The 57,671-nt window shown below is 66.3% G+C and carries 49 protein-coding genes and 1 pseudogene (2 of these 50 running past the window's edge); 29 read left to right on the forward strand and 21 right to left on the reverse strand.

What is annotated here, in order from left to right; all coding sequences use genetic code 11:
• The 4 genes from IEV96_RS02520 to IEV96_RS16830 all read left to right on the forward strand — a co-directional run.
• Positions 1–2,040, forward strand: partial view of a class I SAM-dependent DNA methyltransferase gene (locus IEV96_RS02520; RefSeq protein ID WP_188509133.1) — the 3' end only. It extends 2,616 nt beyond the left edge of the window; the window shows 2,040 of its 4,656 coding nt (coding positions 2,617–4,656); the start codon falls outside the window, past its left edge; the stop codon is at positions 2,038–2,040.
• Complete coding sequence (locus IEV96_RS02525) at positions 2,037–8,348, forward strand: DEAD/DEAH box helicase (protein WP_188509134.1); 6,312 nt, start codon at positions 2,037–2,039, stop codon at positions 8,346–8,348. The genes IEV96_RS02520 and IEV96_RS02525 overlap by 4 nt, the downstream gene beginning before the upstream one ends.
• Positions 8,345–10,546: a UvrD-helicase domain-containing protein gene (locus tag IEV96_RS02530; RefSeq protein WP_188509135.1), complete on the forward strand. Its 2,202-nt coding sequence runs from the start codon at positions 8,345–8,347 to the stop codon at positions 10,544–10,546. Before IEV96_RS02525 ends, IEV96_RS02530 begins: the two co-directional genes overlap by 4 nt.
• A gap of 117 nt (positions 10,547–10,663) precedes the next feature.
• On the forward strand, positions 10,664–11,239 hold the full coding sequence (locus tag IEV96_RS16830) for a GIY-YIG nuclease family protein (protein WP_373282406.1): 576 nt from the start codon (positions 10,664–10,666) through the stop codon (positions 11,237–11,239).
• Between the two features lie 189 nt (positions 11,240–11,428).
• On the opposite strand, the gene IEV96_RS02535 is transcribed toward IEV96_RS16830, so the two are convergent.
• From IEV96_RS02535 to IEV96_RS02545, 4 genes and pseudogenes are all read right to left on the reverse strand, one after another.
• Positions 11,429–12,202 (reverse strand): ImmA/IrrE family metallo-endopeptidase, encoded by a 774-nt coding sequence (locus tag IEV96_RS02535; protein WP_229732967.1) that lies wholly within the window; start codon positions 12,200–12,202, stop codon positions 11,429–11,431.
• Positions 12,203–12,313: 111 nt separating this feature from the next.
• Positions 12,314–12,538 (reverse strand): annotated as a pseudogene (locus IEV96_RS16835) (helix-turn-helix domain-containing protein); the annotation flags it as partial.
• Positions 12,525–13,313 (reverse strand): hypothetical protein, encoded by a 789-nt coding sequence (locus IEV96_RS02540; protein ID WP_188509137.1) that lies wholly within the window; start codon positions 13,311–13,313, stop codon positions 12,525–12,527. The pseudogene IEV96_RS16835 and the gene IEV96_RS02540, both read right to left, overlap by 14 nt.
• A gap of 161 nt (positions 13,314–13,474) precedes the next feature.
• Entirely contained in the window at positions 13,475–14,668 is a 1,194-nt protein-coding gene (locus tag IEV96_RS02545) for an MBL fold metallo-hydrolase (protein ID WP_188509138.1), read from the reverse strand.
• Positions 14,669–15,021: 353 nt separating this feature from the next.
• On the opposite strand from IEV96_RS02545, the gene IEV96_RS02550 reads away from it, so the two are divergent.
• The 5 genes from IEV96_RS02550 to IEV96_RS02570 all read left to right on the forward strand — a co-directional run bounded on the left by IEV96_RS02550 (position 15,022) and on the right by IEV96_RS02570 (position 21,344).
• Complete coding sequence (locus IEV96_RS02550; protein WP_188509139.1) at positions 15,022–16,875, forward strand: DUF262 domain-containing protein; 1,854 nt, start codon at positions 15,022–15,024, stop codon at positions 16,873–16,875.
• A gap of 287 nt (positions 16,876–17,162) precedes the next feature.
• Positions 17,163–18,038 carry a hypothetical protein gene (locus tag IEV96_RS02555; protein WP_229732969.1) on the forward strand — a complete coding sequence of 292 codons (876 nt, stop codon included), beginning with the start codon at positions 17,163–17,165 and terminating at the stop codon, positions 18,036–18,038.
• Between the two features lie 304 nt (positions 18,039–18,342).
• Complete coding sequence (locus tag IEV96_RS02560) at positions 18,343–18,891, forward strand: hypothetical protein (protein ID WP_188509141.1); 549 nt, start codon at positions 18,343–18,345, stop codon at positions 18,889–18,891.
• A gap of 88 nt (positions 18,892–18,979) precedes the next feature.
• Positions 18,980–19,753: a TIR domain-containing protein gene (locus IEV96_RS02565; RefSeq protein WP_188509142.1), complete on the forward strand. Its 774-nt coding sequence runs from the start codon at positions 18,980–18,982 to the stop codon at positions 19,751–19,753.
• Between the two features lie 703 nt (positions 19,754–20,456).
• Positions 20,457–21,344 carry an RNA polymerase sigma-70 factor gene (locus IEV96_RS02570; protein ID WP_229732970.1) on the forward strand — a complete coding sequence of 296 codons (888 nt, stop codon included), beginning with the start codon at positions 20,457–20,459 and terminating at the stop codon, positions 21,342–21,344.
• Between the two features lie 9 nt (positions 21,345–21,353).
• Here the strand turns inward: IEV96_RS02570 and qcrB are convergent, their stop codons facing one another.
• Entirely contained in the window at positions 21,354–22,913 is a 1,560-nt protein-coding gene (gene qcrB / locus IEV96_RS02575; protein WP_188509144.1) for a cytochrome bc1 complex cytochrome b subunit, read from the reverse strand.
• Entirely contained in the window at positions 22,910–24,226 is a 1,317-nt protein-coding gene (locus IEV96_RS02580) for an NAD(P)/FAD-dependent oxidoreductase (protein ID WP_188509145.1), read from the reverse strand. The genes qcrB and IEV96_RS02580 overlap by 4 nt, the downstream gene beginning before the upstream one ends.
• Before the next feature lie 326 nt (positions 24,227–24,552).
• On the opposite strand from IEV96_RS02580, the gene IEV96_RS02585 reads away from it, so the two are divergent.
• Both IEV96_RS02585 and IEV96_RS02590 read left to right on the forward strand, forming a co-directional pair.
• Positions 24,553–24,972 (forward strand): hypothetical protein, encoded by a 420-nt coding sequence (locus IEV96_RS02585; protein ID WP_188509146.1) that lies wholly within the window; start codon positions 24,553–24,555, stop codon positions 24,970–24,972.
• A gap of 30 nt (positions 24,973–25,002) precedes the next feature.
• On the forward strand, positions 25,003–25,347 hold the full coding sequence (locus IEV96_RS02590; protein ID WP_188509147.1) for a hypothetical protein: 345 nt from the start codon (positions 25,003–25,005) through the stop codon (positions 25,345–25,347).
• Between the two features lie 3 nt (positions 25,348–25,350).
• Here the strand turns inward: IEV96_RS02590 and IEV96_RS02595 are convergent, their stop codons facing one another.
• Entirely contained in the window at positions 25,351–26,193 is an 843-nt protein-coding gene (locus IEV96_RS02595) for a helix-turn-helix transcriptional regulator (RefSeq protein WP_188509148.1), read from the reverse strand.
• Positions 26,194–26,294: 101 nt separating this feature from the next.
• Here IEV96_RS02595 and IEV96_RS02600 point away from each other — a divergent pair, with 101 nt between their 5' ends.
• Positions 26,295–27,041, forward strand: coding sequence for an SDR family oxidoreductase (locus IEV96_RS02600; protein ID WP_188509149.1), 747 nt, complete (start codon positions 26,295–26,297; stop codon positions 27,039–27,041).
• Here the strand turns inward: IEV96_RS02600 and IEV96_RS02605 are convergent.
• Positions 27,038–27,454 (reverse strand): DUF1801 domain-containing protein, encoded by a 417-nt coding sequence (locus IEV96_RS02605; RefSeq protein ID WP_188509150.1) that lies wholly within the window; start codon positions 27,452–27,454, stop codon positions 27,038–27,040. The two genes, IEV96_RS02600 and IEV96_RS02605, sit on opposite strands and share 4 nt — an antisense overlap.
• A gap of 52 nt (positions 27,455–27,506) precedes the next feature.
• Positions 27,507–28,250, reverse strand: coding sequence for a Gmad2 immunoglobulin-like domain-containing protein (locus IEV96_RS02610; protein WP_229732973.1), 744 nt, complete (start codon positions 28,248–28,250; stop codon positions 27,507–27,509).
• Between the two features lie 156 nt (positions 28,251–28,406).
• On the opposite strand from IEV96_RS02610, the gene IEV96_RS02615 reads away from it, so the two are divergent.
• Both IEV96_RS02615 and IEV96_RS02620 read left to right on the forward strand, forming a co-directional pair.
• Positions 28,407–28,994, forward strand: coding sequence for an HhH-GPD-type base excision DNA repair protein (locus tag IEV96_RS02615; RefSeq protein WP_188509152.1), 588 nt, complete (start codon positions 28,407–28,409; stop codon positions 28,992–28,994).
• A gap of 43 nt (positions 28,995–29,037) precedes the next feature.
• Positions 29,038–30,144, forward strand: a complete 1,107-nt coding sequence (locus tag IEV96_RS02620) for an SDR family oxidoreductase (protein WP_188509153.1) — start codon at positions 29,038–29,040, stop codon at positions 30,142–30,144.
• Positions 30,145–30,404: 260 nt separating this feature from the next.
• Here the strand turns inward: IEV96_RS02620 and IEV96_RS02625 are convergent, their stop codons facing one another.
• Positions 30,405–32,210, reverse strand: coding sequence for a DEAD/DEAH box helicase (locus IEV96_RS02625; protein ID WP_188509154.1), 1,806 nt, complete (start codon positions 32,208–32,210; stop codon positions 30,405–30,407).
• Positions 32,211–32,406: 196 nt separating this feature from the next.
• Between IEV96_RS02625 and IEV96_RS02630 the strand changes: the two genes are divergently transcribed.
• Positions 32,407–33,618 carry an ice-binding family protein gene (locus IEV96_RS02630; protein ID WP_188509155.1) on the forward strand — a complete coding sequence of 404 codons (1,212 nt, stop codon included), beginning with the start codon at positions 32,407–32,409 and terminating at the stop codon, positions 33,616–33,618.
• A gap of 59 nt (positions 33,619–33,677) precedes the next feature.
• On the forward strand, positions 33,678–34,508 hold the full coding sequence (locus IEV96_RS02635; protein ID WP_373282407.1) for a DNA/RNA non-specific endonuclease: 831 nt from the start codon (positions 33,678–33,680) through the stop codon (positions 34,506–34,508).
• Positions 34,509–34,511: 3 nt separating this feature from the next.
• Here IEV96_RS02635 and IEV96_RS02640 read toward each other — a convergent pair whose 3' ends face one another.
• Together IEV96_RS02640 and IEV96_RS02645 are read right to left on the reverse strand one after the other, a co-directional pair.
• Positions 34,512–34,925, reverse strand: a complete 414-nt coding sequence (locus IEV96_RS02640; protein WP_188509157.1) for a hypothetical protein — start codon at positions 34,923–34,925, stop codon at positions 34,512–34,514.
• A 38-nt stretch (positions 34,926–34,963) separates the two neighbouring features.
• Complete coding sequence (locus tag IEV96_RS02645; protein ID WP_188509158.1) at positions 34,964–35,800, reverse strand: class I SAM-dependent methyltransferase; 837 nt, start codon at positions 35,798–35,800, stop codon at positions 34,964–34,966.
• 135 nt (positions 35,801–35,935) lie between these two features.
• On the opposite strand from IEV96_RS02645, the gene ligD reads away from it, so the two are divergent.
• Positions 35,936–36,973 carry a non-homologous end-joining DNA ligase gene (ligD, locus tag IEV96_RS02650; protein ID WP_188509159.1) on the forward strand — a complete coding sequence of 346 codons (1,038 nt, stop codon included), beginning with the start codon at positions 35,936–35,938 and terminating at the stop codon, positions 36,971–36,973.
• Here the strand turns inward: ligD and IEV96_RS02655 are convergent.
• On the reverse strand, positions 36,970–38,022 hold the full coding sequence (locus IEV96_RS02655; RefSeq protein ID WP_188509160.1) for an ATP-dependent DNA ligase: 1,053 nt from the start codon (positions 38,020–38,022) through the stop codon (positions 36,970–36,972). The two genes, ligD and IEV96_RS02655, sit on opposite strands and share 4 nt — an antisense overlap.
• A gap of 101 nt (positions 38,023–38,123) precedes the next feature.
• Between IEV96_RS02655 and IEV96_RS02660 the strand changes: the two genes are divergently transcribed.
• From IEV96_RS02660 to IEV96_RS02675, 4 genes are all read left to right on the forward strand, one after another.
• Positions 38,124–38,990 carry a phosphatase PAP2 family protein gene (locus IEV96_RS02660; RefSeq protein WP_188509161.1) on the forward strand — a complete coding sequence of 289 codons (867 nt, stop codon included), beginning with the start codon at positions 38,124–38,126 and terminating at the stop codon, positions 38,988–38,990.
• Positions 38,991–39,042: 52 nt separating this feature from the next.
• Positions 39,043–40,464, forward strand: coding sequence for an APC family permease (locus IEV96_RS02665; RefSeq protein WP_188509162.1), 1,422 nt, complete (start codon positions 39,043–39,045; stop codon positions 40,462–40,464).
• A 93-nt stretch (positions 40,465–40,557) separates the two neighbouring features.
• Positions 40,558–42,261, forward strand: a complete 1,704-nt coding sequence (locus IEV96_RS02670; protein WP_188509163.1) for an AMP-binding protein — start codon at positions 40,558–40,560, stop codon at positions 42,259–42,261.
• Positions 42,262–42,317: 56 nt separating this feature from the next.
• A complete protein-coding gene (locus tag IEV96_RS02675; RefSeq protein ID WP_188509164.1) occupies positions 42,318–43,052 on the forward strand; it encodes a glutamine amidotransferase in 735 nt (244 codons plus the stop codon).
• 11 nt (positions 43,053–43,063) lie between these two features.
• Here the strand turns inward: IEV96_RS02675 and IEV96_RS02680 are convergent, their stop codons facing one another.
• Positions 43,064–44,563 (reverse strand): NAD(P)/FAD-dependent oxidoreductase, encoded by a 1,500-nt coding sequence (locus IEV96_RS02680; protein WP_188509165.1) that lies wholly within the window; start codon positions 44,561–44,563, stop codon positions 43,064–43,066.
• A gap of 86 nt (positions 44,564–44,649) precedes the next feature.
• Between IEV96_RS02680 and IEV96_RS02685 the strand changes: the two genes are divergently transcribed.
• Positions 44,650–47,232, forward strand: coding sequence for an ATP-binding protein (locus IEV96_RS02685; RefSeq protein WP_188509166.1), 2,583 nt, complete (start codon positions 44,650–44,652; stop codon positions 47,230–47,232).
• Positions 47,229–48,119: a hypothetical protein gene (locus IEV96_RS02690; RefSeq protein WP_188509167.1), complete on the forward strand. Its 891-nt coding sequence runs from the start codon at positions 47,229–47,231 to the stop codon at positions 48,117–48,119. The genes IEV96_RS02685 and IEV96_RS02690 overlap by 4 nt, the downstream gene beginning before the upstream one ends.
• On the opposite strand, the gene IEV96_RS02695 is transcribed toward IEV96_RS02690, so the two are convergent.
• Positions 48,066–48,587: a hypothetical protein gene (locus tag IEV96_RS02695; protein WP_188509168.1), complete on the reverse strand. Its 522-nt coding sequence runs from the start codon at positions 48,585–48,587 to the stop codon at positions 48,066–48,068. The two genes, IEV96_RS02690 and IEV96_RS02695, sit on opposite strands and share 54 nt — an antisense overlap.
• Before the next feature lie 107 nt (positions 48,588–48,694).
• Between IEV96_RS02695 and IEV96_RS02700 the strand changes: the two genes are divergently transcribed.
• On the forward strand, positions 48,695–49,159 hold the full coding sequence (locus tag IEV96_RS02700) for a VOC family protein (protein ID WP_188509169.1): 465 nt from the start codon (positions 48,695–48,697) through the stop codon (positions 49,157–49,159).
• A gap of 12 nt (positions 49,160–49,171) precedes the next feature.
• Here the strand turns inward: IEV96_RS02700 and IEV96_RS02705 are convergent, their stop codons facing one another.
• Positions 49,172–49,591, reverse strand: a complete 420-nt coding sequence (locus tag IEV96_RS02705) for a hypothetical protein (protein ID WP_188509170.1) — start codon at positions 49,589–49,591, stop codon at positions 49,172–49,174.
• Between the two features lie 34 nt (positions 49,592–49,625).
• On the opposite strand from IEV96_RS02705, the gene IEV96_RS02710 reads away from it, so the two are divergent.
• A complete protein-coding gene (locus IEV96_RS02710) occupies positions 49,626–50,237 on the forward strand; it encodes a TMEM175 family protein (RefSeq protein ID WP_188509171.1) in 612 nt (203 codons plus the stop codon).
• A 60-nt stretch (positions 50,238–50,297) separates the two neighbouring features.
• On the forward strand, positions 50,298–51,836 hold the full coding sequence (locus tag IEV96_RS02715) for an SPFH domain-containing protein (protein WP_188509172.1): 1,539 nt from the start codon (positions 50,298–50,300) through the stop codon (positions 51,834–51,836).
• 58 nt (positions 51,837–51,894) lie between these two features.
• Here the strand turns inward: IEV96_RS02715 and IEV96_RS02720 are convergent, their stop codons facing one another.
• Positions 51,895–52,887: an iron-siderophore ABC transporter substrate-binding protein gene (locus IEV96_RS02720; protein ID WP_188509173.1), complete on the reverse strand. Its 993-nt coding sequence runs from the start codon at positions 52,885–52,887 to the stop codon at positions 51,895–51,897.
• 114 nt (positions 52,888–53,001) lie between these two features.
• Between IEV96_RS02720 and IEV96_RS02725 the strand changes: the two genes are divergently transcribed.
• From IEV96_RS02725 to IEV96_RS02735, 3 genes are read left to right on the forward strand one after another with little or no spacing between them, the layout of a single operon-like run.
• Positions 53,002–54,042, forward strand: coding sequence for a FecCD family ABC transporter permease (locus IEV96_RS02725; RefSeq protein ID WP_188509174.1), 1,041 nt, complete (start codon positions 53,002–53,004; stop codon positions 54,040–54,042).
• 5 nt (positions 54,043–54,047) lie between these two features.
• Positions 54,048–55,148, forward strand: coding sequence for a FecCD family ABC transporter permease (locus IEV96_RS02730; protein WP_188511089.1), 1,101 nt, complete (start codon positions 54,048–54,050; stop codon positions 55,146–55,148).
• A complete protein-coding gene (locus IEV96_RS02735) occupies positions 55,145–55,939 on the forward strand; it encodes an ABC transporter ATP-binding protein (protein WP_188509175.1) in 795 nt (264 codons plus the stop codon). Before IEV96_RS02730 ends, IEV96_RS02735 begins: the two co-directional genes overlap by 4 nt.
• On the opposite strand, the gene IEV96_RS02740 is transcribed toward IEV96_RS02735, so the two are convergent.
• From IEV96_RS02740 to IEV96_RS02755, 4 genes are all read right to left on the reverse strand, one after another.
• On the reverse strand, positions 55,936–56,808 hold the full coding sequence (locus tag IEV96_RS02740) for an oxygenase MpaB family protein (protein WP_229733342.1): 873 nt from the start codon (positions 56,806–56,808) through the stop codon (positions 55,936–55,938). The genes IEV96_RS02735 and IEV96_RS02740 overlap by 4 nt on opposite strands.
• Positions 56,809–56,885: 77 nt before the next feature.
• A complete protein-coding gene (locus IEV96_RS02745) occupies positions 56,886–57,113 on the reverse strand; it encodes a hypothetical protein (RefSeq protein WP_188509177.1) in 228 nt (75 codons plus the stop codon).
• Positions 57,114–57,145: 32 nt separating this feature from the next.
• Positions 57,146–57,538: an RNA-binding S4 domain-containing protein gene (locus tag IEV96_RS02750; protein WP_188509178.1), complete on the reverse strand. Its 393-nt coding sequence runs from the start codon at positions 57,536–57,538 to the stop codon at positions 57,146–57,148.
• Between the two features lie 2 nt (positions 57,539–57,540).
• Positions 57,541–57,671, reverse strand: the final stretch of a protein-coding gene (locus tag IEV96_RS02755) for a lysophospholipid acyltransferase family protein (RefSeq protein ID WP_188509179.1). It continues 649 nt past the right edge of the window; 131 of the gene's 780 nt are visible here — the last part of the coding sequence; the start codon falls outside the window, past its right edge; the stop codon is at positions 57,541–57,543.

The following is a 57,671-nucleotide window of genomic DNA, read 5'->3' on the forward strand; positions in this document are numbered from 1 at the left end:
TGGACCGAGCTTGATACCGAAGAGCAGATCGAGCTCGGCTACGCGGGTGCCGTACCGATTGATGACGTGCTGGCCAAACACCCGTGGCTCGGCGTCTGCGAGGGCGTCGCAAACCAGCAGGGCTTCTTTCACTGGGAACTCGACTTCGCGCCGGTCTTCGAGCGCGGCGGTTTCGACCTGCAAGTGGGTAACCCGCCGTGGGTGCGCCCAGACTTCGATGAAGCGGCGTCGCTGGCGGAATCCGATGTGTGGTGGGCCTTGGTAAACAAGCCGCCGGAAGAAGTCGCTCGAGCACGACGTGCTACTGTGCTTGCCTTTGACGCGACCCGGGAGTCCTATCTATCCGATGTCACTTCCGTTGTAGCGTTGCGAGAGCGAGTCTCCGCGAAAACGGAATATCCGCATCTTGCCGGTTTGCGCCCCGACCTCTATCGCTGCTTCATGGAACAGACGTGGCGGCATGTTTCGCCGAGAGGGATAGTTGCGCTCATTCACCCCGAAACCCATTTCACGGACGAGAAGGCTGGGCGGCTTCGATCGGCGACGTATCGACGACTCCGGCGCCATTGGCAGTTCATCAACGAATTCTCATTATTTGAGATTCATCATCTCGTGTCGTATGGCATCCACGTGTACGGCGCCGAATCCACAACCGTCGATTTTGCGATGGCTACTTCTATTTATCATCCGTCGGTAGTTGAGAGGTCACTGCTTCATGACGGAAGCGGTCAGGAGCCCGGCCTTAAAGACCCAGATGGCAACTGGGACGTTCGCCCGCATCGCAACCGGATTATTCGGGTCACTGATGAAACACTCGTGACCTGGCACGCCATTCTCGAAGGTGTTGAAGTTCCCGTGGCGCAGACTCGGATGGTGTACGCAGTAAACACCGATGTGGCCTCGGTCTTGGCAAAGCTCGTCGACGCGCCTCGAATCGCCAACCTAGGTTTGGAATTTAGCGCAGGGCTCATCGAAACCCAAGCGCGAGCCAAAAGAATAATTGAGCACAAATGGACTAGGCCGACGGAATGGGCTGACGTCGTGCTGCAAGGTCCTCACATCCACGTCGCAAATCCTGCCTACAAAAGACCCAACCCGGCGTTGCTTCACAACCAGGACTGGTCTGCAACCGATCTTGAAGCGCTCGGTCCTGAAGAGATTCCGTCCACTTCGTATAAACGCGTTGCAAGCCTGGCTGTGTATAGAAACGCTTACGGCCATTCAACGTCTGCGACCGGCTCATCCCTCGACCTAACGAGACTCGCATGGCGAGGAATGGCAGCCAACACTGGTGAGCGAACTCTCATACCTGTCATCCTTCCGCCCGAGGTGGGACACGTGAACGTAGTGTTCTCGGCGGGCAAAGCGGGGCTTGGTGTCTCCTCCCTAATCGGAGCGCTAGCCGGAATGTCGTCCCTGCTCGGTGATTTCACTATTCGCATCTCACCAAAAAGCAATATTTACATGTCCTCCGCCGAGCGGGTTCCAATGGTTGATCGACAGGCGCTCTTGCCGGCTCTGTCCTTGCGCCTGATGCGTCTGAATGCTGTTAGTGCCCAATACGCGCAACTTTGGACTGATTCATGGACTTCTGAGAACCTCGCGGACAAGTGGACTGGCGGACTGCAATTCGACGGGAGACGAGAACTTGGACTAGTGAATAGTGTGTGGGGCAGGGACACCCCGCTGCGTCGGGCATCGGACAGGCGCCAAGCGCTTCTCGAGATCGATGCTCTCGCCGCGATCGCTTTCGGCGTAACAGCTGACGAACTCTGCACTATCTACCGCACACAGTTTCCGGTGCTGTATGGGTACGACCACGAAAGTCACTACTACGACGTGAACGGGAGATTGGTACCCAACCCGATATTGAGCATCTGGAAGAAGAAGGGCGATCTGATCTCGGACGAGGAGCGCACCGCGACCAATCAGGCGGGTAACTCTTATGAGTACAAGTTGCCGTTCGTGACCCTCGACCGAGAGGCTGACATGCGGCAGGCGTACACCCACTTCGAGACAATTCTGAAGGAGCGCACGTGAGCGAACTGCTGCCCACCCGCCTGACCCAGCGAATAAGAGCATCGCTCGTCGACTACCTCACGACAACGTTCGCCCTCTCAGATGATGACGCGCAGCGTGAGCTCGAGAGGTTTCTTGTGCACGAGACTGAGGGTATTTTTCGCGGTCCGTTCGTGCGCACCCGGTTGCCGTACGGCCCTGCGGCCGCGGGATGGGAACGGGCGCTTGAGTGGTACCCGCGAGAGTTCACCCCCTACGGGCACCAGGCCAAAGCGTTCAGGCGGCTCTCTTCCGCGGCATCCGTCAATGCGCGCCCTCAGCCGACGCTGGTGACCACGGGAACCGGCTCGGGCAAGACCGAGGCGTTTCTTGTGCCGATCATCGATCACGTCCTCCGCGCTCGCCGCGAGAACATCACGGGGGTTAAAGCGCTCATTCTCTACCCGATGAACGCGCTCGCCAACGACCAGGCGAAGCGGCTCACCGAGTTGCTGACCAGCGACCCGCGGCTCTCGGGTGTGACGGCTGCGCTGTACACAGGTGAGCAGTCGGAGAAGCGCACTCGCGTTTCGGAGAAGGGGCTCATCACCGATCGCACAGTCATTCGGCAGAGTGCTCCGGACATTCTTCTCACCAACTACAAGATGCTCGATCAGCTGCTGCTTAGGCATGAAGATGCCAAGCTCTGGTCGGCCTCGGCGACGAGTCTGCAATACGTTGTGCTCGACGAGTTCCATATCTACGACGGAGCCCAGGGGACCGACGTTGCGATGCTTCTGCGTCGTCTCGGCGCAACGCTCAAGAGCTACTGGTCCGACGACTCGCCCGTGACTAGAAGTGACTGGTCGCGCCCGCTTGGCCGGGCCACCCCGGTCGCCACCTCGGCGACACTCGGCGACGGCGGCGACCCGGGCGCCATGCTCGCCTTCGCCCGAACCGTGTTCGGCGACGAGTTTGATGCGACAAGTGTCGTGACCGAGGCACGCGTCACTGTCGACGAGTGGGCCCGGTCGGAGGTCGAGACGACTCCCGACGTGACTGTCGACCTGCTCGTTGGCATAAACGACGCGGTCGATCGGCTTGGCGACGGTGCTGACGCGTCGCACATCGCGTCGGAGGTGCTGAAGCAGCTCTGGGGCGCCGAGGTTATCGTTGGCGACTCTTCGCTATCGCTCATGCGGTATTCAACGCGGCATCCGCTCATTCGCACGATTGTTCGGGCAACCAAGGATGCCGTGGGGATCGACGACCTTGCACGCACGGTATTCGAGGGCACCGGGGCATCCGCTGCCCCCGCGGACGTGCGGGTCGACGCCGTCGTCAATCTCGTCGCCATGCTCAGCCACGTGCGCAAAGTCTGCGGCCGGGCCGCGGTCGGTATCGACGTTCACCTGTGGGTGCGCGAACTAAGTCGCATCGATCGCGCCGCCGCGGCGCAGCCGGCATTCCGCTGGACCGACGACGGAGTGACCTTGGGGCACGACGCGATCGATGTCACCGACAGTGGGGCGTTCGACGCCTATCCGGCGATCTATTGTCGCCACTGTGGCCGGTCGGGCTGGGGGGTTGTTCTGGCAGCCACGGGTGCCGATCTCGATGCGGACGACTCCGACATCCGTCGCAGGCACCTGGTCGGCGACGACCGCTTTCGGCCGCTGATATTCGCGCCAAAGGAAGCGGATTACGTCTACTTCGAACAGCGCGATCGGCAGATTGAGGGTCTGCGCTGGCTGCATACCCGCAACCGTCAGCTCGTCGCCGCCCTGCCCGCCGATGGCGACGCGGATTTCGATGCCGGCTATGTGCTGCCCGTACTCACGCACGTTGGGCTCGATGCCGGCGAGAGGTCGAAAGACGACTGGTGCCCGTCCTGCCTGAAGGCCGACGGCATTCGCTTCCTCGGCAGCGCCATCGCAACGCTGCTCTCTGTGACCCTGTCGAGCATGTTCGGCGAATCATCCATCGACGTGGGGGAGAAGAAGGCGCTCGTCTTCACCGACAGTGTGCAGGATGCCGCACACCGGGCCGGCTTCGTTCAGGCGCGCTCGCACGTACTGACGCTGCGCGCCGCTCTGCGCAGCGCACTCGGAAATGCGAGCGTGAGCCTCGACCAACTCGTCGACGGCGCGATGCGCGACGCAGGAGTCGACAGGTTCGCACGGTACCGGCTGGTGCCGCCAGACCTCACCGGTAACGACCTGTTTCGCGAGTACTGGTCACCAGCCGGCGACCACGCGGCTCGACGTTCGGTGACTGCCGTGCGCAACCGGCTGCTCTTCGACGCGGTGCTCGAATTCGGTTTGCAGAGCCGCGTCGGTCGAACCCTCGAACTCACCGGCAGCGTCACGGCCGAGGTCGACGGCGGACCGGCCGCCGCCCTCGCCGCCATCGCGCGGAACGTCTGGCTCGAGTACGACCAGGGCGACCTACTGGGCGGCGCCGAGATTGCGGCCCCCACCAGTGCCGCAGGAGCGCTGTGGGTGCGCGGGGTACTCGAACGCATGCGAGAGCAGGGAGCGATTCAGCATCCGTGGCTCGACAGCTATGTGAAAGAAGACGGCAATCGCTACCGGATCTGGGGCGGCCGCAACCGCGCGGTTGGAGTACCCGCGTTTCCGAGTGGACGCCCAGCGCCCGCCTTTCCCCGAGTCGGAGTGAAGACTGCTGTCAGGCGCGACAACCTCGACAACGTCTCATCGTCGCAGGGCTGGTACGCGCTTTGGGCTGCCAAGTGCCTTTCTGGGCTCACCGCGAGTGAGGGGGCAAAGCTCGCGCGAATGCTCTTCGTCGAACTCGACAAGCGCGACGTCATCGGGTCGGTCAAGACTGACTCGGCCGCCGATGTATATTTTCTACGCAGCGATCAGATTGTGCTTGCACAAGCGCACAGCGACGAACTCGATAGTGGTCGCCTGCAGCTTCGGTGCGACGTATGCGACAACCTCGTACCCGGAAGTGCTTCGGTCATCGACCAGCTCGCGGATGGACCGTGCACGGTCTCGCGCTGTCCAGGACGCCTGAAGCGTCGCGCTGGAAAGGGCGGTTTTTACCGCGGCCTGTATGCGTCGAGCGATATGCGTCGCGTCGTGGCGCGGGAGCACACGAGCCTGCTGGAGTCGGCCACCCGGTTGCAGTACGAGACGGCCTTCAAGTCGAGAACCGCAGAACCGGATGCTCCCAACGTGCTCGTCGCGACGCCAACCCTCGAGATGGGTATCGACATCGGCGACCTCTCGGCGGTGTTTCTCGCTTCGCTGCCGCGCACTGTCGCTTCGTACGTGCAGCGAGTTGGCCGTGCCGGCCGTCTCACGGGAAACTCGCTGAGCATCACCTACGTCACCGGCCGAGGCGAAAATTTGCCACGAGTCGGAGATCCGCTGTCGGTAATCAACGGGAGCGTGCAACCGCCCGCGACGTATCTGTCGGCCGAAGAGATCTTGCGGAGACAATTCCTGGCGTTCCTCGGTGACCGCATCGCTCGGGATCCTCTAGCGGATCATCCCAAGACCGCGCAGGGCGCACTCGGCGGAATAGGCGAGGGCACCTATCTCGGAAGAGTCGCGACATCCGCCACCCATGACGCCCTCAGAACGTTCCTGAATTCCTTCGACGGGGTATCCGACGAAGTCGTGGGCCGAATCGAAGGGTGGATTTCTCGCGGCGAGTCTGACGTGAGCGAATTGGACCGTTTTCTCGCTCGGGCTGCAGCGCGGTGGCACGCGACCGTCGATGAACTCGGCTTTCGCAAGGCGAAACTCGTCGAAATAATCCCTGAGCTGGAGTTGAAGGCGTTATCGCCAGCTGCGACCGACGATGACAAGCGTGCGGAGCGATCGGCGCGGGCAGCACTGAGAATGACTGAGGGACAGCTCGGACGGCTGAAGGGCGAGTACTGGATCAGTGTGCTTGAGGAGTACGGAATCTACCCGAACTACACTCTCCTCGACGATTCAGTGAACCTCGATGTCGCGATGAGTTGGTTCGACCCGGAGACTCAAAAATGGGAATCCGACACGATGAATTACCAGCGCGGCTCCGCTAGCGCATTGACTGAATTCGCGCCCGGAGCCACGTTCTATTCGCGTGGTTTCGTTGTCAAAGTCGACGCCGTCGATCTCGGCCAGGAGCCCACTGTAACGACGCCCTGGACCTACTGCGCCGCCTGCGGATTCGCGAGAGCAGAGCTGCCTGGGATGGTCGCACTGACAGCGTGCCCGCGCTGCGGAAGCGGCTCGATCGCCGACGTCAAGCAGCGACTCGACACCGTGCAGATGTCCGGGGTCTCCGCACAGATCCGCCGTGACGACGCCCTCATCAACGACTCGCGCGACGAACGTGAGCGCACCCGGTTCACCGTGCTGACTGCGGCGGACATCAACGATTCGAACGTAAAAGCCCAGTGGTTCGTCGACGGGTATGACTTCGGCATGCGCCACCTGTCCGACGTCGACATCCGCTGGATCAACCTCGGCCCAGCCGGCAAACAGGCGATTTCGCGAGCGCTAGCCGGACACGAAGTGATGAGCCCCTTATTCCGAGTCTGCGACACCTGCGGCAAGCTCGACGAATCGAGCAAGTCGAATGGCAGAGACGAGCATCGCCCTTGGTGCCCCCGCCGCGACGACCACGACGAGCACACTCGTTCCGTCGCACTGATGCGCCACCTTCACACCCAAGGTGTGGTCGTTCGGCTCCCGACAGTACTGAAGTACGACAAATTCGCCGTGCCGAGCCTATCGGCCGCTTTGCTTCTCGGTTTGCGAGAGCTGATGGGTGGCGCACCGGACCACATCCAGATCGCCCAGATTACTGAGCCTCTCGGCGGGGCGGGCGAAGTCGCCGACGCGCTGCTCCTTCACGACGTCGTACCCGGAGGCACCGGATACCTCGCAGAGCTCGCCCGACCGGCGCGAGTCTGGGCGCTTCTCCACGCCGCATGGGAACGAGTGCGTGACTGCCCATGTCGCGAAGAAGAACGACTTGCCTGTCACCGGTGCTTGCTGCCGTTTGCTGCGCCGTGGCAGACCGGCGAGGTCGCACGGGAGACCGCAGAAGTGCTGTTGCGCCGCATCCTCGCGTCCGGCGGCGACGAGGTGCCGGATGTCGCGCCCTCCGCTCACGGATGGAAGCTGCTCGACGCGCCGCCCGCTCCTGTAATCGACGAATCTCACTTGGAAGCCCGATTCCGAGAGGCCTTATCCGCACGACTGTCCGCTGTCGGCGCAACGGTGAAGGAGACTCCAACGGCTCTTGGCAACCAACTAACAGTCACGCTGCCGGGCGACTCTCGGCTGTGGTGGCTGGAGCCGCAGGTGCATCTTGGCGCAACGGTGCCGGACTTCGTGCTCCGCTGCTCTGACACGACCATTCCGAGGGTCGCGATTTACACAGATGGCTTCACGTTCCACGCGACCGTTGCGCACAACCGAATTGCCGACGACGCGCACAAACGATCCGTGCTCCGCGCCCAGGGTTACGCAGTACTGGCCGTCAGCTGGAACGACTTGACCATGGACTCGGTGGCCGATCCTTGGTGGTACAGCCAGGCAGCCGTGCAGAACGCGCTGACGCAAAACGTCAACCTCTCCGCGGGCGTGGTCGATGCGTCCCGCGGAGGCCCTCTGACCATGCTCATCCGCTGGATGCAAACGCCCGAACCTGACCGTTGGCGACAATTCGGCGATGCCGTACCGCTACTCCTCGCCGCTGCCCCGCTTGGAGAGACTCCCGTCGGCATTTCAGCGTCAGAGCTCGCTGCATTCCAGGTGCTAGGCACTGTGCAGAGCGGAACGGGTGCGTTTGGGTTGACTGTGGATGCTGGGCCACACGTCTCCTTCGTTGCGCTGCTCAGCCATTCGAGCGGCGCTCTCGTCACAGACGTGGGGCTCGTCCTCGATAATCGTACGGGCACCATGGTCGAGCCCACCTTCTCCGAGAGCTGGCGGCGATGGCTGACGTTGTCCAATCTGATGTTCGCCAGACAGGCGCCATTCGCGATAGCCGGAGTGTCGTCGATCGAGAAGAATCTGGTTGCTGGCGATCCCGCGGCGGTTTCGTTCTCGCCGGTGTGGGCGGGACTCCTCGAAATGGCGGCCAGCGATGAAGAACGCGAACTGCTCCGTGAACTGGTGGACGCCAACATCGAGACCCCGGAACTCGGCGTCGAGGTCGGAGACGGCATCCCCGTTTCCATCGCGTGGCCGGCACACAAGATCGCCGTAGAACTGGGCCTCGAGAGTCGAGACATCGAAGATCTACGCACAACCGGCTGGATGGTCGTTCCGGCAATCGTTCACGACATCGTTGCCGCATTGGAAGGAAGCCGATGACCACCATCGTCATGACCAGCTCGGTCAACAAGACCGACGGCGCTATCAAAAAGAAGCTCTGGGCGTTCATCGAGAAACTCTCCCAGAACGACGAGATGCTCGGCCTGCACATCGAGCCGATGAAAAACCCCAGAGACTCGAGAGTCAGGACCGGCCGCGTAGACGACAACTTCCGGGCCGTCCTCTTTCGCCTTGAAGGTGGGGGTGCGGAGCGGACCTACGTCTACATGGGAACTTGGCCCCACGATGAAGCCATCGAGATCGCGTGTTCGACCGTTCTGCGAATAAACCCGATCAATGGCGTAGCCGAGCTGATTGCAGAGGGTGCCCCGGAAACGTTGACGCCCGTTGACGTGCCTGCTTCTCCTTCTGTGGAAAAGCCGGCCCTCGTGTCGACGGCGACACCCCTGCTCGAGTCCGCCGGGATCACTCTTCTCGACCTCACTGACGTGCTCGGGATGGACCCGGCCCTCGCGTCCCGCGCTATGGCGGCGGCCGACGAGAACGAGCTATTTGGCGTCGCTGAGATCGCGCCGACATGGCAGGGGATCGCGCTGATCGATCTGGCGGCAGGGACCTCTGTCAATGGCGTACTCGCCGCGTTGGATGCGGAGCCGGTAGTCGCGCCTGAGCGCCACGACGATGCGGCACTCATCGAGGCGATGAAGCACCCGGCAGCTCAGATGACGTTCTCATTCGTCCACGACAATGAAGAACTTCGCCGAGCGATTGAAGACGATAATTTCGCCGCATGGAAGGTATTCCTCCACCCCGAACAACGTCGATACGTCGACCGAAACTACAATGGCCCATTCCGGCTTTCAGGTGGTGCAGGGACAGGCAAGACAGTGGTCCTACTCCATCGTGCACGTCGTCTTTGGCTCGAAAACCCGGACGCTCGGATCGTGTTGACAACGTTCACCGTCAACCTGGCTGATAATTTACGCCGAGACCTGCGGCAGCTGGATCCCGGGGTGAAGATCGCAGCAGCTCTCGGCGAGCCTGGAGTTTATGTTTCCGGCGTCGATTCGCTCTCATTCGGTGCGCTTCGTGAAAATCCCACTGAGGTGCCGGCCGCAACGCAGGCGGTGCTCGGTGAGAGCCGAACCATCAGAGGGCCGGCCACCTCCTCGGACCGCTGGTCGAGCGCACGTGCGGCCAGCGGCGTAGCCGACAGCCCCAACGGATACCTCTCGCCCACGTTCTTGGAGGCAGAGTACGAAGCGATCATTGTGCCCAACACCATCACAACCCGCGAGGAGTATTTTACCGTTCGGCGTCCTGGCCGAGGAGTGGCGCTTGACCGGGCGAAGCGGGATCAGGTGTGGAAGATCGTGGCGGCCTATCGCACCCTGTTGAAGATGCAGCAGTCTGCGGACTTCAGTGAGGTTGCAGCCGTCGCTGCTCAGCTCTACGACGGTGGCACTGTTGCGCGTCCTGCCGATCATGTGCTCGTGGATGAAGGCCAAGACCTCGTCCCCGCCAAATGGCGACTAATTCGCGCGCTGACCGAACCGAGCCCAAACGACCTATTCATCGCAGAGGATTCGCATCAGCGCATCTATGGGCAGCCCACTATCCTCTCGAGGTGGGCGATCAAGATTGTCGGGCGCTCGCAGCGGCTGACTCTGAACTATCGGACCACAGCGCAGAACCTTGGCTACGCGGTCGCAGTGCTTGAGGCAGGTCACTACGAAGACCTAGAGTCCGAAGACGAGTCCACTGCTGGGTATCGCTCGTCGAGGCGCGGTCCAGTTCCATTGCGTCTCGGATTCGCGACGCTCTCAGAAGAACTCGATGCGGTCGCGTCCACGCTACAGAGATGGTCCGCCGACGATCCCGGTGGATCAATCGCCGTCCTGGTGCGCACGAATGGATTTGCAGACACAGTCACGCGAGGTCTGGCAGAGCGGGACGTAAAGGCCATGCGGGTGGACAAAGGAGAGCCACCCGTCGGAGCAGTCGCGGTCATGAACATGTACCGGGCCAAGGGCACAGAATTCTCGCGAGTGTGCATAGTCGGGGCGAGTGCTGAGAGCATCCCTAACCCGACCACGATGAAGAGTGCTGCTGCACATGGTGACGAGGCGGATGCACTACTGCGCGAGCGCTCGCTACTCTACGTAGCCGCGACGCGCGCGCGCGACGCTCTGATGATCACGTGGACGGGCAACCCGAGTACGTTGCTGTCGGAGTGAGGAAAGTGTCGCTTCGCCAGGCGAGGGCCAGGTTGAACTCGGGGCGAATGAATCAGTGCGACGACTTGGCAGCCAAACGCGCAGCGCGGGGAGGCGGCACTTCCATAAACTCTGAGCATGAACTGGACGGTTGCCCGAGATGAGCTAGTCACCGCGGCGCCCGTTTCCCCACTAGAAACGGGTGTGGTTGCGAGCTCGGGTATCTACGCCTGGTGGGATACTCGCAGTGCGCTCGCCTCGCGCTGGCCCCACGCTTTTCCGCTAGTCGATTCGTCACGACCGTTGTATGTGGGCGTCGCAGCGAAGCAAAGTCTTTCAAGCCGCGTTGTCGAGACGCACTTATTGACGACGCGACGCTCAGCACTCCGATGTTCACTCTCCGCTCTCCTGAGCGAGCCACTGGAACTGCTACCGGGCGCAGTCCGACACCCCCGTGGCGGCAAGTTTGGGCTAGAGAAATCGCAGGAATCCCGGTTGACGGAATGGATGGTTACCAACTTGAGAGTGACGTGGGTCGAGCACAGCGAGCCGGGCAGTGTCGAGAAGCCGATAATTCGGGACACCCTACCGACTCTCAATTTCACTTACGCGACCGGCAGTCCATATCGCGCACGGATGAAGGCTCTCCGGATGGAGTTTCGAGCGAGCGCACCGCTGGTCTGGGAGTCGAAAGATAGTCGCGCTATTTATTAGAAACCTTTGCCGCGCTTACAGCGGTCGAACTATGCAATTTTTTCGACCTGCGATGCCCGAGATGACGTTGCGTTTCGGGTGAGGGACAGCGGTCCCAAACTACGCCCCACAACTTCGACTACAAAAAACAGCCAGTGAACGCAGGCATTAGGGGCGCCCTCAGGGCCGATAATGCTCTATATCGCAAACCTAGCGCGCTAACGCCAACGGCGTGCGAGCGGCCGCAATCTGGTACATCTGCACCGATAGGCCGGACCCGGACAAGAACTGCTGGTCGTCGACTCCTACATCGAGAAGGACCTCTCTCGCTCGAGCGAGCATCGACGGCATCTCAAGGGACGAAACGCGACCAGGCTCCGCTCGCCGCCAGCCATTCTGAGACATCCGAATCACCGCATTTCGATACGAGACGTCGTTCATCACACCGAGCGAGCGTGCCCGATAGAGAAGCGCGGCCAGGCTGACGCCCCAATGCTCTTTCAACTCCGCGAGCTCCTGCCAGCCTCTGCCCGCGGTCGAAGACGGCAGGTGAGGGCGGATTTGCGCAGCTGGCATGAGGAACTCAGAAGCGAACCGGTTTGCCTGGTCCTCGGCTGGCTTGCTCCCTGGCTCGGCATCGTGATGCATGATGAGGTGGCCGAGCTCGTGGGCGGCGTCGAAGCGTTGACGGTAGTAGTCGTCCTTTGTCGGATTGAGGACTATCACCGGACGAGTGCTGCTGTGCAGCGAGTAGGCGTCGATAGACGCCACACCAGGCTCACTGAATACGACGGCAACTCCCGCCTTCTCCGCGAGCCTTACAACGTGTTGCACTGGTCCCAACGGTAGTTCGAAAAAGTCGCGCGCGATTCTCGCCGCAATCTCCACCTCTTCAATCGGGTCGTTTGGATCGACGGGGAGGTCCGGAAGCAGGAGTTGCGGAAACTCGACTGACGTTTCAAGCAGCCCGATGACTTCTGCCACGAACCGCCCGTACGCCTCGGCTTCGTCTTGAGCCAGTTGAGTCGTAGAGCGGAGAGATCTGAAATGCGGCCGGCTGATTCGAGGCGGGGGCCCTCCTGCGAAGAATCGAGGGTCGACGCTTAGAGCTAGTGACAACTTCGCCACGGTCGCGCGGTTGGGCAACTTAGCCCCGCTCTCCCAGCCTGTGACTGATGCTGGGGACATGCCAATCGACTCTGCAAGATGCGCTTTCTTGAGTCCCGCCAGTTGGCGCGCCATAGTCAAGCGCTGACCGTTGAACAGCGACGTCGCATCCGCCAAAGCGCCCGAGGGCCGATTGTCGCTATTCAGAACCATCGGCGGTCTTGCCCCTACGTTCTGCGCGGACCGTGACGGAAATCTCTTCCACAACACCGGTCGGTGCGTTGCCTGGCATATCTGGCGACGCGGGAGCGCGGAGATCGAGCGGATGCTGCCCGCCACGCAGTAGCGGCTGGCGCCAGTGCCAACAGCCATCTCCGCGATATGCGGGGTTCTTGCTCTGTCCGACATACAGTTCGAACTGTCCCGTGATCGGATTCGATGCGTGAGCCGCGATGAGCGTCGAGCCGTCAAACTCGTCGTCGTCGGGGATACCCGGTAGTGACTGCAGACCCATGTCCTCGTCCTCGAACAGGGGCACGGAGGTAAGGAACTGCTGACCCGCGACCCGCTTCTTGGCGGGACGCATCCAACGAATCTTGTCGATCTGCCCTAATTTGTAAGACTGGATCAAGAGCCTGATGTCTCCCGACGCCCAGCCCGGGGACTGCTGATAGTCACTGCGGACGATGCTGCCGTTCTCAAGCGCGGGCATGGTAGCGAATGCTTGCGCGGAAATACCGCGACTGACAAAATCTTCGCCAAGTCCGGTGACGTCGGCACCGCGGATATATCGCCCGTTGCCCGTCGACCGATCCAACAAATCGCGAATGTAAACGTAGTTGTGACCGCCAACTATCGACTGATCATGGCCAGCGTCTTCGTCGAAGTCCTGGGCGGTTCGCGCGAACGCCACTGGCGCTGCCCATTTGATGACGGCAGCAAGGCCGGAGTCAGCGAGATGGTCTAGAGCTTCGTTTTCGGTGATCACGCGGTAAGTCTAACGCACGGTCAGTAATTTCGTGCCCGATTTTTACTCTGGGCGTGTTGGTTTGTAGTGGTATTCAATGAGCGAGCAGAGGTGCGGATTTCTCTGGCGAGATCGATCAGCACTCATTGAATCAGATCCTTCACACAACCCGAGACGACTCACTAATGTGCACCAATGCACGTGTTATGTAAATTCATGCCCCCCGGGGCCGCGGAAGACGCTTTGACTTCTTGATAGATCGTCGACGCAGGACGACACCATGTGCAGCAGCGCCTGCTCTTCAGCGCATCGTATTCGGGACGGTAAGACTGACCCTTTTGTCCTCCAGCGCTGATCATGATGAGCTTGCCCGATGCGCGGCTTAGCTCCGTCCAGACCCTGTTGTGGGCGGCGTTTGCTGAGGCGTGATGCGGAGCAGAGCTGGCACTGAGCGTGCTGATCACTTGGTCGAGTCCGAGAGGACTCGAGTGGTCGAGCCAATTCCCATCTGTGTCGCTCCAAATGACGGTTCCCCCGTTCGGAGAGCTGGGGTTGCTCCACAAGAGCGTGCACAAGGCGCGGCGGTTCTGGACTGTCAGGCGGGTAAGCGCGTAGGTGTAGGGGAGTCCCGGCGGGATGCGTACCGCGAGGGCATGCGGCGCTTCCGAGGCATTTACGAGCGTCGCAGTGCCAGGCCGGCCCTCGGTCTCCCACGTCTTACTCGTGCTGGAGAGCGCGAGGTCGATGGAGAAGAACCGTATTCGAACCGAGTTGGCGAGGGCAGCCGTGAGGATTCCGATCAGAGCCTTCGCGCGGTATCTCACTCGTTTGACGATCTCGCTCAGGTCCTTCGCGCCGTACCAGCGTCCCACTTTGCGTGGCGGCTCTTCGATCGAGAAGCCCCGGTCGGGCCGAAAAGTAGAGGGGGCCCATGAGGAGAGGTTAGTTCCTGCCAGAGCGAGCAGCTCAGGTGTCAGTTGGTTTCCGCCGGCGCCCTCGGCAATAGTCGTTATTTGGCCGGCGATGCTCGCCGCGAGGCCGCCGACGCTAACTGTGATGGCGTTATCGGGGAGCAGAGCGTTCTGATTGGTCTCGGCGATCTGCTTGATCAGGATTGCCCATTCGGCCGGGATCCACAGTTCTCGGAGAGATGATCTCGCGGTGTTGATGAGCTCGACTGCCCCTCGAATATGATCGCTGTCGTCGTGGCTGAGGATCAAGATCTCGGGATCATGTGCGCCCGCGTGCTTCCCCATCGACGCGGCGCCGCCGGCGTCCACCGCGACTACCGCGGTGTCTGAACCCCGCGTCCAGATGAAGCACTCCCCGTGCCCTGGACCTGGTGTCGGGCCTACGATCGCTGTCAGATCATTCATTGCTTCGGTCGTTTCTTTTGCTGGGATCGAAATTCTCGGATGGATCGCCAATAGCTGACGGAAGCTTAGGTGCCACAGTATCGTTTCCTCGGATACAGAGCTCGCCGGCCAGGTCTTTTCACTCGCGGCGAGAGGTTTGTAGGTGAATTCTTCGGACGATTGCCTCTCCGTGCCCAAGCCAGCGCGGCTAGGCTGCACGAGCGCTAGTCAGCGCTCTACACGCCTCGGGCGGGCATCACACGCGATGCTCGAACTGACCACAAAGTCCCAGCGGTCACGACCATCGATGCACCTCGCGGCGCCCCAATGCTCAATATCATGAAGGTGACGGGCTCTCCCGATATGGTCAGACAGTGCAAGCAAATACCTACCCGCTGAGCCAAATCCTTCTGCCGGACCGCCGGTACCTAATCCCCACATTTCAGCGCGACTATGAGTGGACTCGCGACGGACAATGGGAGCTGCTTTTTGAAGACCTTGCGGCAACAGCTGATCGTCTAATCGACGTGCGCACGAGCGGAGCGACCGACTCTGCCTTGCTAACGAAGGAAGCGAGCGTGTCGCCACACTTCCTCGGAGCGATCGTCGTCGCCTCGGTACTCTCTCCCACGGGCGGAATCACGTTGCGATCTGTCATCGACGGGCAACAGCGCCTCACCACAACTCAGTTGCTAGTCCGAGGCGTACTCGACGTACTCACAGCAGAAGGCTCTCTAAAGCAGCATCAACTTCGCGAGATGCTATTCAACAAGGAGTACCTTGTCGTGACCAACGAAGAGAAGTTCAAGCTCTGGCCGCGTCGAAACGATCGGCTCGTCTGGCCATCCGCGATCAGTGACGCAATACCAACCTACGAGGACTCGGATCACCTCTATTTGCAGGCGCGATCATTCTTCGCAACGAAGACCCTCGAGTACGTCGTCGACAACGAAGCCGTCGACCCTTTGCGCGTGGATGCCCTCGCCGACGCGCTATCCACACTCTTCAAGCTGGTCGTCATCGACCTAGAAGACAATGACGATGCCCAGGTCATCTTCGAGGTGCTGAACGGACGGCAGACGCCACTATCGGCAATAGACCTGGTGAAAAACCTCCTCTTTCTTCGAGGCGAGCTCGCCGCGGCGGACGTAGAGACGCTGTACGACAGATATTGGGCGCATTTCGACGAAACCTGGTGGAAGGAAGAAGTCGGCCGCGGCCACGCTCAACGTGGACGCCGAGACGTCCTCCTTTCCGTCTGGCTTACAGCCGAGCTGGGCAAAGAAGCAAGTGTGGGCCACCTTTACGCTGAGGCTCGTGCATACCTGAACGACGGACCGACCACAGAAGAAGTGCTCCAGAGTCTCGCGAAATACTCAACCGCGTACGAAGCGATCTACGGCCACATATCGGTGGCTGAAGGTGAAATCCAGAATGCCTACGAGCGGATACGAAACCTCGACATCGCAACGGCCGTCCCCCTCCTAGCGTGGCTACGAACGGTACCCCTTGATCAGCTTGCGTCGGCGGATCACGTGCGTGCAGTGCGTGCAATCGAGTCGTGGGCCCTCCGACGGGCATTTCTCGGTCTCCAAACACGTGGGTATGGAGCTCATTTGACGCGAGTGTTGAACGATGCAAAACGGGCCATCGATGCTGACACCGATGTTGCGGACGCGATTATCGACTCTCTTCAACGAGGCGCGCTCGCGTGGCCCACGGATCGCGATGTAGTGGCTGCTTTTAGAGACAACCGGTTCTACGGAACTATCGGACAGCCTCGAATAGCGTTGCTTTTATCGGCAATCGACGCGCGTCTTCGCGAGACGGACCCACACCAGCCGTCCGCGAACATTGACTACTCCAAACTCCAGGTGGAGCACGTGATGCCCCAGTCATGGGAAACGAATTGGCCAGTCCTAGAGAATGGACGGCCAGGGATGGAGGACGACACCGATCCGACCTGGCTCAACGCCAGCGACGAGCGCAACCGAGCAGTGAATCGCCTCGGCAACTTGACTCTCGTGACTGGATCCTTCAACGGACATCTTTCAAACGACGCGTGGTCGGTGAAGCGAACCGAGTTCGCGAAGCAGAACACGCTTGTCATCAACTTCGCTGTCGCTAATAGCGATTCGTGGGATGAAGGCCGGATCAGTGCCAGAGCGTTCGAGCTCGCAACCGTCGCGACGGATATATGGCTCTCGGCTGACGCTTTGCGCGCTTAGCAGTCGCCGTAATCGGTGAAAACTCTCTCGCTGGGGCCACCGCAGGTGCACGGGCTTGTCCGTCAGGCATCACGCGTGCAATCGGACTCCGCAAATCAAACAGCGGTCGAAGAGCACCGCGCCAGAACGCTCGTTCACTGAAACAATTCATACTGATTACGGTTGAGCGGAGGAGCGGTTTGGACGTGCGGGCAATTTATGAGTTTCCAGTCCCAATCTGGACAACGTGCGAGAGCTTGGGGCGGTCCTATGAGACGGGCCTCGGGGCTCTGCAATTCGACGTTCTGATGCCCGCGGACGAACCACCTTTGGGCGGTCCGCCAGTCGTGCCGGCGACGGGACACGCCATCACAACACCTGACGCGCAAACGGTGTGGACGCAGGAGTATGGCGCATTCATCCCTAAGTCGCTTCGTCCGGCCACGGCGGTCCACCGCGTGGGCGTGGCGGCTGTCGTCGGACAAATCTATGCTGATCGGCCATGGCTCACGCCTGATCACCAGCTCGCTGAGTCGGTGGATAGATGGTTCGATAGTGCCCGCACTTGGATCGAGATCTTGACCGGTCAGGATCTCGATCCGCGTCACCGAGTGTACGACGCCGAAGCTGTCGGAACCGGGTTGACGTTCGTTGAACCATCCCATCAAGGCGCCTTAGGTCTCACTATCACCACGCCCCATATCAGGCCGCTCCGTCAGGTGGAATGGACGGCGATACTCAAATTCGTCCGCGAGGGTACCGAGCCTCCCCTTGAGGAGATACTCAGTCGTGATGCGCGTGCCGCGCAAAGACGCGGCGCCAATCGGCGCGCGGTCCTCGACGCCGCAACCGCCGTCGAGATCGCTCTAGGCCAACACATTCGCAAACGCAGTACAGAGCTTCCCCAATCTCAACAGAAGCGAATCAACGACAGGACGGCTCTCGGCGACTACATCTCGATCGCCGAGGACTCCCATACTGATCTCGCCGTTGCTATCGATCAGCTGCGCGCCGTTAACAAACTCCGCAACAACGCCGCGCACCGGGGTGAGGCTCCGGACAACTGGGAAGCCGCCACTGCTGTGCAGGTGATGATTGATTTTCTAGGCGCTCACGGTCGCTACCGCAGGACGGGTACATCTGAGCCCGACGGAGGGGAGTTCGTTGTGGCGGACCGCAAGTAAGGCGCGGTGAATACGCCGCTTCGAGCAATGCGGGCCGACGCTTTCAGGCATCCGAGGCTCACATCTACTGGACATTGCGGCGACGAGGCCGACAGCCGTAATGCCTCCGAAAGGCGCCTCGAGCAGGGGTGTTAACGGCGCTCGGTCATCGGTTGCACCATACCTGCTCGATTGCTGCAACTGAGTTGCGCTCGGTCTGAACGCGCGAATAGCGAATATCTTCGTAGTCGACGGTAGACGTCGATTACGAACGGACGCGGGTGTTGAGGCGCCGATCGCGCTATGACCTGCGAGTATTTGTCGCGTGGTAAAACCTTCGGAAACAATCGCGCGCGACCGGGAGCGAATCGTGCGCTTTCGCGACGTGCTTCAACGATTACTGGCATCCGAAAATGGTGATGGCGATGACGATCTCGTCAGTGAAGTGTCTGTAGCGGCGGGGGAGGCTCGCCGAGCATACGCACGAAACGATGGTCGCTCGTTCGCGGTGCAGGACGGCATCTGCTTGGTACCCAACGCAGATCCGATGAGCCACTGGGCTTCACTTGTCAGCGCTAACAGTGATCTGAACGCAACGAAGGTCATCACCTCGCTCGACCTGGCGATTGGTCGTGCGCAAGTGCGATTTGAGGACGCGCAACGCAACGAGCGCGGAGTAGTGGGCGTCGTGAGCGCTATTTTCCGATGGCCGACCACGTTGCGGAACGCAGTCGGTCCCAGCCTTCAACAACAGCGCGCAGCACAGACGCTAGGTATTTTGGGGCAAATTGTTGTTGCTGCCGTCGGTCCTACCCTCAGCGCTGCGATCGTGCAGGCCGCCGTAATTCTATGGCAGACCATCTTCGCAGGATAGGACAGTCCTCATGGGCGAGGGCGGAAGGCAAGCATCGGCTGACGCTCAGATATAGTTCACTCATCTTTCTAGTGATATTGGAGTCACATTGGCCGACGCTCTTGACCCTTCGCTATTCATCGGTTCTTCGACTGAAGGGCTGAGGTACGCCAAAGCTTTGCAGGCTGAACTCGATCGTTCGTGCGAGCCGAGCATCTGGACTCAAGGGGCCTTCAACTCGACCGCAAGCACCCTTCAATCGTTATTGGAAAAAGCCGCCAACGTGGATTTCGCGGCTCTAATACTCACGCCGGACGACCTTGTCGAAACGCGCAACACGGTGAGACAAGCGCCTAGGGACAACGTTATTTTCGAGCTGGGTATTTTCCTGGGGTCTATTGGACCCGAACGCGTATTCCTGATCGTCCCTCGCGATACGCCCATGGGCCTTCCATCTGACTTGGCTGGTATCAATCAATTGGATTTCCGCTCCAATCGGCAGGATGGCAATTTGCACGCAGCAATGGGGGTCGTCGCGACTAAAATGGAGCCCATCATCAGTCGCCTTGGCCTGCTGCATCCTCAAGAGATCCCATCTATGGCCGAGGCGATTGAAAGCCATTCTCGGCGAAACACGCCCGCCGAAGAATCGGCGGCGCTCGAAAAAGAGCTTGATGCAATAGTGAAAGCGGCTGAGGCGCAAAAATGGGTAATACGCACCCGTTCAGACACCGCCTTTCGCTTGGTAGCTCCAGATGGCGCCCGTTACAGCTTCCCGATAGGCCAACCTGCTTTGACGCGAAATGAGTTACGGCCCTTCGCCCTCCAGCTAAAGAAGGCCGGGCTGCGTATTTCCAGCTTGGTTACGAATGCTCCAGCTTGAGTGCCAGGTATCATTTCGCCTGATTTGAGTTCCCGGCGAGCGCAGTTGCCGACGCTATCTTTCGATTCTTCGCAGTGTTCGCGCGCGTAAGTGGAAGGTTGATCACCTTGCTGAGCGGGCGGTGCCAACGACCGAGCGCTCAGAAGAGTGCTGTCGTCTCGGCCAGATGGAGACGCCGATCGATACATTCCCCGATGGAAGAAAAGCACCAATAGGCCGATCATCGGCTGGAAACCGCCTCGGCGTTGCGTATATGACCCGGGCCGTCGAAGTCGCGGAGTGGCTTCTTGGTGTTGTGTTGTGGGCGACCTGCAAACTTGGATGCAACTGGTCGGACGAGATACGGGGCGCCGCGGGAGCTGCCTTCGGAAGCGCCATGCGTCAGCCTTCGCGCGGCCCGCATTCCGGGCGTGCCAGCGCGATGACCGGCAGTGGAGAGAGCTGACGAGTCGCCATGTTCCAGTTCGATCCTGGAGAAAGAGGATATTTGAGATCAGTGCGGAGGATAGGGAAGCGCTTTTCCCTCTTGACCTCCCCATGCGTTTGCTGGGAACAGGGAGTACTTAGGACGGCCCACCACGACAAACACGAAACGCTCTCCTCCGGGAGGGCGTTTCGTCGTTAACGCGGGCTCGTCAGCCCTCGCGCCGACACCCCCGCAACTCGGTAAAATCGTCGGACACCCCCGACCGAGTGGATGCCCGTGTCACACGCAGCCGACAGCGACCTCGACGATGCGGTCGAGGCGTTCCAGAGAGTGCGCCGCCGGCTGTTCGGCATCGCCTACCGCATGCTCGGAAGCGTCTCCGAGGCGGAGGACATCGTGCAGGAGGCGTGGCTACGCTGGCAGTCGACCGACCGGACGCTGGTCCGCAGCCCCGAGGCGTTCCTGATGACGACGACCACGCGGCTCGCGATCACGGCGGCGACGACCGCACGTGTCAGGCACGAGGTGTACGTCGGGCCGTGGCTGCCCGAGCCGGTGTCGACCACTGACGATCCGGCACTCGGCGCCGAGAGTGCGGAGACGCTCGCGGTGGCGGTGCTGCTGATGCTCGAGCGTCTAACGCCGACCGAGCGCGCCGTCTACGTGCTGCGTGAAGCCTTCGAGTACCCGTTCGCGCAGATCGCCGAGGTGCTCGAGACGAGCGAGTCGAACGCGCGCCAGATCGGTCGACGCGCTCGGCTGCACCTAGCCGAGGAGCGACACGAGCCGGTGTCCGACTCCGAACACGACCGGCTGCTCGAGGCGCTTCTCGCCGCGATGCGCCTCGGCGACCTGGAATCGCTTGAGGCGGTGCTGGCTGAGGACGTCGTGTCGATCTCCGACGGGGGAGGCGTGGTCTCGGCGAGCCGCAGGCCCGTCGTCGGCCGCGACCACGTCGGCCGCTTCCTTGCCGGAGTCGTGCGGAAGGCACGGGCCGGATTCCGGATCGACGTGGTGAAGGTGAACAGCCGGTCGAGCGCGCTGATCTCCTACGACGACGAGCCGGCGGTCGTCATCTCGATCGACGGCTCGGCGGCCGGAATCGAGGGAATCTACGTCGTGGCCAACCCGACCAAGCTGCAGGGGTTGGGCGTCGCGCGATAGCCGTCGGTCCTAGTGGGGCCCGTCCAGTTCTCCGCGGGTCACCGGCGCCACCCGGTCCTCGAAGAACAGCCGGGACAACCGCACGCGAAGCCGCTGCGATCTCGAGACCCGGCCGCGAGCATCCGGTCGCATCTTCAGGGGAGCCTGCTCCTCGAAATCGACGAGGCGCCACCGCTCGTATTCGCCGACGGGCTTGTGCATCTCGATGTATTCGCCTCCCTGGAGGCGCACGATGCGTCCCGTCTCGACGCCGTGAAGTACGAGCTCGCGGTCCTTGCGCTGCAGCGCGAGGGCCACCTGACGCGTGACGATGAAGCCGACGAGGGGACCCACGACGAGCAACGCTTGATAGAAGTGGATGATGCCCTCGATCGACAACCTGAAGTGCGAGGCGGCGACGTCGGCACTCGCCGCACCCCACAGGGCGACGTAGAAGACCACGCCGGCGACACCGATGGCGGTGCGCACGGGCGCGTTGCGGGGGCGATCGAGGATGTGATGCTCGCGCTTGTCTCCCGTGATCCACTCCTCCGCGAAGGGGTAGACGAGCACGAGCAGCATAAAGACACCGATGGCGGTCAATGGTGCGAGCACGGCGAGCGTGAGGGTGTGGCCGAACACCACCACCTCCCATCCCGGCGGCACGAGGCGCAAAGCACCGTCGAGGAAGCCCATGTACCAGTCGGGCTGGCTGCCCGCGGTGGCGTCGCCCGGCGAAGACGGCCCGTAGTTCCAGACCGGGTTGATCGTGACGGTTGCAGAAATGAGCATCACGAGCGCGAAGACGAGGAAGAACAGTCCGCCGGTCTTCAGGGCGTACTTGGGCAGCACGGGAACCCCGACGACGTTGTCGTCCGTGCGGCCGGGGCCCGCGAACTGCGGAGGTCGCTGCGAGACGATCCGCGCGATGTAGAGCACAACGAGGGCCAGGATCAGCAGCGGCACGACGATCGCGTGCGCGGGGTAGAAGGTCGCAATGATCGTGCTCGGGAATTCGCCGCCGAACACGAGGAACGACAACCAAGTGCCGACGACGGGAATGCCCAGGATGACGCCGTGCACGATACGCAGCCCGCTGCCGGAGAGCATGTCGTCGGGGAGGGCGTAGCCCGTCCAACCCGCGACCAGGCTCAGCACGAAAACGAAGAACGCGACCACCCAGTTCAGCCGGCGCGGCCTGCGGAACGCCCCGGTGAAGAACATGCTCAGGAGGTGTGCGCCGAGGGCGGCGAGCAGCAGCAGCGACGCCCAGTGGTGAGCCTGCCGGATGAGCAGTCCGCCGCGCACGTCGAAGGTGACGTGCAACGTCGAGTCGAGCGCGCGGGACATCTCGATGCCCTGCAGCGGCACGTAGGCGCCGTCGTACTCGACCATCGTGGTCGACGGGTCGTAGAAGAACGTCAGGAAGATGCCCGTGACGAAGACGATGACGAGGCTGTATAGCGCGACCTCGGCGAACATCGACGACCAGTGTGTCGGTACCGCGCGATGGCGCAGACCTTCGGCGACGCGCGCCGCTCGCGACCCGTTCAGCGCCGCAGCGGCGCGCTCGGTCAGGGCGGTTTTCATCGCCGTGCGCCGACCCGCTCGAACGCGTCACGCGGGTGCTGCGTCTGCTCGAGCGAGACGATGTCGCGCCCGAGCACGAGGGAGAGGATCCAGGCAGCGAGCACGCGCACCTTGCGCTCCCAGGTCGGGATGGCGAGCACGTGGTATCCGCGGTGCATGACCCAGGCGGGGAAGCCCTTCACGACGAACGGGCCGGACTGGAACACCCCCGTGTACAGTCCGAGCGTCGCCACGACGCCGAGGTTGGCGTGCACGTAGTCGTGGGGCAGCTCGCCACGCAGGCTCGCCACGAGGTTCTTCGCCAGCCGCTTGCCCTGCCGCACGGCGTGCTGGGCGTTCGGCACGGTCGTCGACTGGGCGGCGGTGCGGCTCACGTCGGGCACCGCGGCGTTGTCGCCGGCACCCCATGCGTCCACGACGATCTTGCCCGCGTCACGCACGCGCAGGTCGGCCTTGACGACGAGGCTCCCGCGGTCGTCGACGGGCAGGTCGGTGTGTCTGGCGACGACCGGATTGGCCGCTGTTCCCGCCGTCCAGACGATGAGGTCGGAGTCGAACTCCTCGCCCGTCGAGAGCGCCACGTGGCCGTCGACCGCGGAAACCAACTGGGTGTTCAGGTGCACGCGACCGCCACGGTCCTCGAGCGATTCGACGACCCACCGTCCGGTTTTCTCCGAGACCTCGGGCAGGATGCGACCCGTCGCTTCGACGAGCCTGAAGTCGAGCTCGTCGAAACTCAGCTCGGGGTACGAGCCGAGTAGAGCGGTGGCGAGGGACAGCAATTCGCCGAACCCCTCGACACCGGCGAACCCGCCGCCGACGAACGTCGCGGTGAGCAGGCGCTGGCGATCCGGTCCTGGCTGCAGAGCCGCGGCGCGGTCGAAGTTGGCGAGCAGCCGGTCGCGCACCGCGACGGCCTCCTCGATCGTCTTGAGCCCGATCGCCTCGCTCTTCACGCCGGGAATCGGGAACGTGCGTGTGACGGCTCCGGCCGTGACTACCACGATGTCGTAGTCCAGGTCGTACTCGTCGCCCACGGCCGGCTGCACCGTGACGGTCTTGCGGGCGTGATCGACGCGGGTGACCGTCGCACTGAGCAACTCGGTGCGGTGCAGGTGGCGCCGCGGCGACACGAGCGCGTGTCGCGGTTCGACCGACCCGGCCATCACCTCCGGCAGAAACGGCTGGTAGGTCATGTACGGAAGCGGGTCGATGACCACGACCTCCGCCTCGCCGTGCCGCAGGCGCTTCTCGAGATTCCAGGCCGTGTAGAAGCCGGCGTAGCCACCGCCGACAATCACAATTCTTCGCATCGTCATCCTCCCGACCCGGGTGCCCGGGCGCCGCCGGGTCGACGATCGCCGCTTGCGGAGCACTTTTGTGGGTCATTACTTAAGACCGGATGATCCGGGGATTCGTGACAGCGTGCGGGGTGCTGAGATCGGCCCGACCGTTGGCATTATTCACGAGGATTAGTCGGTGTCTGAGTAGACTCTTCATCATGAAAACGCGGGCGGGGAAATGGGCGGTCACACTTGTCGCGATCGGGCTGCTGACTGTGATGCCAGGATGTGCCTCAACCTCTGACGGAGCTGATTCGCTCGCTCCAGTCGCCACCCCCACTGCCTCCGACGCCCCGGTGGAATGGCCCGCCGGAGCCGACGACGATACGCCCGAGTGCCAAGACGCGTCGGCCGCGACGCTCGCCATCGTCAACGAATCGCTCCACACGGTGGCCGTCGAGGACGGACTCGTGGAATCCGTCCTGCACTGGCTGAGCGCCCGTCCAGACCGAGAGCTGGGGGTGTGGACGCTGACCGGCCTGATCGAGAACGAGCAGACCGCCCGCGGCACCGAGGGAGGCTACTTCGCCGTGTGGGCCACCCGCGGCGATCCGACCTCGGCGACGTTCGACGACCCGATCTTCTGGGTGAGCGGTGTAGCGAGCAGCCTCACCCGCTTCGGCCCGCTTCTTCCCGCGTATGTCGGCGCCTCCGACATGGAGGACGTGCCGCCGGCCGCGATCGGCTGCGGCACCACCCGGGCACGCACGCCGTAGCGGCGCCGGAGGACGAGCTCGGATGATTCAATGGACACCGTTATGGGCATCGAGGTACTCCTGAAAACGTCAGACCCGCTGGCGCGGACCGTCGGTGTGGTGAAAGCGCGCGCCGCCCATGCCGGCCTCGAGGGTGTCAGCGAGCTCAGCCATCACGACGGCAGCGTGCGGCTCGTGTTCGAACGGCCGGCGGGCAAGCAGTTCATCATCACGCTGCAACCGGACGGCGAGATCCACGCCGAATCGTTCGGGGTCCCGCGCGATACGGGCGACGCAGACCTCGTCGTCATCGAGTCGCTGCTGCCCGGTGCGACGATCGTGGGGATGAACCCCTCGTGGGACAGCGACCTCGACGACAGCGACCTCGGGCAGTAGCTATCAGGCCTCGGCGAACCGCTGCTGCCCGACGACGGCCAGCAGCGCCAACTTCTCCGCGGCCTCGCTGCGCGGCGCGGCCGTGAGTACGAGCAGCGTCTGACCTTGATCCTCGGTGAACAGTGCCTGGCAGTCGAGTTCGATGAGCCCCAACTCGGGGTGGATCAGCGTCTTGTGGTCGCTGAACCGCGTCGCGACATCCTGCAAGTCCCAGACCTCCGCGAACTCGGGGCTCACCTTGCGCAGCTCCCGAACCAGCGTGCCGGCCCGCGATCGCGGCCCCGCCGTTCCGAACGCGGCACGGAGGCCGGCCACCTGCAGGCGGCCCTGCTTGGCGCGGTCGTCGACGGGATAGATCTGCCGCTCTGACGGGTCGGTGAACCACCGGTAGACGCCGCTGCGCGCGAGACCCGTGAAGCGGGAGTGGTCGCCGAGCAACGCGGCTCCCAGACGGTTCTGCGCGAGGGTCTCGCCGAGGCTGGAGAGCACGAAGGCAGGCGTCTCCTCGAGGCGGTCGAACACGCGCAGTAGTGCGGGGGAGACGTGGGTGTCGAGCGGTGTGCGCGGGGGAGCGTTGTGCCCGGCGAGGCGGTACAGGTAGTCCCGCTCGTCGTTGCTCAGCCGCATCGCCCGGGCGAGCGCCGACAGCATCTGCTCCGACGGCTGCGGACCGCGGGACTGTTCGAGGCGCACGTAGTAGTCGGTGGACATGCCCGCGAGTGCGGCGACCTCTTCGCGGCGCAGGCCGGGCACGAGCCGACGGGCGCCCTCGGCGAGCCCCACGTCTTCGGGACGGAGGCCGGCACGGCGTGAGCGGAGAAAGTCGGCGAGGGGTGCGCGGTCCATGGGTCCATCATCCGGCACGCGGGTGTCCGTCGACAGGGACCGGCAGTCCTACGACAACGGCTCCTCTCCCGCCCGATCGCGCCGCCGCGCACACTCGAGCCATGAACCTCACCGCAAACACCATCTTCATTCCCGGCGCGACCTCGGGCATCGGCCTGGCTCTCGCCCTCCGCCTGCAGGCCGCGGGCAACACCGTCGTGATCGGCGGCCGCCGCACCGCGGTGCTGGAGCAGCTCGCGACCGAGCACGGTCTCGGCACCGTCACCATCGACACCACCGACGCCGCATCCGTTCTCGCCGCCCGCGACCGCTTGCTGTCGGAGCATCCCGACCTGAACGTACTCGTGGCCATGGCGGGCGTGATGGACGCCGAGGACGTGCGCGGCGCCGGCTTCCTGCCGACGGCCGAGCGCATCGTCGAGACGAACATCAACGGACCCCTGCGCCTCATCGCGGCGTTCATCGAGCACCTGCAGACCCGGCCGGACGCGACGCTTATGACCGTCTCCTCGGGCCTCGCCCACACCCCGCTCGCCTTCACGCCCACGTACAACGGATCGAAGGCGTTCATCCACCAGTACAGCGAGACCATCCGCCTGCAGCTGGCCGGCACGAGTGTGCGCGTCGTCGAGCTCGTGCCGCCCGCCGTGCAGACCGAGCTCATGCCGGGCAACTCGGTGAACGAGCACTTCATGCCGCTCGACGCCTTCGTCGACGAGGTCATGGCACTGCTGGAATCCCAGCCGGACGCCACCGAGATCCTGGTCGAGACCGTGAAATTCCTGCGGTTCGCCGAGGTCGAGGGGCGCTACGCGGCGACGGTCGCCGCGATCAACGCCGCGGGCTAGACCGCGACCTGCCCGAACCCGCTCGCCGAGGCGGCCGCGTACGACTTCGCGATGATCGACTCGAGCACTGCCAGGTCGACGCGCTGGAGATCCTTGATGTAGAGACACACGGCGCCCGTCGTGTGTTCGCCCAACCCCTGGAGCTCTTGCTCGTGCGCGGCCGTGCCATCGGCCAGGTAGACGGTCGTCGCGGCCTTGCGCGGCGAGAACCCGGCCGCGCTCGCGTCGCCCTCGCGCCCGCTGGCGTACCTGTAGTGGTACGCGCCGAATCCGACGATCGTCGGGCCCCACATGCGCGGTGGTTCGCCGGTAATGCGACCCATGAGGTGCAGCAGTGTCTCGGCGTCGCGCTTGCGCACCGGGCCCTCGATCTGGTCGATGAACGCTCGTACGTCTCCGTCATTGGGGATCATGCCCCCACGATAGCGGGCGAGCCCGCTGCACGCCGTCCGGGTTGTGTCGCAGTTACTCGATCAGCAGCTGCACCGGAAACTCATTCTCGAACGCGCCGTCTTTCGCCGAGATGTTGAACGCGACCAGATCGTAGAACCCCGGCGCCACACCCGCGGGAAGCGTCAGGAGCTCGGAGAACGGGGAGTCGACGCCACCCTCTCCGGTCATCAGGTTGCGCGAGAAGACCACCGTGCCCGCCGCATCGCGCAACTCGACGGTGAGCGCCGCCTCGAATACCGTCGCCCGGCCCTCGATCAAAAGAGGCCCGCCAGCCGATACCGTGTCGCCGCAAACCGGGCTGGTGACCACGATGTCCGGCCGGTCGGCCGACAGGGTCACTGGTAGCTCGACCAGGTTGACGATCGAACCGTCGGCGGCGCTTCGCTCGAAGGCCCTCAGCACGATCGACTCCTCCGTGTCGCCCTGCGGAACGACGCCCAACACGGCCTGCCACGCGCCCTCGGTGCCGCTGCCCGAGCTCGCGGTCACCTCCCGAACGCAGAGGGTATCGCCCGTCTTGTTCTGGGCGTCCACCACCAGCTGCGCCTCGAACGTGTTCGCCGTTCCCGTCAGGGCGACGGGCGTCAGCACCGTCGTGTCTCTGGTCGGGGTGAGGATGCGGATGCGGGGGTCGCCGGTGGGGCTCGCGGTGGGGCCGGGCGAGGAACCGGACGGACTCGGCGTCGGGCCGGGCGTCGGGGGCGTGCCACCACCCGGTGCGCAGGCGACGACCGCCACGACAGTGGCGGCGCACATCGCAATCAAATAGCTCGATCTGCGCAGGGACATGGCCCCGCTCCCTTCCGATCGCAATTTTACGCTCGTGGTCAGCGGATGCAACGGGCCACCGACACACCTTTGCGGGGCCGCCCCGGCTACCGGCCCGATGCGCTCCCGTGGCACGATCGACAGATGACCCCGACGCTGCACATCACCGACGACGCCGATGCCGATGCCCTGCTGTCCGACAACCCGCTGGCCCTCCTCATCGGCATGCTGCTCGACCAGCAGGTCCCGATGGAGACGGCGTTCGCGGGCCCCGCGAAGCTGCTCGACCGCATCGGAACGCTCGACCCGAAAAAAATCGCGGACTACGACGCCGACGAGCTCGAGGCCGTCTTCCGCATCACACCGTCGATCCACCGCTACCCGGGCTCGATGGCGGGACGGGTGCGGGCGCTGTGCGCCGCCATCGTCGAGGACTGGGGAGCCGAGGCATCCGCGGTCTGGACGCGGCCCGCGGCCGACGGCGCCGCACCCGACGGAGCCGAAATCCTCAAGCGCCTCAAGGGGCTGCCGGGCTTCGGAGAGCAGAAGGCCAAGATCTTTCTCGCCCTGCTGGGCAAGCAGTACGGATTGAAGGCCGACGGATGGCGCGAGTCCGCGGGCGATTACGGAACCGAGGGCTCGTACCGGTCGGTCGCGGACATCGTCGACCCGGGGTCGCTGACGAAGGTGCGCGAGTTCAAGAAGGCAGCGAAGGCGGCGGCGAAGAAGTAGCGGCGCCGGAATGCCAGCCGTAGCTCGCGGGTTGTGCCTCGGGATGACCTCTACACAGAACGACACCGACCGCACACCCACAACCAGCCCGACCGCCCTCGTGGTGGGAGCGACGGGAATCGGCGGCTCCGCGCTGACCGACCAGCTCGTTGCCGAGGGATGGCAGGTGTTGGCGCTCGCGCGTCGCCCCGGCCGTGAACGCGACGGGGTGCGCTGGATCTCGTCGGACCTGCGCTCGGAGGCCGCCCTCCGCGCGGCACTGGCCCCGGAACATCCGACCCACGTCTTCTTCACCGCGTGGGCGCGCCAGGCGACCGAGCAGGAGAACATCGAGGTGAACGGCGGCATGGTCCGCGACCTGCTCGCAGCGCTCGACCACGCTCCGATCCAGCACGTCGCGCTCGTGACCGGGCTCAAGCACTACCTCGGGCCGTTCGAGTCGTACGGGCAGGGGCCGATCCCCGAGACGCCCTTCCGCGAAGACGAGCCGCGCCTCGACGCCCCCAACTTCTACTACGCGCAGGAGGACGAGCTCTTCGCCGCCGCCGCGCGCAACGGCTTCACCTGGTCGGTGCACCGCTCGCACACCGTGATCGGGCACGCCGTCGGCAACGCGATGAACATGGGACTCACGCTCGCCGTGTACGCGTCGATCTGCCGTGAGCTCGGTCTGCCTTTCGTGTTCCCGGGCAGCGACACCCAGTGGAACGGCCTCACCGACATGACCGATGCGACGATCCTCGCCGACCAGATGGTGTGGGCGGCCACCGACCCGCAGGGCGCGAACGAGGCGTTCAACGTGGTCAACGGCGACGTGTTCCGCTGGCGCTCGATGTGGCCCGCGATCGCCGCGTACTTCGGCGTCGACCCGGTCGGACCGGGTGCCGTGCCGGCTCCGCTCGAGCAGCAGATGATGGGCATGGATGACACGTGGACCCGCATGGCGCAGGAGCACCGTCTGGCCGAATCCGACCTCACCCGTCTGGCCTCGTGGTGGCACACCGACGCCGATCTCGGCCGCCAGATCGAGGTCGTCGCGGATATCAGCAAGTCACGCATCGCCGGATTCACCACTCACCACCGCACGATCGACTCGTTTACCGACCTCTTCGACCGCTACCGCGCGGAGCGACTGATTCCGAACGTGTAGCGCGTCGCTGGCGCGGGCAGGAGCACCGAGCCGGTCGCGCCGTCGGCCCCGCTGTCGGTCGAACCGCTGCCGCCGGGCCCATTACGGCAAAGAAGCCTCGCACCTCCAGAGAGGTACGAGGCTTCTTTCCCGCAGTCACTAGCGATTTTTGCCGAAATTGCCGCGCAAGCCCAACCACTTCGCCGTCATCGTAAGCGTCACAAGCACGACGCCGACGACGGCCATAACAACGAAGTCCATGTCGGTTTGCCAGGCAGCTTCTAGCGCGCCGGACGGTCGTTGTACGAGTCGCGCTTCGGACGGTCGTTGTAGGACTCGCGCTTGGCGGGACCGCCGCGGTCGGGCTTGATCTCGATCAGCTTGCCGCTGATGCGCGTTCCGGTGAGCTTGTCGAGCACCTCGCCCGACAGGTCCGCCGGAAGCTCGACGAGCGAGAAGTCGGGACGGATGTCGATGTGCCCGAAGTCCTCGCGGCTGAGCCCGCCCTCGTTGGCGAGAGCGCCGACGATCTGGCGCGGCTCGACGCGATGACGCTTGCCGACCTCGATGCGGTAGGTCGACAGCGGCTTGCCGCTGCGCGGTCGACGCTCGGCACGCTCCGGCCGGTCGGGGCGGTCGTCGCGGAACGAACGGTCCGAACGGTTCTGGCGGTCGTTCGTGTCGCGGTCCATGCGCTCGCGCTCACGACGGGCGAAGCGCGGGTCGTCGGGCGAAAGCAGCAGGGGAGTGTCGCCCTGGGCGACGACGGCGAGAGCGGCCGCGACATCGGACTCGACCACGTCATGGTGCTCGACGTAGTGCGCGATGATGTCGCGGAACGCGTTGAGCGTCGGCTCGTCGCCGAGCGCCGCGGTGATCGCGTCGTCAAACCGGGTGAGGCGCGTGACGTTGACGTCCTCGACGCTCGGCATGCGCATCTCGACCATCGGCTGGCGTGTGGCCTTCTCGATGGCTCCGAGCAGGCGACGCTCGCGCGGGGTGACGAAGCTGATCGCGGCACCACTGCGTCCGGCGCGGCCGGTACGGCCGACGCGGTGCACGTACGACTCGGTGTCGATCGGGATGTCGTAGTTGACGACGTGGGAGATGCGCTCGACGTCGAGGCCTCGAGCCGCGACATCCGTCGCCACCAGGATGTCGAGCTTGCCGTTTTTCAACTGCTCGACGGTGCGCTCACGCTGGGCCTGCGCGACGTCTCCGCTGATTGCGGCGGCCGAATATCCGCGGGCGCGCAGCTTCTCGGCGAGCGTCTCCGTCTCGTTCTTGGTGCGCACGAAGACGATCATTCCCTCGAAGTTCTCGACCTCGAGGATGCGGGTGAGCGCGTCGATCTTCTGCGGGTACGACACCATCAGGTAGCGCTGCGTGGTATTCGCCGAGGTCGTGGTCTTGTTCTTGACCGTGATCTCTTCGGGGTCGTGCAGGTACTTCTGCGAGATGCGGCGGATCTGCGCGGGCATCGTCGCCGAGAACAAGGCGATCTGCTTGTCGTCGGGGGTGTCGGCGAGGATCGTCTCGACGTCCTCCGCGAAGCCCATCTTCAGCATCTCGTCGGCCTCGTCGAGCACGAGGTACTTGAGCTGCGAGAGGTCGAGCGTGCCCTTGTCGAGGTGGTCCATGATGCGGCCGGGGGTACCGACGACCACGTGCACGCCACGGCGCAGGGCGGAGAGCTGCACGCCGTAACCCTGTCCGCCGTAGACGGGCAGCACGTGCACGCCCTTGAGGTGGGACGCGTAACGCTCGAAGGCCTCGCACACCTGCAGCGCGAGTTCGCGGGTGGGGGCGAGCACGAGCGCCTGCGGGCTCTTCTGGCTCAGGTCTAGGCGGGAGAGGATGGGAAGCGCGAACGCGGCGGTCTTGCCGGTGCCGGTCTGGGCGACGCCGAGAACGTCGCGGCCGGAGAGCAGCGGCGGGATCGTGGCGGCCTGAATGGCCGAGGGGGTCTCGTAACCAACGTCCTTGAGCGCCTTGAGTACTGCGTCGCCGAGCCCCAGCTCGGTAAAAGTGAGAGTGGCGGGGGCAGCTTCTGCCTCGCCTGGTGTGGATGTTTCGGGGGAAGTCATGGGTCAACGGTAGCCGCTCGCCCGCCCTATAAGGGGCCGGACCCGCCAGTCGGGTGCCCCGGAGCACGCCAATCCGTGTGCGTCAAGGCCCAAAAGGGGCCTAGGTGGGAAAGGCGACGAGGTGTTTCATTGCCAAATAAGTGTAAATGCTTCTCTTTTGCACGATCCCTGTTAGACGGCTACGAGGAGACTTCGCATGACCGGTTCGCACAATCGTCGCGGTATTGCGGCTGTCGCCATCGCCGTCGGGATCGGCATCGCGGTTCTGCCCGCCGCGTCCGCTTCGGCCGACGTCACGATCGACGGTCCCATCAACCTCGGCACGGCCACGGCGTTCGGCGTACTCGGGGCGAGCACGGTCACCAACACCGGCCCGTCGAATATCAGCGGCGATCTCGGTCTGAGCCCCGGTACCTCCATCACCGGCTTCCCGCCCGGCATCGTGCTCGGCACCGTGGAACCGACCACTGCGGTGGCCGCTCAGGCCCAGGCCGACCTCACGACCGCCTACAACGTCGCCGCGAGCCTCACCCCCACGACGAGCGGCCTCTCCGACCTCGTCGGCCTGTCGCTCACCCCCGGCGTGTACTCGGGACCCACCCTCTCGCTCTCCGGCGACCTCACGCTCGCCGGCACGGCCGAATCGGTGTGGGTGTTCCAGGCGGACAGTACCCTCATCACGGGTTCGGCGAGCCGCATCCTGCTCACCGGCGGAGCCAGCTCGTGCAACGTGTTCTGGAAGGTCGGTAGCTCGGCCACTCTCGGTACGGCCTCCCAGTTCGTCGGCACGCTCATGGCGAGCCAGTCGATCACCGCGACCACCTCGGCGACCGTTCAGGGCCGCCTGCTCGCCGACAATGCCGCCGTGACCCTCGACAGCAACGTGATCACCCGCCCCACCGGCTGCGAAGACGCGAGCACGACCGTGGTGCTCGCCAGCCCGACCATCACCTCGGGCGCCCCGACGGCGACCGCCGTGGTCGGCACCCCGTACACCTTTACGATCACCGCCTCGGGCACCCCGGCGGCCGGCTTCCGCATCTCGGCCGGCGGCCTGCCCACGGGTCTCACGTTCGACTCCACGACGGGCGTGATCTCGGGCACCCCGACGACGGCGGGCAGCTACACGTTCACCGTGACGGCCAGCAACGGTGTCGCCCCCGACACCGCCGCGTCCTACACGGTCGCCGTCACCACGGCGGCGGCAGCGGTAGCCCCCGGAGCCACACCGGCGGCAGCGGCAGCCCCCGGAGCCACACCGGCGGTCGCGGTCAACTCTGTGGCGAGGGGTGCGGGCGTCGGCGAGCTCGCGGCGACGGGAGCCGACCTGACCCCCATCCTGGTCCTGAGCGTTCTGCTGCTCGCGCTGGGAGGCGGACTCCTGGTGCGGTCGTCGCGCTCGCGCTGAGCGCCGCCCGGTCACGCACCGGCCATCGGAATGTCATGAGACTCTGGTCGAATGGTCGCGTGTCAGACGAGACAGCGGATGCGACCACCGGGTACGACCCGACCTTCCTCTCGGTGCAGGCCGGGCCGACCGAGATCCCGTTGCCGGGCACCGCGCAGCCCACGATCAGGCTCGACTACACGCACTTCACCGTGCTGCTCGATCCCGAGCGTCGGCTCGCCGCGGCGACGGCGGTCAACATCGACGGCGCGCGCCTCATCGACGTCGAACGCGGCGACGACTGGCATCTCGACCCGAGGGTCGACGAAGACGAGCAGGCGGGCGCCGAGCTGTACGCCCGCAACGACCTCGACCGCGGGCACCTCGTGCGGCGCCGCGACCCGGTGTGGGGCGCCGACGCCGAGCGGGCGAACCGCGACACTTTCGTCTACACGAACGCCGCACCGCAGGCGGCCCAGTTCAACCAGTCGAAAGAGCTCTGGTCGGGCCTCGAAGACTACGTGCTCGCCAACGCCGAGACTTTCGACCGCCGGCTGAGCGTGTTCACCGGGCCGATCTTCGCACCCGACGACCCGCCGTACCGCGGGGTGCTCATCCCTCGGCTGTTCTACAAGGTCGCAGCCTGGGCGGGCGCGACGGGGGTCGAGGCCGCCGGCTACATCCTCGACCAGAGGCCGCAGCTCGACGACATCGACCTCGCGACCGCGACGGCGCTGGCGGTCGGCGACCCGCCGCCGCTCGGCCCGTTCCGCACCTTCCAGGTGCCGGTCGCCGACATAGCCCAGCTCGCCGGGCTGTCCATCGACGTGCTGATCGACGCCGACGTGCACGCGGCGCAGACCTCGTGGCTGCTGATGACGCAGCGCAGCGAGATCCTGCTCGAGCGCTGAGTCCTACTCCTTCACGCGCACGTTGGCGCTGATCGCGACCCAGCCGCGACCGCCCGGGACCGGCTCGGGACCGAACTGCACGACGGTGCCGTCCTGCAGCGTCGTCTCGACGAAGCCGTCGCTGCTGCACACGGTGACCGGAGTGCCCGGCGAACCGGTGATGGCGAGGCAGGGTGCCTGTCCGCCCTCGGGCATGATCACGTAGTAGTCGTTGCCCTCGTAGGTCGCCGTGAAGCGCGACGTCGTCGTGTCGAAGGTCGACAGGTCCATGGCGTCGAAGTCGCCCGGGAGTTCGTCCTTCGCGGTCTGCTCCCGCTGCAAATCAGGGAAGCCGTGCTGCGCGCATCCCGTCAGCAGGCTCATCACCACGGCGAGGGACGACACCAGAACGACCGATAAACCCCGAGATTTCGTCATGCTCGAACTCTATTGCGCCGCCCGTCCCGCGGGAACAGCTATCTGCGTGCGGTCAGCAGCAGGTACTCCCACTCGAGCACGAGGCCGCCGTCGGAACCCTGGTCGTACCTCTCGGCCAGGGCCACAAGGTCGGCATCGAGCGCGGCCGTGCGTTCGGGGTCGTCGCCGACGTTGCGGTAGGCGGCGATCGTGGGCCCGTAGTGCGAGGCGAAGTACTGCCGGAATTCGTCCGGCGTCGCGAACCGGTCGATCGTCACGGTGCCCGTCGTCAGCTCGACCCCGTTGACGCGGTCGCCGAGGAGAGCCCGCACGTGCCGCTCATCGCCCCAGAGCGGGGGCGGCTCGGCCCCGGGCGGGGGAGCCGCGGCGTAGGGCTTCATGGTCGCGAGCATCTGCCCGACGAATCCGCCCGGTGTCCAGCTGAGCAGACCGATCCGCCCGCCCTGGCGGCAGACGCGCAGGAGTTCGTCGGCCGCGACGCGGTGGTGCGGCGCGAACATCACACCGATGCACGAGATCACCACGTCGAACTCGCCGTCGGCGAAGGGCAGCGCCTCGGCATCGGCCTCGCGCCATTCCAGCTCGACGCCGCGCTCGGCGGCCTGCCTCCGGCCCTCGTCGAACAGCTCGGGGGTGAGGTCGCTCGCGATCACCGTGCCGCCGGCGAGGGCCGCCGGGATAGAGGCGTTTCCCGAGCCCGCCGCGATATCGAGCACCCTGTCGCCCTGCCGCACACCGACCGCCTCGACGAGAACCGGCCCGAGCGACGAGATGAGATCGCTCGCCAGTTCGGGGTAGTTGCCGGATGCCCACATAGCGCGGTGCTTGGCCTTGAGCGCACGGTCTGCGTCGACCGAATGTGTCAGGTCAGTCATGATTGCTCCTGTCTCGTTTCAGCCGCGACTCTGCGGCCGATACGAGTGTGCTCCGCCTCCCGCTCCCACCACATCCCCCCTCCGGCACGGTGGCAAGCGCTTTGTCCGAGCGGCGCAACTCGTTACGGTTGCCCCATGGCAAGCGAAGCGGTAATGCTCACGGTCGGCGAGCGCGAGGTGCGCGTTTCCAGTCCCAGCAGGGTGCTCTGGCCCGAGCTCGGCATCACCAAGCTCGATCTCGCGAAGTATCTCAGCGAAGAACGCGTGGGCCCGGCGTTCATCGCCGCGAACGGCGACCGCCCGGTGTCGCTGCAGCGTTTCCCGGGCGGCATCGACGGCGAGCAGTTCTTCTCGAAGAACCCGCCGAAGGGGGCTCCCGACTACGTGCGCTCGGTGAGCGTCGTCTATCCGAGCGCACGCACGCACCCGCAGCTCGTGCTCGACGAGCCGGCCGCCGTCGTCTGGGCGGCGCAGATGAACACCGTCGTGTTCCACCCGTGGCCGAGCCGCGCCGCGAACACCGACAATCCCGACCAGCTGCGCATCGACCTCGATCCGCAACCGGGCACGGACTTCCACGACGCCATCCCCGCGGCCCTCGAACTGCGGAAGGTGCTCGAGGAGGCCGGCCTCGAGGCGTTCGTCAAGACATCCGGAAACCGCGGACTGCACGTCTTCGCACCCATCGAACCGACCCGCGAATTCCTCGACGTGCGTCACGCGGTGATCGGTGCGGCGAGGGAACTGGAGAGACGGATGCCCCGGGAGGTGACGACCAACTGGTGGAAGGAGGAGCGCGGCGAGCGCATCTTCGTCGACTTCAACCAGGCCAACCGCGACCGCACGATGGCCGGGGCGTACAGTCCGCGCGCGCTACCGACCGCGACGGTGTCGTGCCCGCTCGAGTGGAGCGAGCTGGAGAACGCCGACCCGACGGCGTTCACCGTCCTGACCATTCCCGACCGGCTCGCGACCACCGGAGACCCGTGGGCGCGCTTCGGCGACAAGCCGGGCACGATCGACGTGCTGCACGGTTGGTGGGAACGCGACCTCGCGAACGGGCTGGGCGAGCTGCCCTTCCCGCCCGACTACCCGAAGATGCCGGGAGAGCCGCCGCGGGTGCAGCCGAGCAGGGCCAAGGCCCCTTCGACAGGATCAGGGACCGCGGACTAGACCAGCACCTTGCTGAGGTCGTAGGCCACCGGGATCTCGAGCTGGTCGAACGTGCACGACCTGGCGTCACGGTCGGGGCGCCAACGGTCGAACTGCGCGGTGTGCCGGAAACGGTCGCCCTCCATCTGGTCGTACCGCACCTCGACCACGCGGGTCGGCTCCAGCCGCACGAACGAGACGTCCTTGCCCGCCGAGAACCGGCTGCGCTCGGTCTCGCCCTTCACCAACTCTCCCGAGTCGTCGCGCTGCACGAGCGGTTCGAGCTCCTCGACGAGCTCCAACCGCCGCGCGTCGCTGAACGCCGACGCGCCGCCGACGTTGCGCAGCTCGCCCTCGTCGTCGTAGAGGCCGAGCAGCAGCGACCCGACGCCGACGCCGCTCTTGTGCACCCGGTAGCCGAGCACGACGACGTCGGCGGTGCGGTGGTGCTTCACCTTGAGCATGATGCGTTTGCCAGGGGCGTAGGCAGCGGCCAGCGGCTTCGCGACGACGCCGTCGAGGCCCGCCCCCTCGAACTCGGTGAGCCACCCGCGGGCGACGTCGGTGTCGGTCGTGATGCGCGTGAGGTGCACCGGGTCGCCGAGGGGTGCGACCAGCTCTTCCAGCGCGGCCCGGCGCTCGCCGAAGGGCCTGTCGACGAGACTCGACGCGTCGAGGCCGGGTTCGCCGAGGCCGAGCAGGTCGAAGGCGACGAACATCGCCGGGGTCTCCGCGGCGAGTCTGCGCACCCGCGACTCCGCCGGGTGGATGCGCGCCGACAACGCCTCCCAGTCGAGCCGTTCGTTCCCCGCCGGGCCGCTGCGCACCACGATCTCGCCGTCGATGACGCACGGTGAGGGCAGCAGGCGCGCGAAGGCCTCCACCAGCTCGGGGAAATAGCGGGTGAGCGGCTTCGAGCCGCGGCTCTCGATTTCTACGGATGATCCGTCGAAGTGCACGATGGCGCGGAAGCCGTCCCATTTCGGCTCGAAGGCCAGACCGCCCTCCACGCTGTCGTGGGCGGGAACGGTGTCGACGGCCTTGGCCAGCATGGGTGCGATCGTGGGCATACGCCGATCTTGCCCCCTTGTACCGACGAACCGGAAGCAAACTCTCGGGGCTTGCGCCGCGTCGGCAGCCAGATCCCAGCCGGAGTTTGTAGCCTTACCCGATGCGTATTGTGGTGCCGCGAACCAGGCCGAACCGGGCGGCTTCGGCCGTCGTACTCGTGCTGAGCGCGGTCGGCTTCACCGCCGTGTACGTCGTGGGCGTGCTCACCCGCCCCGGCCAGGTGCTCGAGAACCGCGCGCTCGACGCCTCGACCTTCCGCGCCAGCCCCGGTGGCCTGCTGTCTCTCGTCAGTACGCCCAACATCGCCATCGCGCTCGCGCTGCTGGTTCTGCTGGGGGTGCTGCTGCGCCGCTTCCGCCCGACCGGGCGCGCCGTCGGGGTGGTGCTGGTGAGCACGGTCCTCTCCCAACTGCTCAAGAACGGACTGCTCGCCCGCCCCGACTTCGTGGGCGACGTGTCGGAGAACACGCTTCCGAGCGGGCACACCGTCGCCTACGCGTCCGTGCTGTTCGCGCTGCTCATCGTCTTGCCGCCCAGGGTCCGGACGGTCGCGGCGCTCGCCGTGTCCGTCGCGCTCGGCGTGGTCGTCGTGCAGCTGCTCGCGTTCGGCTGGCACCGCACGAGCGACGTGGTCGCGGGCCTCCTGCTCGTTACCGGGGTGATGGCGCTCGCCCACCTCGTGCTCCCCGACCGCGGAACACCGCCCGTGCGCAGCAACTCCGGCACGCGGGCCCTCACCGTGTTGGGCGCCCTCGTCGGCGGCGTGCTGATCGTCGCGTCGCTTGCTTTCGCGGCGACGCTCGCCCTCGACACGTCGCTCGCCACGACCCACGCGCTGCTGCTCGCGAGCCAGATCATGTGCCTCGCCGCCGTGTCGCTCGCCGTGATGACGGTGCTCTGGGTGCAGCGTTCCGTGCCCGCGGGGATAGAGGCGCGCCGCGCGCCTCTTGCCCATTCCGGCGCCTAGGAGCATCATCGAGGGCAGTCAGCCCTATCCCCTCGATGTCGCGGGAGTCACCATGAGTGCCACACAGGCAAAACCGGAGGCGGAGCAGCCCACCGAACTCAAGCGGGCGATCGGCCCCAAGCTGCTGCTGCTGTTCATCGTCGGCGACATCCTCGGTACGGGCATCTACGCCCTCACCGGCCAGGTCGCCGCCGAGGTCGGGGGAGCCGCGTGGCTGCCGTTCCTCGTCGCGTTCGCCGTCGCTACCGTCACGGCCTTCTCGTACCTCGAACTCGTCACGAAGTACCCGCAGGCCGCGGGCGCCGCGCTCTACGTGCACAAGGCGTTCGGCATCCAGTTCTTCAGCTTCATCGTCTGCTTCGTGGTGATGTCGTCGGGCATCACCTCGGCGTCGGCGGCGTCGCGCGCCTTCGCCGTCAACCTCGTGGCGGGCTTCGGGCTCGACGTCGGCGTCGGCACGGTGCTGCTCATCGCGGTGTCGTTCATCCTCCTCGTGATGCTCGTCAACTTCCGCGGGGTCACCGAGAGCGTGATGCTCAACGTGGTGCTCACCCTCGTCGAGTTATCCGGCCTACTCTTCGTCATCCTGATCGGCTTCTGGGCGATCGGGGGCGGCAACGCCGACTTCTCCCGCGTGGTCGCCTTCGACACCCCCGAAGACAAGGGCGTGCTGCTCGCCGTCAGCACGGCCACCTCGCTCGCGTTCTTCGCCATGGTGGGGTTCGAGGACTCGGTGAACATGGCGGAGGAGACCAAAGACCCGAGCCGCATCTTCCCGCGCATCATGCTCACCGGCCTCGGCATCACCGCGGTGATCTACGTACTCGTCTCGATCTGCGCGGTGGCGATCGTGCCCATCGGCGAACTCGCCGGCAACGAGACCCCGCTCGTCACGGTGGTGCAGACGGCCGCGCCGGGCTTCCCGATCTCCGACCTCATCCCCTTCATCTCGATGTTCGCGGTGGCCAACAGTGCGCTGATCAACATGATGATGGCGAGCCGGCTGCTCTACGGCATGAGCAAGCACGGTGTGGTTCCCTCCGTGCTCGGTCGTGTGCACCCCGGCCGCCAGACGCCGTGGGTGTCGATCCTGGTGACGACGATCATCGCCCTGGGGCTCATCACCTACGTGTCGCTCGACACCGAGGGCTCGGTCGTGGCGCTCCTCGGCGGAACCACGTCGCTGCTGCTGCTCACGGTCTTCACCATCGTCAACGGCACGGTGCTGGTGTTGCGCCGTGACAGCGTCGACCACAAACACTTCAACGCCGGACGGGTGCTGCCGGTCATCGGTGCCCTGTCCTGCGCCTATCTCGTGCTGCCGTGGTCGTCGGGCCGGCCCGTCGAGCAGTATCAGATCGCCGGGGTGCTGCTCGCGATCGGTGTGGTGCTGTGGGTGCTCACCTGGGGTATCCGACGGATGATCGGAACGAACCGCCCGATTTCGGATGACGCGGACGACCTGACCACGTAGGCGGAGCAGCCGGCTGCAGAGCCGCCGCGCACGTCGGGTGGCACGGCCCGTGCGAAGCTGCGGCGGCCTCCCGAAGAGGGTGATGATGGATCAATGACCGATTCCCCCGCGACCACCGCCTTCCGAGCCGCCCGCGACCAGCTGCTCGACCTCCGCACCGACGGCGCCAGGGCCGTGGCGCAGTTCGAGTGGCCCGACGTGGGCGACCACTTCAACTGGGCGGTCGACTGGTTCGACGTGATCGCGGAGGGCAACGATGCCGTCGCGCTGTGGATCGTCGAGGAGGACGGCAGCGAGCAAAAGGTGACCTTCGCCGAGATGGCCGCCCGCAGCGACCAGGTCGCGAACTGGTTCGCCTCGCTGGGCGTCGCGCGCGGCGACCACGTGATGCTGATGCTCGGCAACCAGGTGGAACTCTGGGAGTCGATGCTCGCGATCATGAAACTCGGCGCGGTGATCCTGCCCACCTCGACCGTGCTCGGAACCGCCGACCTCGCCGACCGGGTCGACCGCGCCGGCGTGCGCCACGTGATCGTGAACGCCGAAGACACGGCGAAGTTCGAGGGCGTCGCGGGCGACTACACGCGCATCGCCGTGGGGGAGTCGCAGGGATGGACGCCGTTCTCGGCCTCGGTCGACGCCAGCGCCACCAAGCCGGGCGTCGTGGTCGACACCTCCGATGCATCCATCGTCTACTTCACCTCGGGAACGACCAGCAAACCCAAGATGGTGGTCCACACCCAGTCGTCGTACCCCGTCGGCCACCTCACGACGACCTACTGGCTCGGCGTTCAGAAGCACGACGTGCACCTCGCGATCAGCTCCCCAGGCTGGGGCAAGCACGCCTGGAGCTGCTTCTTCGCGCCGTGGATCGCCGAGGCCACCGTGTTCGTCTTCAACTACGGCAGATTCGATCCGGCCGCCCTGCGCGCGCAGCTCGACCGCGCCGAGGTCACCACCTTCTGCGCCCCGCCGACGGTGTGGCGCATGCTCATCCAGTCGGCGCTGGGCGACCGGCCGACGAGCCTTCGCGAGACCCTGTCGGCGGGCGAGCCGCTCAACCCCGAGGTCATCAGCCAGGTGCAGCGGGCGTGGGGGCTCGTCATCCGCGACGGCTACGGTCAGACCGAGACCACGGCGATCGTCGCCAACTCGCCCGGCTCCACGCTCAAGGCCGGGTCGATGGGGCTGCCGCTGCCCGGCGTCGAGGTGGTGCTCCTCGACCCGCTCACCGGCCGGCCGGCCGACGAGGGCGAGATCTGTCTCGACCTGTCGACCCCCGCCGTGAACCTCATGGCCGGCTACTACGGCGACCCCGAGCGCAGCGCCGACGTGATCCGCGACGGCTACTTCCACACCGGCGACGTCGCCAGCCGCGACGAGAACGGCTACATCACCTTCATCGGCCGCACCGACGACATCTTCAAGTCGAGCGACTACAAGGTCAGCCCGTTCGAGGTGGAGAGCGCCCTCATAGAGCACCCGGCGGTCGCCGAGGCCGCGGTCGTGCCCGCTCCGGATGACACGCGACTCAACATCACGAAGGCCTACGTCGTGCTCGCCGCCGGCTGGGACCCGACCGAAGAGACGGCGCTCGAGGTGCTGCGTCACGCCCGGGTGTCGCTGCCGCCGTTTATGCGCGTGCGCCGCCTCGAGTTCTTCGAACTGCCCAAGACGAGCTCGGGGAAGATCCGACGGGTGGAGCTGCGCGAGCGCGAGAACGCCGCGGCCGCCTCAGGGGAACGGCTGCGCGACGAGTGGCGCGACGACCAGTTCCCCCAGCTGCGCGGCCGTTGACGGTCACACGCAGACACACTCCGGCGGCGTCCGGCCGGCCCGAATAGCATGAAGAAGTGAAACCGTTCCTGCTGCTCGCCACCCGCGACGACGACGAAGCCGCGGACGACGAGTACCGGGGCTTCCTCGAAGCCGGCGGGCTCGACCCGGACGAGCTCGACCGGGTGCGGCTCGAGGCGGCGCCGATGCCGGCCATCGACCTCGACGACTATTCCGGTGTCATCGTGGGCGGCAGCCCCTTCAACGCCAGCGATGCCCCCGCAGCGAAGACGGCGGTGCAGTCCAGGGTCGAGCGGGAACTCGGCACGCTGATCGACGAGATCATCGAGCGCGACTTCCCGTTCTTCGGCGCCTGCTACGGCATCGGGCTGCTGACGAGCCACCTCGGCGGCGTCGTCGACGACAGCTACCCAGAGACAGCCGGTCCCACCCGCGTCGCCCTCACCGCCGACGGCGAGACCGACCAGCTCTTCGGCCGCCTCGACCGGGACTTCGACGCCTTCGTCGGGCACAAGGAGGCGTGCGCGGTGCTGCCCGACGGCGCGGTGCTGCTCGCGAGGGGCGACCGCTGCCCCGTGCAGGCGTTCCGCATCGGCCACAACGTCTACGCCACCCAGTTCCACCCCGAACTCTCGCTCGCGAGCATGCTCACCCGCATCCGGATCTACCGCGACAACGGCTACTTCGCGCCGGACGCCTACGGCGATGTCGTCGAGCTGATCCGGGGTTCCGACGTCACCGAGCCCGCCGCCCTCGTGCGCGCGTTCGTGCGGCGGTTCGGCGGCGAGTAGCGGCGGCACGGCTACAAGGGCGACCGCGTCGCCGCCAGGTGCTGGTGAACGGCGCTCACCACGACCGAGCCTTCGCCGACGGCCGACGCGACCCGCTTGATCGAGGCGCGCCGCACGTCGCCCACCGCGAAGAGGCCGGCCAGCGAGGTCTCCAGGGCACCGGGGGCGCGTTCGTGCGGCCACGCGCGCCGTCCGCCCTCGGCCACGATCTCCGCCCCGGTCAGCACGTACCCCCAGCGGTCGCGCAGCACCTCGGGCGGCAGCCAGTCGGTGTGCGGGGCGGCACCGATCGTGATGAACAGGGCGTCGCAGCGCACGCTCGACTCGCGGCCGGTGACGCGGTCGCGCAGCGTGATGGTCTCCAGTCTTCCGGAACCGCCGCCGCCCACCACCTTCGCCTCGGTGACGATGCCGACACCCGCGGCGGCCAGTTCGTCGATCAGGTACTGCGACATGCTGGCGGCGAGGTTCGGCCCGCGCACCACGAGCGAGACCGAGGCGGCGTATCGGGCGAGATGCAGCGCCGCCTGCCCGGCCGAGTTGCCACCACCGACGACGTAGACGACCCGAGCCGTCTGCGCGCGGGCCTCGAGGGCCGAGACGCCGTAGAACACCGAGGTGCCGAGAAATCCGGCGAGCCCCGGCAGGGCGAGCCGGCGGTACGAGACGCCGGCCGCGAGCACGACGGCGCCCGCCGTCACGAGCTCGCCCGGCGCCACCTCGAGCACGAACCCGCCGTCGGCCGAGGCCACCCCGACGACCTCGCGCGTCACCGCGAACCGCGCGCCGAAGATCCACGCCTGCTGATAGGCCCGCTCGGCGAGCTCCGAGCCGGAGACCCCGCGCGAGAAGCCGAGGTAGTTGCGGATGAGCGACGACGAACCGGCCTGCCCACCCACCGCCCGCCGTTCGATCACGAGGGTGTCGAGCCCCTCGCTCGCCGCGTACACCGCGGCGGCGAGCCCGGCGGGTCCGGCGCCGACGATCGCGACGTCGACGCCCGAGTCGGGGAGCTCGGTCGACAGTCCGTGCCGGCGGGCCAGATCGACGCTGCCGCCCGTCATCGTGACGTCGATCACGTCGGTCGCCGTCGCCCGCTGGTAGTCGCGCAGGAAGTCGGTGATGCCGCGGTTGAACGACTCGTCGGGGGAGGCCCGCGGACGCACCACGTAGTAGTCGATGTGGTTCGCGGCCATCAGCGAGAGCACCGCCGCAGACGTCTGCTGCGTGGCCCACGCTCCCCACGCGAGCACGAATCCGCGCCGCGCGTCCGGATGGTGGCGACGCGTCTCGACGTAGAGCGCCGCGTCGGCCGAGTCGCCGAGCACCAGGGCGACCTCCTCTCCGACGCTCTTCGCCTCGCGCACCCGGCCCACGGCATCCGCCACATTCCCGGTCACGACGATGCGGTAGTCGGTGCCGAACCGCCGCTCGAGTTCCGTCGCGACCTCCCCGGGCGACTCGAGCGAGAGGAGGATGAGGGGGCGGGGGCGATCCGGTGTTTTGGTCATGTAGCATGCCTACTCGCCGCTCCGGGCCCCCGCGAGCGACTAGACACGGGTGCCCGTCCGGCCCCAGACTTCCGACCATGGATCGAATGCCACCCACGATTCGCACACCCGACCAACGACTCAGAATCTTCATCAGCAGCACCCTGAAAGAACTGGCTGCGGAGCGTAAATCGGCGCGCGCGGCAGCGGAACGGCTGCACCTCGCGCCCGTGATGTTCGAGCTGGGGGCGAGGCCGCACGCCCCGCGCGACCTCTACCGCGCCTACCTCGAGCAGAGCGACGTCTTCGTCGGCCTCTACTGGGAGCGCTACGGCTGGGTCGCCCCCGGCGAAACCGTCTCCGGTCTGGAAGACGAGTACCTGCTCGCTCCCGCTCTTCCGAAACTCATCTACATCAAAGAGCCGGCGGACAACCGCGAGCCGCGACTCGCTGAGCTGCTCGACCGCGTGCGTTCCGACGACACCGCGTCGTTCAAGTACTTCACCACCCCGCACGAACTCCAGTCGCTCATCGAGGGCGACCTCGCGACGCTCCTCGCCGAACGGTTCGACCAGAGCCGCACACCCGCCTCGGCCCCCTCGTCGTCGCCGCCGCCCGACGAACCGGCTCCGGCCTGGCGTTCGCTGCCGCATCCGCTCACCCAGCTGATCGGGCGTGAGGAGGATGTCCTCGAGATCGAGCGGATGCTGCGGCACGACGAGAACCGCCTGATCACTCTCACCGGCCCCGGCGGTATCGGCAAGAGCCGTCTGGCGATCGAGGCGGCCGACCGCGTCGCCGACCGGTTTCCCGGGGGAGTGGTCTTCGTCGACCTCGCCCCCGTGCACGACCCGGGGCTCGTGGTCAACGCCATCGCGGCGGCCCTCGGCGTGCGCGACACCGGTGATGCACCGCTCGAGGAGAAGCTCGAGATGGCCGTGCGCAACCGGCGGCTGCTGCTCGTGCTCGACAACTTCGAGCAGGTGCTGCCGGCCGCGACGACGCTCGGCTCCCTGCTCGCGGCGGCCCCCGGCGTCACCCTGCTCCTCACGAGCCGCACGCTCGTGCGCCTCTCGGCCGAGCGCAGCTACGAGGTCGGCCCGCTCACCCTGCCGCAGGTCTCGCGGCGGCTCGACCCCGCCGAGGTCGCGCTCGTGCCGGCCGTGGCCCTGTTCGTCGAGCGGGTGCACGCGGTGAAGCCCGATTTCGAGCTCTCCGACGCGAACGTGGAGTCGGTCGCGCGCATCTCCGTGGCGCTCGACGGCGTGCCGCTCGCGATCGAGCTCGCCGCGGCCCGCATCCGCGTGCTGTCGCCCGCGGTGATGCTCGAGCGGCTCGACCGCCGGCTGCCGATGCTGGTGGGCGGGATGCGCGACCTGCCGGCCCGCCAGCAGACCCTCCGCGGCACGATCGAGTGGAGCACCGAACTGCTCGCCGACGACGAGAAGCGCCTGCTCGCGACCCTCGGCGTGTTCGAGGGCGGCTTCTTCCTCGAGGCGGCGGAATACGTTGCCGCCGACCGCGTGGCCGATCCGCTGACGAGCCTCGGCGTGCTCGTCGACAACTCCCTCGTGCGCGAACAGGACAGGGGCGACCGGTCGTACTTCACCGTGCTCGCCACCGTGCGCGAGTACGCGCTCGAACAGCTGGTGGGCGAGGGCGCGCTCGACGAGGTACTCGCCAGGCACGCCGACTACTACGTCGAGACCGGCCGGGTGATGGAGGCCGACCTCGAGGGCCGGCGGCAGCGCGAACTCGTCGCGCGTCTCGGCGACGACCGCAACAACCTGCGCTCGGCTGTGCGCTACCTCATCGAGGGCGGCGAACTCGACCGGGCCGCAGAGTTCGCCTGGACCCTCTACATCTACTGGTGGGTAGGCGGACTGCTCGGGGAAGTGCGCGGCTGGATGGACCGCGTGCTCTCGTCGGGAGCGCCGCTCGCCGACCGCACGAGGGCGATCGCGCTCTACTTCACGAAGGCCATCGTTTTCTGGCAGGAACCGGATGACACGGTGGCGGCGGGTCTCGCCGAGAGTGCCCGGCTGTTCCGCGAGCAGGGCGATCCGGGCGGCGAGGCACTCGCACGGGTCTCGATCGCCCTGTCGCTGCTCGCCGCGGGCACCCCCGACGCGGATGCCGCCAACGAGCAGCTCGAGACGAGCCTGTCGCTCTTCCGCGAGTCGCACGACGTCTGGGGGGAGTCGATGGCGCTGGTCAGCCTCGGCCGGGTCGCGCTGCTGCAGAACAAGGTGCGCGGCGCGCTCAACCGCTTCGAGGAGAGTCTCGCCATCGCCCGCGCCGAGAACGACGACCTCGGCGAGACCATCGCGCTGAACCACCTCGGCTGGGCGCGGCTGCTGCTCGGCGAGGTCGAACCGGCCCACCGAGCCTTCCACGAGACGCTGGGCATCTCGGCGCGACTCGGCCACGACGACGGCGTCGCCTACGGACTCGAGGGTCTCGTCGCGGTCGCCGCGACCGACGGCCAGATCGACCGGGCGGGTCGGCTGCTCGGCGCCGCCGACCGGCTGCGCGAGGAGGCCGGCATCTACAACGCCGCCGCGTTCGCCTTCCACGGCGCCCTCGTCGAGCAGATCCTCGCGTCGCCGGACGCGGGACGGTTCTCCATCGCCCGCGTCGCCGGACGCGAACTGTCGATCCTCGACGCCGTCACGGAGGCACTGGAGTGAGCGCGGGGCAGTCTCCGGGTGCGTCCGACCGGGTTCTCACCTACACCAGGGTGATCGCGGCGATCATCCTGCCGTTCCTGGGCGCGGCGGTCGTGCTGCTCTACCTGCTGCCGGACGACACCGATGCGACCTTCGCCTGGACCATCCAGCCGGCGCTCACGGCGATGTTCCTCGGCTGTGCCTACGCGGGAGGCATCGTCTTCTTCGTGCACGTGCTGCGCACCGACCGGTGGCACCGGGTGAAGTACGGCTTCCCCGCCGTCATCGTGTTCGCATCGCTCCTCGCGGTCACGACCTTCCTGCACTGGGACCGCTTCCACTTCGGGCACATCTCGTTCTACACCTGGGTCACGCTCTACCTGACGACGCCGGTGCTCGTACTGGTGGCGGCCGCGCGCAACTGGCGCGCCGACCCGGGAACTCTCGAACGGCGCGACTACGCGATCCCTCGGCCCGCGCGCATCGCCGTCGCGCTCGTGGGCATCGTCGCGTTCGCGTTCGGTCTCGCGCTGTTCGTCGCGCCGGCCGCGTTCCTCGACGCATGGGCGTGGCAGCTCACCCCGCTCACCGGCCGCGTGGTCGGTGCCATCCTCACGCTCCCGGGAATGGTCAACGTCTGGCTGCTCGTCGACGCGCGCTGGAGCGCGTTCCGCTGGATCTTCCAGGCGCAGATCGCGAGCCTCGTCTTCATCGCGGGAGCGCTGGTGTTCGCGTCCGGCGACCTCGCCTGGCGCACACCCGCCGGGCCGGCGTTCGTCGCCGGCATCGCGGTGTCCCTCGTCGCGTTCGTGGGCTTCTACGGCTACTGCGAACGGCAGAGCCTGGCCGGCGAATCAGCCGTGGGCGAGCAGCTGCACCCCCACGACGACCAAGCCGAACAGCACTAGGCCCAGGAAGACCGCGAGCTTCTTCCACCAGGCGAGGCTCGCGCGGAAGACCGCGATATAGCCGATGGCGCCGAGCGTGACCGCCATGATCCAGACCGCGACGGTCAGCGCGAGCGGCACCGACAGCACGCCGGCCGCCGCGAGCAGCAGGATGACGACCGGGAGGACGATCGTGGCGAGGGCGCCGGAGGAGACGCGCACGAGGAAACGCAGCTCCGTGGCATCCGGAAGACTGCCCTTCACCGCGAGGTGGGCGACGATCTCGGAGATGAGGCCCGCGAGACCCGCCCCGACGGCCGCGATCAGGAGGGAGGTGACGGCCGTGAACGCCTCGGTCTCCTCGCCGTGCACGCTCAGTGCGAGCAACACGGCGAGGCCGATGAAGCTGACGTAGATGCGCTCCTTGAGGTAGGGGACGAGCTGCTGGGCGGTCGGCTGCGGCTCGCCGCGGTCTCGGATTCTGGCCATAGCACCAGTCTGGCATCGGCGCGGTGCGTCTTCCGCGGCCCTGCCGGCGCTGGCTACGATGCGACCGGGTCACCGTCGACCCTCCACCGTCGAGAGTGAGGATCACCATGTCGTCGATCACGCCGTTTCTCTGGTTCGACTCCCAAGCCGAAGAGGCCGCGGAGTTCTACGTCTCCCTCTTCCCCGACAGCCGCATCGTCTCGGTGAACCGGTATCCCGAGGGCGGCCCGATGCCGGCCGGTACCGCGATGTCGGTGACCTTCGAGATCGACGGGCTCGAGGTGCAGGCACTGAACGCCGGGCCGGGAAAGCCGTTCACCGAGGCCATCTCGTTCTTCGTGCAGGTGGAAACACAGGCGGAGATCGACCGCTACTGGGACGCGCTGATCGCGAACGGCGGGCGACCCGACCAGTGCGGCTGGCTTAAGGATCGCTGGGGCCTGTCGTGGCAGATCGTGCCGTCGGTGTTGGGGAGCCTGATCGGCGGGCCCGACCCGGAGCGCTCGGCCCGCGCGATGCAGGCGATGATGGGCATGACGAAACTCGTGATCGCCGACCTCGAGGCCGCCTGAGTTCCCTTTTCGCTAGTGGGTGTGTGGCGGTCCGACCCGCAGGATGTCGTCGGCCGGCAGCGTGATGCCCGCGCTGGCGTTCTCCTCCTCGGGGAACGGCAGCGCGGGCCGCACCACGCACTCGTCCTGGTCGAGGTCGACGATGACGACCCGGCGCCACTCCCAGCCCGGCCGCGGATCGCGCAGGTCGAGGCCGGGCCCGTCGGGGGAGACCGGCGGGAACGGCCGCGGGGAGAGCACCCACCAGTAGTTGGCGAGCGAGGTCAGCCCGCGGTCCGCGAGAACCGATTCGCACTGCAGTCGCGAGCCCGCATCGCCGAGGGGATGGCCGATCAGGTTGAGCGGCACGAAGACGCCGTCTCCCACCGGTGAGAGGTATCCGGTAAGTTCCCCGTCGCTGGGACGGTGGAAAGCGATCCATTGCTCGGCCACGCCACGAATGTAGCACCTGGGCCATAATCGGTGCATGGCTGCCCAGCGTGGATTCGACCGGCTCGTCAACCTCAGCGATGCGGTCGTCGCGATCGCCGCGACCCTGTTGGTTCTGCCGCTCGTCGACACCGCCGCCGATGTCCGGTCCGATGGTGTCGGCTCGCTCTTCGCCGACCACGGCAGCGAACTCTTCGCGTTCGCCCTCAGCTTCGCCGTGATCTGCCGGTTCTGGCTGATCCACCACGCCCTGTTCAACCGGCTCGTCGGCTACACGCAGCCGCTGGTGTGGGCCAATTTCTTCTGGATGGCGAGCATCGCCTTCCTGCCGTTCCCCACCGAGCTCGTGTCGTTCTCGGTGGCGGACCATCCGCTCACCTCGGCGCTCTACGTCGGAACGATGTGCGTCGCCTCCGGGGCCACGACCGTGATCCAGTGGATCGCGATCAGGATTCCCGCCCTGCAGCAGGAGGACGTGCGTGGAACACTGACGCTGCACGCGGCGCTGGCCAGTACCGTCGCGATGGTGGTGGCGCTCGTCGTTGTGCTCGTCTTCCCGGCCGTCGGGTTGTGGGCGCTCCTGCTGCTGTTCCCGGCCAACCTCGTCGGCGACCGGCTCTCGCGTCGGGCGCTGCCCGCAAACAACTGAGCGGAATTCCACACTCTCCGACATACTGGGAGGGCACCACGACCCCCCAGGAGAGCTCACATGGAAACCCCCCTGCCCGCGGATGCGATCGTGACCGGCGGCATCGTCGTCATCGTCGTCATCGTCGTCCTCGTCATCCTGTTCACCTTCCTGCGCGGTATCAAGGTCGCGAAGCCCGACGAGGCGATCATCGTCACCTCGCGGCAGAAGACCGTCAAGAAGCAGGGCGACGCGGAAGACGAGAACGGCGGCCAGCGTGTCGTGTTCGGTTCGCGCGTCTTCGTTATGCCGGTCGTCGAAGCGCACTTCAAGCTCAGCCTGCGCAGCCGCCAGCTCAACGTGCAGGCGACGGCCCAGACCAAAGACGCCATCACGATCAAGGTGAACGCCGTCGCCGTCGTCAAGGTCGGCGGTTCGGAGTCGATGGTGCGCGCCGCCGCCCAGCGGTTCCTCAACCAGCAGGATCAGATCGAGACATCCACCGAAGAGGTCCTGAGCGGTTCCGTGCGTTCCATCGTCGGCCAGCTCACGGTGACCGAGATCATCACCAACCGTTCCGCCCTGCAGGGCCAGGTGCTCGAGGCGGTGCGGGAGTCGCTCGACGTGCAGGGCCTGCAGATCGACACGCTGCAGATCAAGGAGATCGACGACGACAACGGCTACATCCGCGACCTCGGGCGTGCCGAGGCCGCCCGCGTGAAGCAGGTCGCCGAGATCGCCGAGTCCGTCTCCCGCCAGGCCTCCGAAGAGGCCCGCATCTCGGCCGACCAGGCCGTCGCCGAGCAGCAGCGAAAGCTCGACCTGCGCAACGCCGAGATCCAGAAGGAGACCGACAAGGCCCGCGCCGAAGCGGCCGCCGCCCGCCCGCTCGCCGAGTCGATCGCGCAGCAGGGCGTCATCGCCCAGGACGAGATCAACGCCGCCTCCCGGGTGGGCCTGCGCAAGCAGGAGCTCGACGCCGAGATCCGCGCCGTCGCCGACGCCGAGTCGTACGCCGTGCAGAAGAACGCGGAGGCGACCGCCGCCGCGGCCGTAGCCGCGGCCAACTCCAACCGTGATGCGCGCAAGGCGAGCTCCGAGGCCGTCGAGGCCGAGGGTCTGGCCGAGCGCAACCGCCGTCGCAGCGCCGCGGAAGCGACCGAGGCAGAGGGTGTCGCCGAGAAGAACCGCCGTATCGCGGCTGCCGAGGCCCTGCGTGCCGAGGGCGAGGCCGAGGCCAACTCGATCCGCGTCAAGGGCGCCGCCGAGGCCGAGGCGACCCGCGCCAAGGCCGACGCCCTCGAGGAACGCGCCGACGACCTGCTGCGCCAGCAGGTCATCGGCCAGCTGCCAGACATCGTGCGCGCGGCCTCCGAGCCGCTCTCCGCGATCAACAACATGACGGTCATCTCGTCCGACGGAAGCGGCACCGAGCAGGTGGGCCAGAACGTCGCCACCCAGCTGGCCACCGCGACCCAGATCGTGCGCGACCTCACCGGCATCGACATCGCCGAGATCGTCACGGGCCGCGCCACCGGAACCGCCGCCGGCGCCGCCCTCGCCGGCCAGCAGGCCCAGGCCAGGGCGCCCAAGGTGCGCACCACCCCGCCGACGGCGTAACGGCAAACGAAAAGCCCGGCACCCGCGTGAGCGTGTGCCGGGCTTTTTCCTGTTGCGACTAGCCGAGCGCGTCGGCGATCTTCGGTACCAGGTTCTCGATGGAGTACTTCGCGGCGAGGGTCGTGCCGAGCGAGTACGCCGCCGAGATGTCGCCGTCGATGACGACCGAGTGGCCGGCGGCGACCGCCGGGATGGCCGCGAAGAGCGGGTCCTCGGTGATCTCGGTGGTGGGGATGAAGATCGGGAAGGCGACGATGAGGTCGGCGTCGAGCAGGTCGAGCTGCTCGCTCGAGATGTCGACCGAGAAGCCGCTCGAGTTGGCGGGTAGTGCCGCGATCTCGGGCGACTGCGCGAAGCCGAGGCGCTCGAGGAAGCTCACACGCTCGCTGCCCTCGATGTAGGCACCCCAGCCTTCACTGGTCTTGGTAGCGGCGGAGACGGTGAGTCCCTCCCACTCGGGGTGTGCGGCCGCGGCCTCCTCGTAGGTCGCGTCGACCTCGGCGAGCAGCTCGTCGCCCTTCTCTTTCAGGCCGAGCGCGCTCGAGACGAGGTCCATCTGCTCGTCCATGGTGGTGAGGTAGCTGGTCTTGCCCTCGGGCACCCCGACGGTCGTCGCGATCGACGAGAGCTTGTCGTAGCGCTCCTGGTCGCCCGAGCTCTTCGTGTCGAGAATCAGGTCGGGCTCGAGGGCCGCGATCGCCTCGTACGAGGGTTCGAGCGTCTCGATGATCTCGGGGGCGGTGTCGTAGAGACCCTCCGCCCAGGGTCCGACACCCTCGCCGCCGAAGCTGAGCCAGTCGGAGGCGCCGACCGGCTGCACGCCGAGGGCGAGCGCGGTCTCGGCATCGCCCCAGCCCAGGGCGACGATGCGCACGGGCTTTTCCTCGACCGTGACGTCGCCGAACTCGGTCGACACGGTGACGGGGAACGCCTCGCTCGACGCGCCGGAGTCGGACGATCCCTCGTCGACGGGCGCGGTGCCGCCGGAGCAGGCGGTGAGGGCGAGGGCGGCGACGGCGATTGCGGCCACGCCTGCGGTTCTGAATCTCATGCGGTGATGAGCCTTCCTGGTAGTGCCGGGCGCGCGGATCGACGGGCTTCGGAACGGAACTGGTGGCATCGGTCGGGCCGGTGCACATGCAAGGGTAGCCTAAGCTAAGACCAAATGACCGCCGAGAAATCCGTGAACGCACCAGCGCGGGTGCGCTCTGTGCCGACCCGCGCTGCCGGTCTCGCGGTGGCCATTGTGCTCCTCGTCCTCGCCGTCGCCGCCAGCATCACCATCGGTTCGCGTCAGATCCCGCTCGACGTGATCGCGCAGACGCTCTTCGGCGGGGCGCGGCAGTCGAACGACGCGATCGTGTTGCTCGACTCGCGGCTTCCCCGCACGTGCATCGCGATCGTCGCGGGCCTCGCCCTCGGTGTGGCGGGCGCCCTCACCCAGGCGGTGACGCGCAATCCGCTCGCCGACCCCGGCATCCTCGGTGTGACCTCCGGTTCGGCGTTCGCCGTCGCGATCGCGGTAGGCGTGCTCGGCATCACGACCGTGCAGGGCTACCTCTGGTTCGCGTTCGGCGGCGCTCTGCTCGCGACCATGGTCGTCTACGTGATCGGCTCGATCGGCCGCGAGGGCGCCAGCCCGGTCCGCCTGACCCTCACCGGCGTCGCGCTCGGGGCGGTGTTGAGCGGAATCGTCTCGGCCATGTTGCTCGCCGACCCGGAAGGATTCGCCGCCATGCAGGCGTGGGAGTCGGGCTCGCTCGAAGGTCGCGGCTGGGACGGGTTCGTTCCGGTGCTGCCCTTCGTCGCCGTCGGCTGCGTGCTCGCCTTCCTCATCTCCCGGTCGCTCAACGCGATCTCGCTGGGCGACGACCTCGCCTCGTCGCTCGGCGCGCGAGTGCGGCTGACGCGCACCCTCGCGATCGTCGCGGTGAGCCTGCTCGCCGGGGGAGCCACAGCCATCGCCGGACCGATCGCCTTTGTCGGCCTGATGGTGCCGCACGTCGCGCGCTGGATGGTCGGCCCCGACCAGCGCTGGATCGTGGCCTACTCGATCGTGCTCGGCCCGATCCTCCTGCTCGTCGCCGACGTCGTCGGCCGGGTCGTGTTGCGCCCCGGCGAACTGCCCGCCGGCATCGTGACCGCCTGCATCGGGGCTCCCGTGCTCATCGCGCTGGTGCGCCGCCAGAAGGCGTTCGGCCTGTGAACGCCGTGACGGATGCGGCCGCCGGGAATGCGCCGGCCCCGGATGCGACGAGCGCGCAGACGGCCGCCGCCAAGGCCCGCAGGTCCGCGTCATCCGTTCGCCTTCCCCTGCTCGGCACCGTCGTCGCCAAACGGCAGCTCGTGGTGCTCGGCTCGCTCGCCGTCGCCCTGCTCGTGCTCTCGCTCGTCGCGCTCGGAACCGGCGACTACCCGCTCAGCGTCGGCCAGGTGGTCACCGCCATGTTCGCCACCGACGGTGGCTTCGCCACGACGATCGTGCTCGAGTGGCGGCTGCCGCGCGTGCTCGTCGCCCTCGTGTTCGGCGCGGCGCTCGCGCTGTCGGGCGCGGTCTTCCAGTCGCTCACCCGCAACCCGCTCGGCTCTCCCGACATCATCGGGTTCGCCACCGGTTCGTACACCGGCGCGCTGCTCGTCATCACCCTCGTCGGCGACAGCTACCTGTCGACCGCGGGCGGGGCCGTCGTGGGCGGCCTGGCGAGCGCGCTCGTCGTCTACCTGCTGGCCTACCGCCGCGGCATCCAGGGTTTCCGGCTCATCATCGTGGGCATCGCCGTGACCGCGATCCTGCACGCCTTCAACACCTGGCTGCTGCTGCGGGCCCAGGTCGAGGTGGCGATGGCGGCCTCGATCTGGGGCGCCGGATCGATCTCGCTCGTCGGCTGGGAGCAGGCCCTCCCCGCCTTCGCTGTGCTGGGGGTGCTCGCCGTCCTCGTGCTGGTGCTCAGCGGCGGGCTGCGCCAGCTCGAGCTCGGCGACGACGCGGCGAAAGCGCACGGCATGCGCGTGGAACCCGCGCGGCTCGCCCTGCTCGTTGTGGGCGTCGCGCTCATCGCCGTCGTCACCGCGAGCTCCGGGCCGATCGCCTTCGTCGCGCTCGCGGCCCCGCAGATCGCGAGCCGCCTGACGAGGAGCGCGGGCGTGCCGCTCGTAGCGAGCGCCCTGACCGGCGCGTTGCTGCTGCTCGCCGCCGACTTCGTCGCCCAGCACGTGCTGCCGGCCGCGGTGCCGGTCGGCATGGTCACCGTCGTGATCGGCGGACTCTATCTCATCGGTCTCCTCATCAGCCAGGCAAGGAAACAGACATGACCGCACCACGACTGCACGCCGACGGGGTGACCCTGGCCTACGACCAGCGGGTCATCTCGCGCGACCTCTCGGCGGAGATCCCCGACGGTTCGTTCACCGTGATCGTCGGTCCCAACGCGTGCGGCAAGTCGACCCTGCTGCGGTCCTTCGCCCGCTTGCTCAAGCCGGGCGCCGGCAGCGTGGTGCTCGACGGCAAGGCGATCGACCGGTACAAGCCGAAGGAGGTCGCGCGCACGATCGGCCTGCTGCCACAGACCTCGGTGGCGCCCGAGGGCATCACCGTCGCCGACCTCGTCGCCCGGGGGCGCTACCCGCACCAGAATCTCATCCGGCAGTGGTCGGCGTCCGACGAGGCCGCCCTCTGGGCCGCGATGGAGGCGACGAGTGTCGAGTCGCTTGCTACCCGCCAGCTCGACGAACTCTCGGGCGGCCAGCGCCAACGCGTGTGGGTCGCGATGGCCCTCGCTCAGCAGACCCCCATCCTGCTGCTCGACGAACCGACGACCTATCTCGACATCGCCCATCAGATCGACCTGCTCGATCTCTTCGCCAACCTGCACCGCGCCGGCAACACGATCGTGGCCGTGCTGCACGACCTCAACCACGCCGCGCGCTACGCCTCCCACCTCATCGTGATGAAGGACGGCGAGATCGTCACGACCGGCGCACCGCGTGACGTCGTGACCGCCGAGCTCGTCGACGACGTGTTCGGCCTGTCCTGCCTCGTGATCGACGACCCGGTGTCGCACACCCCGCTCGTGATCCCGAAGAGCGGGCAGTGGCAGGACTAGAGGCGCGGCCCGACGAGGCCTAGCCGGGCGATCCGGGCCCTGGCCGCGACCTCCGAGGTCGACTCCGTGCCCAGCACCGCGCCCACAAAACGCAGCACGACACGGGTGGCGAACACGACGGGCAGCGGCGACCGCTTGAGCCCGAGCATGTCCCGGTATTCGCGGGGGATCGAGGCCACCGCGCCCGCGAACAGAACGCGGTAGGCGGGAAGCATCGATCTGCGCAGCGGCGGATTGCGGATGAACCGCACGGCCTCGGCGACGCGTTCGTCGCTCTTCAGCGTGCCGGCCGCGCGGAAGGAATCGAGTTGCGCGCGCAGTTCGGCCTCGGAGCGCGGGGGCGCCTGCACCCCGACGAGTTCCCCGGCCTTCGCCCACTCGCGCACGTAGGCGTCCGCGCCACCCGGGATCGGGCCGCCCCACAGCTCGTGGCAGGACAGGAACGCGTCGGTGAATACCACGTGCACCCAGGCGAGCAACTCGGGGTCGCCCGCGGCATAGGGCCGGGTGACCCCCTGCGCATCCGAATATTCGCCGACGACGCGGTCATGAAAGCGACCGACTCTGGATGACTCGGCCACCGCCACAGCGGTGTCCGCGAAGGTCACGGTGACGAGCCATTGGATCGTGCCGGAGAGCCGCCCGAGCGGATCCTCGCGATAGCGCGACCAGTCGTGCACACCCGCCATCGCGCCGGGGTGCAGCGTCTGCATCAGCAGGGCGCGGATGCCCGCGACGAGCGTCGGGATGCCGCCGTGCACGGCCCAGGCCGCCGAACCCACGCCGAAGTACCCGGCGTCGTCGCCGTCGGCGATTTTGTCTACCCAGCGCGGTTTGCCGTCGCTGCTTCCCGAGAACGTGGTGAGCAGGTGCGAGCGCCACGTCGCGACGTTGCGGTCAACGGCCCCGCGGACCTGTGCGAACGGGCCGCGAGCCGACGCGCCGGTCACGAGTAGTCGGCACCCGGCCAGCCGGCTTGGCGGTACTCGAACTCGCTCGCGTTCTCGCTGCCTTCGCCGCCGTCGACGAGCTCCCAGAGCATCTCTTCGCCCTCGTTGTCGCCGGAGACCGGCCGCACGAAGCTCTTCTGCGGCAGACCGCCGATGAATTCCAGTTCGATGCTCTCGGTGCCGTCGCTGCCGACGAGTTGGGCCGTGTAGGTGGAGTCGCTCATCCTTCGACGATACGTCGCGGGGAGGAGGCTGACTAGGGGCCGGGGTGTTCGCCCAGCAACCTGTCGATGTCGCGTCGGTCCTTTTTGGTCGGCCGCCCGGCGCCGCGGTCACGCACGGCGGTGAGCACGCGCTCCTCACGCGGAGGGGGCGGGGGAGTGAGGTCCTCGAAGCATTCGGCGGCGACGGGCGCGCTCACGCGCTTCACGATGAGCCGCCGCACGATGAGGATGCGTTCACCCTCTCCGGTGCGCACCCGCACCTCGTCGCCGATGCGCACCGGCTGCGCGGCCTTGGCGCGCTCGTCGTTCACTCGCACGTGCCCGGCCTTGCTCGCGGCGGTCGCGGCCGAACGCGTCTTGAGCACGCGAACCGCCCAGATCCAACTGTCGACGCGCACCGAACCGGGCGCCGTGACGTTGCTCACGACTACGCCCGCTTCTCCGCGGCCTCGCGGGCCTTGCGCTCCTTGCGAGCTTTCTCGGCGACGGCGGCGACCTCGGGGGTGGGCGCGGTTCCGCCGAGTCGGGCGGGCTGCCACCAGGCGCCGGTGCCGTCGG

Source organism: Conyzicola nivalis (assembly GCF_014639655.1).
GTDB classification, from domain to species: Bacteria; Actinomycetota; Actinomycetes; order Actinomycetales; family Microbacteriaceae; genus Conyzicola; species Conyzicola nivalis.

Excerpts from the sequence above, each read along its gene's own strand:
- IEV96_RS02530 (WP_188509135.1), top strand. The coding sequence starts at position 8,345 with ATGACCACCATCGTCATGACCAGCTCGGTCAACAAGACCGACGGCGCT.
- IEV96_RS16830 (WP_373282406.1), top strand. The coding sequence starts at position 10,664 with ATGAACTGGACGGTTGCCCGAGATGAGCTAGTCACCGCGGCGCCCGTT.
- IEV96_RS02545 (WP_188509138.1), bottom strand. The coding sequence starts at position 14,668 with ATGAATGATCTGACAGCGATCGTAGGCCCGACACCAGGTCCAGGGCAC.
- IEV96_RS02555 (WP_229732969.1), top strand. The coding sequence starts at position 17,163 with ATGCCCGCGGACGAACCACCTTTGGGCGGTCCGCCAGTCGTGCCGGCG.
- qcrB (WP_188509144.1), bottom strand. The coding sequence starts at position 22,913 with ATGAAAACCGCCCTGACCGAGCGCGCCGCTGCGGCGCTGAACGGGTCG.
- IEV96_RS02580 (WP_188509145.1), bottom strand. The coding sequence starts at position 24,226 with ATGCGAAGAATTGTGATTGTCGGCGGTGGCTACGCCGGCTTCTACACG.
- IEV96_RS02590 (WP_188509147.1), top strand. The coding sequence starts at position 25,003 with ATGGACACCGTTATGGGCATCGAGGTACTCCTGAAAACGTCAGACCCG.
- IEV96_RS02595 (WP_188509148.1), bottom strand. The coding sequence starts at position 26,193 with ATGGACCGCGCACCCCTCGCCGACTTTCTCCGCTCACGCCGTGCCGGC.
- IEV96_RS02600 (WP_188509149.1), top strand. The coding sequence starts at position 26,295 with ATGAACCTCACCGCAAACACCATCTTCATTCCCGGCGCGACCTCGGGC.
- IEV96_RS02605 (WP_188509150.1), bottom strand. The coding sequence starts at position 27,454 with ATGATCCCCAATGACGGAGACGTACGAGCGTTCATCGACCAGATCGAG.
- IEV96_RS02610 (WP_229732973.1), bottom strand. The coding sequence starts at position 28,250 with ATGTGCGCCGCCACTGTCGTGGCGGTCGTCGCCTGCGCACCGGGTGGT.
- IEV96_RS02615 (WP_188509152.1), top strand. The coding sequence starts at position 28,407 with ATGACCCCGACGCTGCACATCACCGACGACGCCGATGCCGATGCCCTG.
- IEV96_RS02620 (WP_188509153.1), top strand. The coding sequence starts at position 29,038 with ATGACCTCTACACAGAACGACACCGACCGCACACCCACAACCAGCCCG.
- IEV96_RS02625 (WP_188509154.1), bottom strand. The coding sequence starts at position 32,210 with ATGACTTCCCCCGAAACATCCACACCAGGCGAGGCAGAAGCTGCCCCC.
- IEV96_RS02630 (WP_188509155.1), top strand. The coding sequence starts at position 32,407 with ATGACCGGTTCGCACAATCGTCGCGGTATTGCGGCTGTCGCCATCGCC.
- IEV96_RS02640 (WP_188509157.1), bottom strand. The coding sequence starts at position 34,925 with ATGACGAAATCTCGGGGTTTATCGGTCGTTCTGGTGTCGTCCCTCGCC.
- IEV96_RS02645 (WP_188509158.1), bottom strand. The coding sequence starts at position 35,800 with ATGACTGACCTGACACATTCGGTCGACGCAGACCGTGCGCTCAAGGCC.
- ligD (WP_188509159.1), top strand. The coding sequence starts at position 35,936 with ATGGCAAGCGAAGCGGTAATGCTCACGGTCGGCGAGCGCGAGGTGCGC.
- IEV96_RS02655 (WP_188509160.1), bottom strand. The coding sequence starts at position 38,022 with ATGCCCACGATCGCACCCATGCTGGCCAAGGCCGTCGACACCGTTCCC.
- IEV96_RS02660 (WP_188509161.1), top strand. The coding sequence starts at position 38,124 with ATGCGTATTGTGGTGCCGCGAACCAGGCCGAACCGGGCGGCTTCGGCC.
- IEV96_RS02665 (WP_188509162.1), top strand. The coding sequence starts at position 39,043 with ATGAGTGCCACACAGGCAAAACCGGAGGCGGAGCAGCCCACCGAACTC.
- IEV96_RS02670 (WP_188509163.1), top strand. The coding sequence starts at position 40,558 with ATGACCGATTCCCCCGCGACCACCGCCTTCCGAGCCGCCCGCGACCAG.
- IEV96_RS02680 (WP_188509165.1), bottom strand. The coding sequence starts at position 44,563 with ATGACCAAAACACCGGATCGCCCCCGCCCCCTCATCCTCCTCTCGCTC.
- IEV96_RS02685 (WP_188509166.1), top strand. The coding sequence starts at position 44,650 with ATGCCACCCACGATTCGCACACCCGACCAACGACTCAGAATCTTCATC.
- IEV96_RS02695 (WP_188509168.1), bottom strand. The coding sequence starts at position 48,587 with ATGGCCAGAATCCGAGACCGCGGCGAGCCGCAGCCGACCGCCCAGCAG.
- IEV96_RS02700 (WP_188509169.1), top strand. The coding sequence starts at position 48,695 with ATGTCGTCGATCACGCCGTTTCTCTGGTTCGACTCCCAAGCCGAAGAG.
- IEV96_RS02710 (WP_188509171.1), top strand. The coding sequence starts at position 49,626 with ATGGCTGCCCAGCGTGGATTCGACCGGCTCGTCAACCTCAGCGATGCG.
- IEV96_RS02715 (WP_188509172.1), top strand. The coding sequence starts at position 50,298 with ATGGAAACCCCCCTGCCCGCGGATGCGATCGTGACCGGCGGCATCGTC.
- IEV96_RS02720 (WP_188509173.1), bottom strand. The coding sequence starts at position 52,887 with ATGAGATTCAGAACCGCAGGCGTGGCCGCAATCGCCGTCGCCGCCCTC.
- IEV96_RS02725 (WP_188509174.1), top strand. The coding sequence starts at position 53,002 with ATGACCGCCGAGAAATCCGTGAACGCACCAGCGCGGGTGCGCTCTGTG.
- IEV96_RS02735 (WP_188509175.1), top strand. The coding sequence starts at position 55,145 with ATGACCGCACCACGACTGCACGCCGACGGGGTGACCCTGGCCTACGAC.
- IEV96_RS02745 (WP_188509177.1), bottom strand. The coding sequence starts at position 57,113 with ATGAGCGACTCCACCTACACGGCCCAACTCGTCGGCAGCGACGGCACC.